Origin of the sequence: Spirosoma sp. 48-14 (assembly GCF_001898575.1) — a bacterium.
Classification (GTDB): Bacteria; Bacteroidota; Bacteroidia; order Cytophagales; family Spirosomataceae; genus Spirosoma.
The window spans coordinates 247,950-293,231 of sequence record NZ_MKUD01000063.1; the positions used below are offsets into that span (position 1 = coordinate 247,950).

33 protein-coding genes are annotated in these 45,282 nt (G+C 49.0%); 17 read left to right on the forward strand and 16 right to left on the reverse strand.

The annotated features are described in order from the left end of the window. Positions 1–325 precede the first annotated feature (325 nt). From BGO59_RS28120 to BGO59_RS28140, 5 genes are all read left to right on the forward strand, one after another. The gene (locus BGO59_RS28120) at positions 326–688 is read left to right on the forward strand and encodes a VOC family protein (RefSeq protein ID WP_293689333.1); all 363 of its coding nucleotides are present in this window, start codon (positions 326–328) and stop codon (positions 686–688) included. A 55-nt stretch (positions 689–743) separates the two neighbouring features. Further along, positions 744–1,166 carry a hypothetical protein gene (locus BGO59_RS28125; protein ID WP_293689335.1) on the forward strand — a complete coding sequence of 141 codons (423 nt, stop codon included), beginning with the start codon at positions 744–746 and terminating at the stop codon, positions 1,164–1,166. A gap of 561 nt (positions 1,167–1,727) precedes the next feature. Beyond that, complete coding sequence (locus BGO59_RS28130; RefSeq protein WP_293689337.1) at positions 1,728–2,495, forward strand: DpnI domain-containing protein; 768 nt, start codon at positions 1,728–1,730, stop codon at positions 2,493–2,495. 284 nt (positions 2,496–2,779) lie between these two features. Further along, on the forward strand, positions 2,780–2,986 hold the full coding sequence (locus BGO59_RS28135) for a hypothetical protein (protein ID WP_293689339.1): 207 nt from the start codon (positions 2,780–2,782) through the stop codon (positions 2,984–2,986). Beyond that, positions 2,983–3,837 (forward strand): DUF3037 domain-containing protein, encoded by an 855-nt coding sequence (locus tag BGO59_RS28140; RefSeq protein ID WP_293689341.1) that lies wholly within the window; start codon positions 2,983–2,985, stop codon positions 3,835–3,837. Before BGO59_RS28135 ends, BGO59_RS28140 begins: the two co-directional genes overlap by 4 nt. Positions 3,838–3,907: 70 nt before the next feature. Here the strand turns inward: BGO59_RS28140 and BGO59_RS28145 are convergent, their stop codons facing one another. Then, the gene (locus BGO59_RS28145) at positions 3,908–5,281 is read right to left on the reverse strand and encodes a neutral/alkaline non-lysosomal ceramidase N-terminal domain-containing protein (RefSeq protein WP_293689343.1); all 1,374 of its coding nucleotides are present in this window, start codon (positions 5,279–5,281) and stop codon (positions 3,908–3,910) included. A gap of 516 nt (positions 5,282–5,797) precedes the next feature. Between BGO59_RS28145 and BGO59_RS28150 the strand changes: the two genes are divergently transcribed. After that, positions 5,798–7,237: a hypothetical protein gene (locus tag BGO59_RS28150; protein WP_293689345.1), complete on the forward strand. Its 1,440-nt coding sequence runs from the start codon at positions 5,798–5,800 to the stop codon at positions 7,235–7,237. A 288-nt stretch (positions 7,238–7,525) separates the two neighbouring features. Here the strand turns inward: BGO59_RS28150 and BGO59_RS28155 are convergent, their stop codons facing one another. The 4 genes from BGO59_RS28155 to BGO59_RS28170 all read right to left on the reverse strand — a co-directional run bounded on the left by BGO59_RS28155 (position 7,526) and on the right by BGO59_RS28170 (position 9,583). Next, positions 7,526–8,032 (reverse strand): hypothetical protein, encoded by a 507-nt coding sequence (locus tag BGO59_RS28155; protein ID WP_293689347.1) that lies wholly within the window; start codon positions 8,030–8,032, stop codon positions 7,526–7,528. 3 nt (positions 8,033–8,035) lie between these two features. Next, positions 8,036–8,512: a hypothetical protein gene (locus tag BGO59_RS28160; RefSeq protein WP_293689349.1), complete on the reverse strand. Its 477-nt coding sequence runs from the start codon at positions 8,510–8,512 to the stop codon at positions 8,036–8,038. A gap of 161 nt (positions 8,513–8,673) precedes the next feature. Beyond that, positions 8,674–9,159 carry an ImmA/IrrE family metallo-endopeptidase gene (locus tag BGO59_RS28165; RefSeq protein ID WP_293689351.1) on the reverse strand — a complete coding sequence of 162 codons (486 nt, stop codon included), beginning with the start codon at positions 9,157–9,159 and terminating at the stop codon, positions 8,674–8,676. Positions 9,160–9,217: 58 nt separating this feature from the next. Further along, positions 9,218–9,583 (reverse strand): helix-turn-helix transcriptional regulator, encoded by a 366-nt coding sequence (locus tag BGO59_RS28170; RefSeq protein WP_293689353.1) that lies wholly within the window; start codon positions 9,581–9,583, stop codon positions 9,218–9,220. Positions 9,584–9,679: 96 nt separating this feature from the next. Between BGO59_RS28170 and BGO59_RS28175 the strand changes: the two genes are divergently transcribed. The 3 genes from BGO59_RS28175 to BGO59_RS28185 are packed head-to-tail and all read left to right on the forward strand — an operon-like array spanning position 9,680 to position 17,371. Beyond that, a complete protein-coding gene (locus BGO59_RS28175) occupies positions 9,680–10,828 on the forward strand; it encodes a hypothetical protein (protein WP_293689355.1) in 1,149 nt (382 codons plus the stop codon). After that, positions 10,825–14,466, forward strand: coding sequence for a hypothetical protein (locus BGO59_RS28180; protein WP_293689357.1), 3,642 nt, complete (start codon positions 10,825–10,827; stop codon positions 14,464–14,466). Before BGO59_RS28175 ends, BGO59_RS28180 begins: the two co-directional genes overlap by 4 nt. Positions 14,467–14,485: 19 nt before the next feature. After that, complete coding sequence (locus BGO59_RS28185) at positions 14,486–17,371, forward strand: RNaseH domain-containing protein (RefSeq protein WP_293689359.1); 2,886 nt, start codon at positions 14,486–14,488, stop codon at positions 17,369–17,371. Here BGO59_RS28185 and BGO59_RS28190 read toward each other — a convergent pair. The 7 genes from BGO59_RS28190 to BGO59_RS28220 all read right to left on the reverse strand — a co-directional run bounded on the left by BGO59_RS28190 (position 17,368) and on the right by BGO59_RS28220 (position 26,947). Beyond that, positions 17,368–18,501, reverse strand: coding sequence for a Wadjet anti-phage system protein JetD domain-containing protein (locus BGO59_RS28190; protein ID WP_293689361.1), 1,134 nt, complete (start codon positions 18,499–18,501; stop codon positions 17,368–17,370). The two genes, BGO59_RS28185 and BGO59_RS28190, sit on opposite strands and share 4 nt — an antisense overlap. An 87-nt stretch (positions 18,502–18,588) precedes the next feature. After that, complete coding sequence (locus BGO59_RS28195; RefSeq protein ID WP_293689363.1) at positions 18,589–22,026, reverse strand: ATP-binding protein; 3,438 nt, start codon at positions 22,024–22,026, stop codon at positions 18,589–18,591. Further along, positions 22,010–22,609, reverse strand: coding sequence for a DUF4194 domain-containing protein (locus tag BGO59_RS28200; protein WP_293689365.1), 600 nt, complete (start codon positions 22,607–22,609; stop codon positions 22,010–22,012). The genes BGO59_RS28195 and BGO59_RS28200 overlap by 17 nt, the downstream gene beginning before the upstream one ends. Positions 22,610–22,698: 89 nt before the next feature. Further along, positions 22,699–22,917 carry a hypothetical protein gene (locus BGO59_RS28205; RefSeq protein ID WP_293689367.1) on the reverse strand — a complete coding sequence of 73 codons (219 nt, stop codon included), beginning with the start codon at positions 22,915–22,917 and terminating at the stop codon, positions 22,699–22,701. 178 nt (positions 22,918–23,095) lie between these two features. Beyond that, a complete protein-coding gene (locus tag BGO59_RS28210) occupies positions 23,096–24,580 on the reverse strand; it encodes a DUF3375 family protein (RefSeq protein ID WP_293689369.1) in 1,485 nt (494 codons plus the stop codon). A gap of 30 nt (positions 24,581–24,610) precedes the next feature. Beyond that, complete coding sequence (locus tag BGO59_RS28215; RefSeq protein ID WP_293689371.1) at positions 24,611–25,963, reverse strand: ATP-binding protein; 1,353 nt, start codon at positions 25,961–25,963, stop codon at positions 24,611–24,613. A gap of 3 nt (positions 25,964–25,966) precedes the next feature. Further along, entirely contained in the window at positions 25,967–26,947 is a 981-nt protein-coding gene (locus BGO59_RS28220; protein ID WP_293689373.1) for an acyl-ACP desaturase, read from the reverse strand. A 152-nt stretch (positions 26,948–27,099) separates the two neighbouring features. Here BGO59_RS28220 and BGO59_RS28225 point away from each other — a divergent pair, with 152 nt between their 5' ends. Next, positions 27,100–27,852 carry a 1-acyl-sn-glycerol-3-phosphate acyltransferase gene (locus BGO59_RS28225; protein ID WP_293689375.1) on the forward strand — a complete coding sequence of 251 codons (753 nt, stop codon included), beginning with the start codon at positions 27,100–27,102 and terminating at the stop codon, positions 27,850–27,852. 236 nt (positions 27,853–28,088) lie between these two features. Here the strand turns inward: BGO59_RS28225 and BGO59_RS28230 are convergent, their stop codons facing one another. Next, complete coding sequence (locus BGO59_RS28230; protein ID WP_293689377.1) at positions 28,089–29,480, reverse strand: sigma-54 dependent transcriptional regulator; 1,392 nt, start codon at positions 29,478–29,480, stop codon at positions 28,089–28,091. Positions 29,481–29,701: 221 nt separating this feature from the next. Between BGO59_RS28230 and BGO59_RS28235 the strand changes: the two genes are divergently transcribed. Both BGO59_RS28235 and BGO59_RS28240 read left to right on the forward strand, forming a co-directional pair. After that, the gene (locus tag BGO59_RS28235; RefSeq protein WP_293689379.1) at positions 29,702–31,390 is read left to right on the forward strand and encodes a glycosyltransferase family 39 protein; all 1,689 of its coding nucleotides are present in this window, start codon (positions 29,702–29,704) and stop codon (positions 31,388–31,390) included. A gap of 244 nt (positions 31,391–31,634) precedes the next feature. Beyond that, positions 31,635–32,882 (forward strand): efflux RND transporter periplasmic adaptor subunit, encoded by a 1,248-nt coding sequence (locus BGO59_RS28240; RefSeq protein WP_293689381.1) that lies wholly within the window; start codon positions 31,635–31,637, stop codon positions 32,880–32,882. A gap of 67 nt (positions 32,883–32,949) precedes the next feature. Here the strand turns inward: BGO59_RS28240 and BGO59_RS28245 are convergent, their stop codons facing one another. Further along, entirely contained in the window at positions 32,950–33,309 is a 360-nt protein-coding gene (locus BGO59_RS28245; RefSeq protein WP_293689383.1) for a four helix bundle protein, read from the reverse strand. 76 nt (positions 33,310–33,385) lie between these two features. Between BGO59_RS28245 and BGO59_RS28250 the strand changes: the two genes are divergently transcribed. Further along, positions 33,386–34,063: an ABC transporter ATP-binding protein gene (locus tag BGO59_RS28250; protein ID WP_293689385.1), complete on the forward strand. Its 678-nt coding sequence runs from the start codon at positions 33,386–33,388 to the stop codon at positions 34,061–34,063. A gap of 128 nt (positions 34,064–34,191) precedes the next feature. On the opposite strand, the gene BGO59_RS28255 is transcribed toward BGO59_RS28250, so the two are convergent. Beyond that, positions 34,192–34,638, reverse strand: coding sequence for a hypothetical protein (locus BGO59_RS28255; RefSeq protein ID WP_293689387.1), 447 nt, complete (start codon positions 34,636–34,638; stop codon positions 34,192–34,194). A gap of 43 nt (positions 34,639–34,681) precedes the next feature. On the opposite strand from BGO59_RS28255, the gene BGO59_RS28260 reads away from it, so the two are divergent. Next, positions 34,682–37,042 (forward strand): ABC transporter permease, encoded by a 2,361-nt coding sequence (locus tag BGO59_RS28260; protein ID WP_293689389.1) that lies wholly within the window; start codon positions 34,682–34,684, stop codon positions 37,040–37,042. A 108-nt stretch (positions 37,043–37,150) separates the two neighbouring features. Here BGO59_RS28260 and BGO59_RS28265 read toward each other — a convergent pair whose 3' ends face one another. Then, positions 37,151–37,594, reverse strand: coding sequence for a hypothetical protein (locus BGO59_RS28265; protein WP_293689391.1), 444 nt, complete (start codon positions 37,592–37,594; stop codon positions 37,151–37,153). 34 nt (positions 37,595–37,628) lie between these two features. Between BGO59_RS28265 and BGO59_RS28270 the strand changes: the two genes are divergently transcribed. From BGO59_RS28270 to BGO59_RS28280, 3 genes are all read left to right on the forward strand, one after another. Continuing rightward, complete coding sequence (locus BGO59_RS28270) at positions 37,629–40,046, forward strand: ABC transporter permease (RefSeq protein WP_293689393.1); 2,418 nt, start codon at positions 37,629–37,631, stop codon at positions 40,044–40,046. Positions 40,047–40,143: 97 nt separating this feature from the next. After that, positions 40,144–42,582, forward strand: a complete 2,439-nt coding sequence (locus BGO59_RS28275; RefSeq protein WP_293689395.1) for an ABC transporter permease — start codon at positions 40,144–40,146, stop codon at positions 42,580–42,582. A 97-nt stretch (positions 42,583–42,679) separates the two neighbouring features. Next, positions 42,680–45,100: an ABC transporter permease gene (locus BGO59_RS28280; protein WP_293689397.1), complete on the forward strand. Its 2,421-nt coding sequence runs from the start codon at positions 42,680–42,682 to the stop codon at positions 45,098–45,100. Positions 45,101–45,282: the final 182 nt, after the last annotated feature.

The window sequence follows — 45,282 nt, forward strand, 5'->3', positions numbered from 1 at the left end:
TGGGCACTGTTCACGACCTCCCCGTCGGCTTCTCCCTCATCGCCGGAGCTTATCGGGAAGGGCCATTACTAGCAATGGGTTATGCCTATGAACAAGCTTCTAAAAAACGTGAGCGGCCAACGTTTGTGGAGTCGTTGAGTATGAACAAGATTTGAAACCTATATCATGAACGGGGTAAGTCAGATGCTCATTCACTCATCCAGGCCAATATAGCTATGTTCATAAACACATAACTACCTGCTATTTTTAGGCAATCACTAAATCATTCCGGCATTAATAGGTTTTGCATAGTACTATTTTATACCTTTATCCAAAACTAGCTATTATGTATAAAAATTGGGTACAATGGTTTGAAATACCGGTTTATCAGTTCGACAAGGCCAAAGCATTTTACGAGGCCATATTTCAGGTCGAACTACAAGTCGTTGATCTGGGTGCACTGACGATGGCCATGTTTCCGCCTGAAATAGCATCGGGAGCCCTTTGCCAGGGAGAATGGTATCACCCCTCCTCAGACGGAGTTACGCTGCATGTGTCTGTTGCCGATATTGACAAGGCTCTACAACAAGTCGAGCCGCTGGGTGGTCATGTTTTACAAGCAAAAAAACAAATATCGGCCGAGTTAGGCTACATGGCCCTTATAAACGATTGCGAAGGAAACCGCCTGGCCTTGCGTGCTCCATACTAACTAGCCCTCTATATATTGATCAGAGCCAATACTTCAGCAAAAGATTTAAAGATGTATGCAGATAGAAGACTTATCAGCACAGACGCTCGGCCGGATCAAGCAAAGCCGTTGGGATCGGATTATTGAGAAACACGAAGGCCCCGAAACGTGGGAGTGGAAGTTTAAAACGTACTCGCCCGACGATATGATTTTCCGCTGGCACCCCAACTTCGACCCGGTTGCCGCTCGCCCACAGTTCCTGTCGATAGGTGATGATTGGATACTTTTACCCATCAGCCGAAGCCACCATCCGAACATCACCATTCTACATCACTTTCGGAGCGAAGACCACGCCAAGTTGGTTGTCTACCTCAAAGACACTACCTACGACGATAGTCTGTTCGGAGCCGGATTTATCGCCATTGGTGGCCTCCAGCCCGAAGGCTTTTACCTGACCACACTATACCATGAGTGGTTTATTATTGATTACGATGCATAGGCAAAGGCTACATTTGGCAAGGAGGAGTCATCATAAAGTGCAGTGATAGTTTATTCCCCATTGCTATACTGGAGAAGTATTCCACCTTTTAGACCATATAGGCTTGTTCGTTACCTTAACATGCTGCTGAGTAGTAGCAAATCCTTTTTTCAGGTAACGAATAAACGTATCGAAATCGTCGATCAGCAGGGAGGATGTGAAATCGTAGGGAATAGGCATGAAACTTTCTTTTGATTATCAACCAATTAACATCACAGAGTAGCTTATACTCACTATACAAAAACCGGTATACGCAGGCAAAAGGCATAAATTATTTATTAAATTCTTTATACTTGCATAGCTATTAACATATCCATACTTTGAAGCTAACAAACCCCTTTCTAAAGTGGCCTAGAGGTAAACGACGGTTCGTTGAAAAACACTCTGGCCTAATAATTTTAACGTTTAAATAGTTTTTTCTTCTCTGGTATCAAACTATTTTTAACAATTTAATTAAACGAAATTTTTCTATTATTTTTTTGTAAATGATCAACGCACTTTTAGATCAAGTGTTATATCATTATGAATCTGGCCTTTGATATACCAATTGCTGGCAGTTATAAAAGTGCCTCTCAAATAGCAAGAATACTCACTGAGAATTGGGTACAACACAATATTTATTGCCCTTCTTGCGGTAACGATAATTTAAATGCATTTCCCAACAATACTCCCGTTAGTGATTTTTATTGCTTAAAGTGTAAATCTGAGTATGAATTAAAAAGTAAAAAAGATTCTATCTCGTTAAAAATTGTAAATGGAGCTTACAACTCAATGATTGAAAAAATAAATACCAATAACAACCCGCATTTCTTTTTTCTAAACTACTCAAGTAGTTCTTATCAAGTAATAAATTTCTTCGTAATCCCAAAACACTATTTTATATTTGACGTAATTGAGAAACGTAAACCCCTTAGTCATAAAGCCAAAAGGTCAGGATGGACTGGATGCAACATTCTACTTCAAAACATACCGAATTCAGGTCGAATATTTTTTATTAAAAATGGCAAAGTAGAAGATAGAGAAGCAGTATTAGAAAATTGGCGCAGAACATCGTTCTTATCAAAGCAGAAACCAGATAAAAGAAGCTGGACCATTGAAGTAATGAAAGTAATTGAAGATGTACCTACACAAAATTTTACGCTTAAAGAAGTTTACCAAGCAGAGAGTTTCTTTAAAAAGATATTTCCTGAAAATAATTTTATTAAAGACAAAATAAGGCAACAACTTCAAATTCTTCGCGATAAAGGTATAATTGAATTTAAAGGTAATGGAAATTATTATAAAATATAACTCAATTCTTTAGAAATTTGATTTGATATCTATCAAGTTATATCGCTCTTTTCGGCACTATCTTTGCGTTTGACAATCTGGTCAAGAACCTCGACCGGGGTGGATTTCGTACCAAGCCTAATCTGCTGATTAACGATGATACGCTAATTCTGATAGACCATGAACAGATATTTCCTTTCGCCAATGATACGCTTGCAACAGACCCTTATGTGATGCCTCCGTTTGATCGGGCCACATGGCATTACCAATACGATAAGCATCTGTTTTATCCGTTACTTAAACGGATGTCTGCCTCTGAAAAAGCAAGTGTTTTTGATACATTCCAGTATTTTCTGGAAAATCTGTCACTGATTTCGCTAGATGCATCGGCTGCCGACTTAACCCACGAAGGGATTGAAATCGGAAATTATTCCGTTATTCGCGATCATCTATTGCAAACGAAAGCGCATGCTGGCGAGTTTTGTAGATTCTTAACAACATTAATCGCGTGAACTCAGTCTTTTACTATAGCCTCCTGCAATATCGGTACGCCCAGTCGCTGGGTGAGGTACTGAATGTTGGCGTGTTGCTACTGTTTCCTGAGCAACGCACCGCTACGTTTCTTTACCCCGAACGATTAGGTCGTATTCGGAAGCTTTACCCTAAATTTTCCGAGAAAGTCATCCGCTCTTATTTCAAGGGAATTGTTGCCCGGACCAATCAATTAACCAAACAGCCGGAAGTCTTTGCGGATTACGAAGCCCATCCAAGACAACTGATTGATAACGAAATTCTAATTCGGGATAGCAGCGCGTTACAGTTTGGCGAATTAAAAACGGCTGTGTTGTACACAGAAGACCTAACGGCTATTAGTGAACAGTTCTATAAACTCTACCTCTCGTTTTATGAGGAGAGCGAACATCAGGTTCGTCATGACGAGAGCTATTTGCTGAAAGAATACCAGAAACGGCTTCAGCGTCAGCTCAAGGGGCTATTGTCACGTGAAGCGTTTGACCGGCCCGTCACTGTAAAGCCAGAGGGTACAAACTTTACGTATCAATTCGCATTTGCCTGGCAAAACGGGAGTTTTAATTTGGTTAAACCCGTGAGCTTCGATTTGAAACTAGAGCAGTCAATTACGGACAAAGCGACCCTTAATGTAGGGCAGTTTACGCTTTTGCGCCCTTATGCTGAGCAACGTAACGCCCGCTTCGATGTGTTGGTAGCTCGGCCCAAAAATAGGCAACTATATAAACCGTACGATCACGCCATTCAACTTTTGGCCGATCAGCCGCATGTCAAAATCGTTGAAGAAGAGCAGTTGGATAGTTACTCCGAAAAAACAGCCGAAGCGTTAACGTAATCATTGGCCTTTCAGCCGCCTATTTAATGGCGGATAAGCTTTTTCTACCTGAATAAAAGCCTCAAAATCATCACGGTTTTAGCTGAAGGCTGGCATACAGCATGTCGAGGAGACCGTTGACAATGGCGGTTTCGGCAAAACCAGGCTTGAGTCGCGATGAAACGACTTCAAACGTATAGGTACCAAACGCGGCATCGTTAGGGATATAACCCGACCGGGCAAACCCGTTGGTCAGCGTCACCATCATCGTGTTGGCAACGGGTGATTCTTTTTTCAGGCGGGTCCAGATGGGGCTGAATACTTCTCCGTTGACGGCCGTAAACGCAATGTCGCCCACCCGAATCAGGCCAAGCCGGATCGGAATGGAATCGGCATCTTCATACACACCCGCGTAACCTGCCCGTCCTTCGTCCAGCCGCTTACGTCCGGGGCAGTTAATTACGCGCTGATCGGCCTGAACAATCGGATTGCTTATTTTTCGCTTGATGCCCCGCATGGTATGTAGCACCTCTTCGCCCAGCAGTTGCCCCATCGATAGCAACATCTGTTTTTGCTGCTCCATCAGTTTAATTACTTTGGGGTCGTTCCGGTCCAGTCCTTCGCCACCGGGTGGCATTTTATTGCTAATGTCGATACCCCGTTTAGCGTACTCTTTAACGCGAATTTCGCGCAAATCGTAGGTCTGCTGGTAATAGATTGGGTTCTGATCGCCACAGGCACCCGTCGACCAGAGGGCTACCGTTTCATCGTCGAAGTTGTTTTCCAGATACCGCGACGCGGCTCCCGGAACATCTCCGCTCACCTTGTCGAACATCCCGGAAATAACCCCGTGCATGGCGTAATTGTAATAGATGGCAATGGGTTTACCGGCCAGCGATTCGAAGGTAACCACGGCCACCGTTTTGTCGGATGGCCCATCGTAATTGGGTCCTTCCCACCAGCGCCGGGTTTCGGGGTCGATAATGTTGCGGTTTACATTAATATACGATACCCCTTCGCCATAGCCTATGCGGGCAGGTTGCAGTTTGTCTTTCGCCAGTTTAACAGCGCTGGCAATCCTGGATTCAAAAACATCCCCGCTGATTCCGAACGGTACACTGTGTGTATGCGTAGCCGTGAGCTGAATGTTTTGGGTAGAGATGCCCGATATGGCTTTGATTTTTGCCAGAATCCGGTCGGCCATTTCATCGTTGATTCCCCCAATATCCACCGATACGAGGGCCACGGTATTGCTGCCATTGTTGATGACAACAGCCCGCGAGTAGATGTTATCGTTGATACCATAGTATGGTTTTTTCAGCTCGCTCAGCGCAGGCGTTATGTCTACTTTAGCCGCCCCTACCGAAAGCGAAGCCGGTGCAGCCGACTGCGCCATTACCAGGTGTATGGTACTAACTAGCCCGATAATCAGCAGGCTTATCTTACAGTTTAGCAGCTTTTTCATAGGTTTAGTCGTTTAGGCTGGTTAGCAATCAAAGGCAGATTGACCATAAAGATACCCAATAATCAGCCTGGTGTATGGTCTCCATTGGGCAATCTCTCCCTCACCCACTCCTCACGTAACCGTCCCTGCTCAATGCAACAGTCGTTTTAGTTAAGCTGCTGAAACAGGTTACGTTCCTCATCGGTCAAATACGGCAACCCTATTACGGGCGTTGACTCGCCGTCAAGGGATTACAGCAGCTTAGCTACAAAATCAGTTGGGACCCGCTCAACGATGCAACAGTACCACCCGAGCTTAAGTCGCAACTGGCAGGTTTGTATGAGGCTGTGCGAAACCGACCCAACCGGCGGCAGGTAGAGCAGTTACAGCATCTAGTTCAGCAGTACCCCAACGTACCTATCTTGAAAAACTACCTGATGCTGGATTATGAACTGACGGGGCAGAAGAGCCGCGCCCGCGAGTTGCTGGACCAGACCGTGAATCGGACCGCCGAAGCGGCAGCATCCGCGCTACCTGATGGGGCTGACCAACAAAGCCCATCAGTATTTACAACAGGACGATACCGAGAGCGTAGAGGCACTATTCGGCGGTCCACCAACCGACATTTCGCTGTTTTATCCCGATCGGTCGGAGTTTCACGTATCGGAGGTGGCTAACTTCACGCACGTAGCGTTTGCCTATGATCTGGCAAAAAATAAGCCCGACGCGGCCGAAACCCGGTTGCGGCTGCTGACCGAGCTGGGCTATCATACCAAAGAGCAATTACGGTCGCTGAAGCAGGAACTGGATTTTGCCCGAATGCGCTACAACCTGAGTCAGTTGCAGGAAGGTTTGGCCAATGCCATCAACATCGAAGGGTCGTTTCGGGCGGGCAACCAACAGACTAACGAGCCACCTGTTTTTCAGCACCCAGAAATTCAATGGCTTTATCAGTACGGCTATACCATTCCGACCGATAAAGTTGCGACGTTGCTGGCCCTGCCACGTCCGTCGCTCACGACCGATTTGTCGACCGTATTGCTTGATACCATCTATCGGTATGAGCATTTTCAGGAGGAAGATTGGGATGAGAAACGGCATAACTTCGCCAGTCATGCTCTGCTGCTGGCTACCGAGTTACAGGCCCACGAGTGCCTGGAGGCCGTGCTGGAAACACTTCGGCAGGGGGGTGATTTTCGGGAGTTCTGGTGGGGCGACTATACCGATGATTTTTATGTACCGTATTTCCGACGATTGCTGCCTCAGCAGGCCGATGCCCTCAAGGCATTCATGCTGGAGCCAGACGTGAACACTTATTCGAAAAGCACCATCTCGAACGCCTGGGAACAGGCCGTGCAGGACTATCCCGAATGGAAACCCCTGGCACAGACCTGGTACGCCGATGTGTTTGCCTATTTTCTCAACCATGCCGACGATGAAGACCTGCTCGATGCCGACCTGATTGCGTTCATGATCAGCGACGTAACGACGTTGCATCTCACGGAACTGATGCCCCTGATTCGGACGGCCTATGCCCGCAATCTGGTTACGCTGAACATTCAGGGCGATCTGGCTGACGTAGAGCGCGAAATGATCAAACGGTCGCTGCCGCCCGACCACCGACCGCTACGTTCTATACGGGAGCAGTACGAATACCTGCGCGATCCGTCGGCCTGGCACAAAACCCATCCTGACCCGGAACTGGAAGCCTGGCGCGAAGCCCGTAAAGAGTATTTGCTCAACAACCCGAAAGAAAGCGAATGGGATTTTCTGGACGACGAAGATGACGATACGCCCCCAAATGGTGCGCTGTTCCCGTCGCAGCGAAGTAGCTACCCTATGCCACGCCAGGTACAACCCACACCCGGACGTAACGACAAAGTATCGGTTCGCTACACGGATGGGAAAGTGGTTAAGGACGTGAAATATAAGAAGGTCGAAGCCGATATTCTGGCTGGGAAATGTGTATTGGTGTAATCGATTATCTATGTCCTGAAGCGATTATGTAAACATTGGGTGTAGGACAAGTTTAGTATATGGACTTGTAAAACGTTTTTTCGACAGGATTAACAAGATTTTTAAGGATTTATTTTTCAATAATTAACGCAATAATCCTGTTAATCCTGTCGAAAAAAGAACTTGTCCTATACCCAATTTCCCCGTTGATTGACCGCATACAGATCCCCCGCCCCATGAGCGGTTGTTGAGTAGCAAATGAAGCTATCGAAATCGTCGATGAGAAGAAGTCGTAAGAAGTGGGGATAACTAACGAATGGCTATGTTCTGTAGGCTCCCTTTCTTCAGCTCAATGCACTTTACAGCAATTCTTTTTAGGGTTACGTTGTATTCCTTTTCAATGAAACTGATCAGAATATCCATGTTGCGGATAGCGCGGGCAAAGTGCTTGTCGTACGTGAAATGAGCGGATGCTACTTTGTTGGCCCGATCTTCGTTGCACAAATATCGAGCCCGACGGGCTAACCCCTGCAATTTGTCGTAAGCCAGATAGTTTGTTTCTGACAGCTTCGTCAGGGATAGTTGATTGAATGGATTAATGGCTTCATCGACCTGCTGATGCGAACGGAAACTCAAACCAGATTTTTGGGCCAGATGTGCGTTAATCAGATGAACACCGACGTAGAAAGCGGCTGTTACCTGCCAATCCCAGAATGGGTTTAGTGATTGATTTGCCTGCTCCAGAAAATCTAAATTTCGATTGGCCTGAGCAATGTGTTCTCGCTTCGGCGATCCGATGAAAACTCGCCACGCCAATGCTTACTTGAGAATAGATTGATAATGAGAAGGGATAGACAAACAGTCACTTTTTTCGACAATAGTCGAAGACAGGTAAAATCCGTATTGACTATACTGAGCGTTAATTTTGGCTTGCGCCAGCCGAAGCTGATCTTCCATCGACTCGTCGTCATCGTCGATCTCAGCCCATACCAACACACTCGCATCCGAAAAATCCATAGCCAGTTGGCACGGCTCAACCTGACGTTGTTTTAGTTCGTTAACGTAATCCAGAATTAGGCGCCCTAGAAAAAAGCGTGAACTCTGAATACGGGATGTAAACGCTAGATCAGTAGCGTCAGCGGCTGCCATCCGATGGTAAAAATCCTGTTTTTCGGTAGTGGCCGTATTGGTTTCCAGCGACATCCGATCCACCCGAAGATGGTTCATAAACCCATCGAACCAGGCCCGCATTTGGTCATTAAGCTGGTGTTCAGTCGATTGGGCTATGGGTGTCATATAATAAAGTGGATAGTTTTTTTGATGATACAGTTGACTATTCTATGATACAAAAGTAATACCGGTTTTGATTTTACCTACCTCATTTTATCCAACTGTATCACTTATGAAACAACTAATCTCACAAATTGGTTGGCTGGAAGCTGATAGCGTAAGCTACCCTATTGAAGGTTGATACGTAAAATCCGACTTCTGTATTGAACCATCTGTTCACTCGCCGTATAATGCTTGCAAATATCTTCTTTACACATTCCTTGCTGTATTGCCCATTCTAGTGCCCGTTTGGGCAGTTGAAGGCAAGCACCAAGATAAGCCGCTTCCCGTTCGTGAGTCGCATTTTTGATAACTACCCCTGTATCAGTATTCAGTTCATTCATTGGATGTTTCAGTAGCACGTGACCGAACTCATGCATCATATTGGACTGGTGCCGGGCCGCAGAACAAGCAGGGTTATACAGGATAGTCAGCGGCTGTTGACAAATAATTACAGCAAACCAGGTTGATTGACTCTCCAGCCAGTGAGCCAACTTCAGTTCGGCATTAGGCAGTTCCGTAGGGGTGAGTAGCGTTGCGTTGTAATCGATGGCAAGTGTATGGGCGGGTAACGGATCGAAACTCTGCAACCCAAGTCGATGCCGTTCGTTCACAGCAATTGCCTCACAACGCTGTCTGAATTCGAACGATAGCAAAGAATTTTTATTGATTCTACTCACCTTTTGCGGTTTGTCCAGGTAAATGCCCGTAAGCAGCTTTAATCAGAGTTGCAAGTGTGTTTGCGGCAGTGGGGTCGAGTCGTTTATCAGCTCTCAACAACAAGGCTATAGATTCCGACGTATCCGGTGGTTCCGCAACCGATTCGTCTTCCTGAACAAATAACTCAGCAGGTGCTATGTCGAGCCAATTACATAGGTGCAAAAACGTGGTCAGATCGGGAATCTTACCGTTCTCAATTCTCGACAACGTAGAAGGGCTAACCTCTCCTATCTCATCAGCCACCTCACGCAGCCCCCTATCCGCCCGTTTGGAGCGAAGAAGTGCCGCCATTTTTTCGATATTTACGTGATATGCCATGTTTCTCCAAAGAAACGACCATTTCCCTATTGACACAAATCAAAATTATTCTTTCATTTGTAGCACAATTGTTTCACAAAAGAAACGAGTCGTTTTATGAACGAAGTTGATGCCTTCAATTTATTGATTATAGGGTTGAAAGAGTTTTTCGACCGGCCCGATAATGAGCCCTATCCATTACCCCAAAATTTAGCCCGGGCAACGCAGATTCTTTTCCAAACAGGCCAACTGCCTCCAACCTTATGGCAAATGCTGCAACGCTGGTCTCAGCCAGTACAGGACTGGTGGCCTGAAAGCTGGTACATTCCCGACAATTTTGATCCGACATTTGGCCTGGTACGCGAGCGTTCGCTAACCGAAGAAGGCCTTTCTTACTATTATAACGTGCTAGTCGGAAAAGCGGCTATAACGACGTCGTATCGATTCGAACACACGCAGCATGCGCTGGATAATTTTCGCTTTCAACGCCTGCTTAATGAGTTAAAAGCAGAACGTGAGACAGCACCTGAAGTCGGCCAACAGGCCATCGATGCTGTTTACACGCAGATACGTCGGTATCTGATCGAGCATCCGTTTACAACAACAGCGGCTATTCGTCAGGCTTTCTGGAAGTCGCGCAAAATTGTCCCAATTGAGGATGTAAGTGGCTTGTATGAGGAATGTTCAGACAGTACTACGCAATGGCTTTGCCATAGGTGTGGACCACTTCATGGGCAAAATGGTCGCCTACATGGGGTGCAACCAACGCGCTGTAACAACCATACGCACAATACGACACAGGCGGTACCCTGGGAAGCGGGTATGCTTAGAATTCGACCGGGTATTCACTGGCAGGTTTATTTGCCGGGCGTACCGGAGTTAAAGCTGTTGGCTGACCTTGAGCGGATACAGACGACACACAACCACGCCATTCGCCAACTAACGCTCTGGCCCATGCTGGATCAATACGATATACGGATTGAATTTTCTGATGGTACAGCTTGGGCTGTCGACATCAAAGACCATCGCAATCCCGTTCGGCTGGCGAGTACACTAACTATTCTTCCCGGCATTGGCGCGCTGGCTTATCGGGCCGGGTTTTATGTAATTCCTGATGACCGCGCCCAAAGCGATCAGATCTATATGCGTCTACTTGGGGAGAACGCCCAATTACCTGCTTCCATCTCGATACTTACCCACAGCCAGTTTGTCGAGCGCGTTACACAACATGCACGCGCACTATCCACTAAACGTAAAAAAGCATGAGACAGTCTACGTTACTAATTGCCCCCGATGACTGGCAGGATAGGATCGACTATCTACACGATACGCATGGCCTGTCTGGGACAGACGCTAACATCCTGCTACAAGTTGAAGTAGCATTCGTGCTGATGGAAAAGCTAAATCTGTCCGACGAACCTATCACGGCGGCCTGGGTCTTGTTGAGCAAAGCGCCAATAGCCGATATTCGACTGAGAAAGCTATCAGCAACGCAGAAGAAAGCCTGGGCCAATGGACGGCAGTTGATTCCATACCCGGAGAAGTTCAACTGGTTGAACGCAGTGCGCGATTACCAGCGTCTTCCCCTTCACCTCAGGATGTACATAATTACAGAAACGGACTTCGATACACAGTACATCGACGCGGCCAAACGTCCACCACACGAGCGTGAACAGCAACATGAACACTTGTATGATAAATGGTTGAGCCAACAACTACCGTTTCGGCAGCGAAATACTCATCCGTATACTACACAAGCGGGTTCGTACAAAGGCTCCGGTCAGGTGCAGATCAATATCGGCAACACTCAACTCCAAACCGAGGAACGCGACGTTCTCTTTAACCTATCGCCCGGGTCGATCAGCAGTCAGACGAAACCGACATGGTTGTCTCCACCTGCCGTACGCGCCCCTTTCCAGGTCGATATGGCCGCGTTTACGGCGCTGGCACAACACCTGGATGAGTGCGAGACAACGCTAGCCCGCCGACTACCCATTACGCCCAGAAACTGGCAAAAACGCCTGTCGGAACTACGTTGTCATATCATTGATTCGGCGGGCAAATTACCCCCTGATCCAACCTCGACGTTTACGATTCGCGGATTTATGCATTTGGCAGGCATGGTGTCGTCCGGCAAATCAACGCTGGCTTCGCTGTTGGCGGCTCACATCGTCAAGGATCACCCCGAGAAACGAATAACGCTTCTTGTCAGCGACGTGCAGACGGCGATTCAACTGGCAAATCAGATTAACGAATGGTTCTGCGACGATCCTGATACTGATGCTCCGGTTGCGGTTCCCATTTTCGGGCGGAGTTCGCTGCATACGCATATGCGCGGCTTTTATGCATCGACTACGTACCTAGCCTACGCACAGTGCGGGGCATTCCATTGGGGTGAACGCTGGCTCAATTCCCTGTGTCCGCTGCAATACCACATCAGCGATAGCGACCGGGTCAACGTCATGCAATCAAAATCGTTTATTCCCGGCACTGAGCCTTGCCAGATTATACAGCTTGTTGACGAAACGAAAAAGGCAGAGAAGAAGAAGCCAGATAAGTCAAAAAAAACGAAAAAGCTTAAATGTGCCTGCCCTTACCTGCCCGTTTGCCCGCAGTATCAGTTGTATCGGGATTTACCGACAGCCCGGGTCTGGATTACGACGCCGGGCGGCATGAGCAGTGGCACCTTACCCCGACAGCTCGACAGTCGGCCTATTCGTGTGGGGGAACTGGTTTACGAGCAGTCGGATGTGGTCGTTTTCGACGAGGTCGATACGTTGATTAACTGGTTCGACAATCAGTTTGCCACACTTGTCACGCTAACGAACGGAAACGACGGTATTCTCGACAAGATCACGGTCAACGCTGAAGAATACGCCGTGCAGAACCGTGGAAATATGCCATCAGGTACGTTACGCTGGATTGGGGCCGAACGGAATGCGCAGCATATCGTTTCGTCGGTATTGACCCTGCTTCACCGGGCAAATGGGCAATCAGTTATTCAGCAGTGGGTAAGCCGCCACTACTTTACCCCGATGACGTTGTTTTATAAACTATCACGTCGACTAGCTGGCTTTGCCGAGTTTGACGACCGCACGTTGTCTCTGGCAGAGCGTCGTAGGCAGGATACCGAAACACAAACCATTTTCGACGTATTTGCCAGTTTTCTGAATGAACCGGACCCGCTGCGCCCAGACCGACTGAATGAAGCAGATGCGGCTTTTGAACTTTGTACAATTCTGAATCAGATTAACAGCACTGGTGATAATGCAACCGATAACGTAATTCTACTTCGCTGCCAATCCTGGATACGACGAACGTTTCCCAAAACCGAACAACGACTACAAAAGCTGAAGGAGCAGATTACTACGTTTCAGCAGGACACAAGTCGCCCCAAATACCAGCGGGAGTACGAGGTTGATACGTTGAGTACGCTGGCAACCCGCTTGCAGTTTGCGTTGACGGTAACGTTGCTCGACCGGCACACCCGCATCGTCTTCTTCGACTGGACCAACCGGCCAGCTACAATTCAGCAGAAGTCACCCAGCTACCGAAACCAAACAACCATGCGGAGCATTCTTCCACTGCCGTTGACAGGGCGGCAGTTTGGCACGTATTACGCCAGTGGTACGGTTCGCTCCGACCGACAACCCAGCAAGCAAACTAATACACTCAATCTGTTTGCGTATACGAACATTGGTCGTGACTACGTCCTGAACCTCCACCAACTCCTGACGGACTATACGGGTCAGCCTGGACCGGCAGTACTGGCCATGTCCGGTACGTCATATTTGCCGGACTCAACCACCTTTCATGTAGGCAAGCCCGATGGTGTACTATTGCCAGACCAAAAAGCGGTTCGGTTGATTGGCCGCGAGAGTCAGTTTGTCTTTATGCCGCAGCAGGGTGAAGACAACAAACCGATTCGGTTATCGGGGGCAGGTCCTGACCGAGTCCGGCAATCCATCAACCAACTATGCCGGGCGTTAGTCGGGCAACGCGGGAAAGGGCAACTTCACGACATACTCAATGAACTGACGCAATTAGCCGCCAGTGATCCCGAACATTGGGCCGACCGTCAACGCCTATTACTGTTCGTCAACTCGTATGAGCAGGCGCGGTGGGTAGCAACTGAACTACGCCAGCACTGGACAGCGAAACAGGACAGCATTCGGTATGTCGTGCCTGACCGAAACGAGGCCATTGCAGAACCAGACGAAGCCGGACGGCATCTGACCGACGCGGCTATCCGCCGGGCCGACATCGAACAGTTTTCCCAAACAGACGGCACCATACTGGTAGCTCCGCTGGCTGCGGTGGGGCGGGGTCTAAACATTCTGAATCAGCATCGTAAGGCTGCGTTCGGTGCCGTATTTTTTCTGACCCGACCCTACCCGCATCCCCATGACGCGCAAGCTATTGCCCGCGAAATGAACCGGCGCGCGCTGGACTGGGAAGCCGACGAAACGTTTGGCGCCTGGCAAACGGGCGTTGGCTTACTGGGCAAAGCGGAAGCGGCCCGTAAGAGTGCCGTTCATTACTGGCGTTCGGTCGAGAATCGATCTTATTACAGCACCCTACACGACGACCCGGAACTACGCGCCCGACCGCGCCGGGATTTAGCCGCAACGACGATTGGCTACATCATTCAGGCAGTTGGCCGACTCATTCGGGGCAACGTACCGTTCCGTGCTTACTTTGTTGATGCCGCCTGGGCTCCTGAACTTGCCGCGAACCCGGAGGCAAAAGAAACTCCGGAAACGAGCTTGCTGGCGGCTATGATTGATTTGCTGGCCGAATACACGGATGAGGACCCAATCTGCCGGGCACTCTACCAGCCACTGGCCGATGCGCTGCTCGATACCACATACAACGGAAACCCCATCAACTGGAAATTGCGATAACCCTTCACCTATTTACACCATGCTAACAGACCGCGTTCAACTGGCCCGCTTCGATATTAACGCCGAAGCCCTTGCCAATATGGCTATTGCCATTTTACCTTTTCCGCACCAGCCGCTCGTTCAGCAGTTTGCAGAGGAACTTGCCCAGCATAAAAAGAAGACTTACTTTCCAAACCGGCGACTCAACAATGCACTGCTGGCCTGCACCAATTCCCTGACGCATGGTTTTGAAGCAAACGGGGATAAGCTTCGTGCGCTTACTGTGCTGACCGACCCGCAGCATCAGCCGTTGACCAATCCGGCCCGGCTATACGAACTCTTAACGCTTGGATTCGAGCAATGGGCTAAACAAATAATAGCCGAAACTAAACCAACAAATCCGGCCATCGTGTCGGCCTGCGAACGATTCTTGAACAACATTGAAACGCCACCAGCCGATTGGGACTGGCGCTATGCCGATCCAACGTCGCTCATTACGAACTACAAACAGGAAGACGCGCTCATCTTTACGGCTATCCCCAGTTTGCTGGCAACCCTGTTACATGGCAAGACGATGACCATCGACGTAGGAGATCGTAGTCAGGATATCACATGGCGCCGGGTGCAGGGCAGTTGCACGGACAAAACCGGCTTATTCCTGGTCAGTCAGCCATTTAAAAACCAATACCTGGATCGGTCGGGAAAGGAACAGACTGGCTATTTTGCGTATCGACTCGATTTTAAGGTTCAGACGCAGACCGGACGGTTCAATGAACAGGGCAAACTCAAACCCTGGGTGTTTATGTGGCTTAGCTGTCAGCGATACGCCGACGAATCCATGAGCGACGCCAGAAATAAGCAGCGCCTATCAGTACTGATGGCGATGAATCAAAGTCGAATCGACAATTGGTCATTGGGGTCGGGCCTGATACGTCTGCAAACAAAACCATTTCAACACACGCATACCAAAGAATGGGACCTGGAGTGGGACGATGGCCTGCCTGATCTGTTGAAAGCCTTCAAAGCACGGCCGCTTGTGAAGCTGCAAGACTTGCTGACGGCCCCTACCGAACAGGCAAATTTTCTTGGTGATCCGTCGTGTGTAAAAGACGAATACTACATTATCCATTCAGAAGGATACAAATACACAGCTGAGTTTGGTAAAGGTAAAGGACACAACCATAGGCTTCATACGGGCTTTTCAAACAACGAGCGGGGGTCTGTTTTCGAGGGCGTTATGGCACTCCTCAACGGCATTTTGATCCCGCACGAGCCACTTACGGCAGACATAAAAATGCCCACTCGTAGCCCAAAGCTGTCGTGTCTTTACTCCCGCGAAATAGTAACCGATAAGCCCACAGTCGGTGGTCCGTTGCTGCACGATGCCATCAAACGCTCGGCCCCCAACGGTACGTTACGAATTGCGGTTATCTACGCGAACAGCCAGCGAATTTCATTGATCAATGAGCAGTTAACCACTTTATTAAGCCTTGATAAGAATGCCCTACCTGAATCTAATACCGTTCAGATTCAGCACATTCTCCTGACAGACCTTACATTGCTTAACCCGTTGGAAGCCCCGAAGGGGTTGCCAATGAAAGACCTGCGCGACACGTTCCGAAAAGCACACAACCAGAAACAGGCTGACTGGCACACATTCTTATCGGCTGCACTCGAAAAACAACCCTTTGATTACGCCCTGATTGATTTGGGTGATGAAAAGTCGACAAAAGTGTGGAACACGTCGCAGCGAAAAATACGTGGGGCTGTCCGGGAAGCGTGTATTGCCCTCGGTATTCGGTCCCAGTTTATGCACTCCGTATCGGCAACAAAACTGCAGGATAGCGACAAAGAGGAGCTTTTACCAAAAGACAAAGGGCGCGTACTGAACGCTCTGTCCGATCTGATTATCCGGCAGAATGGTTTGCTGTTTGGGTCACCTGCGGCTTTGTACATAAAAGCAGGACTTCAAGCACCGTTGGCTCAGCAAACCGAGATAGTTGCGCTCTACCACCATCGAACAACCACGTTGTACGGCGACGTCGACTATGCATTGGCGGTCCGGCTAACACCCTCCGGTCAGTGTTACGTTCAGTTGCACGATCAGCCCAACTGGATACCTTATTCCGGCGCAGCCAAACAACTGGGTGATCACTTCATAGTGGCCCGAAAAAATGAATCGTTCCTCAGAAACGGTGGGCAGAAAGTGGGCAGCAGCGATATCAAACTGACGCCCGAACAATTTGCGAGTTTTGCGGCTCGGGTGGTCACGTCGCTGGAGCAACCGACAATTCTGGTCGTAGAAGCTGAGTACTGGCGTAATGCACGTGGCGGAACCATCTGGCCTCAGCTGACAAATGATACGTTGAGCCAAACCACCAACTGTATTGACTTCCGGCACGTACCCAATGTAAAGCGGATGATACGACGTACCGACGATGATATGGTCAACATGCTGGGAATTGTACGGATGCGGATGAACGCCGAAACGCCCCAGTACGTACCCTTGTCCGTGAAATCACCTGGGAAAGACTTCACCTCGCTCAGCGGCTTCTGCGAAACCGTATCGGGCGGCCTGCTCCATTATTTCTCTATTGGGCAGATACCAACTACACAAGTCCCCAATAACCGAAAAGGTATATATTCGCTTACTAAATTCGACCGCTTGTCGAATGCGAAAGACCCCAAATATGATGTGTATGGGTCGACTATTGCCTTCAAGCATCAGCAAGTGGTGGAGCTAGTCCCTTTCTTCGTTCGCGATGACTTGTCTTCCTCAACGGGCCAACGAATTTTATGCCGCATACCACACCTTCTACGCTTCTCGCCAGCCTGGGACACCGGCAATACGCTACTGCCTTACCCCATGCATCTGGCAAAATGCTTGGTTGAAGACTACGTATGTGTACTGGGTGTTGATGCTTAAATCATAGAGGAGAGCGTATTACCCACCCACTCCTCCCCCAACCGTTCCTGCTCAATGCGCCAGCCATTCTGGTTCAGTAGCTGAAATAATGCTTGCTCGTCATCCGTCAGATTAGGCAACTCAGTCACCGAAACCTGCTCGCCTTTTCCTCGCAGATGCTTATGGGCATCGAACGTAGCGCGGTCCATAAGGAGGGATTGCGTTTGGGGGAAATGTTTGCGGCACTGGTCCAGTATCTGAAAACCGTGGGCGTCTAGATCGCCCCAGTAGTAGAGTTGCTTGTCGAGGAGCCAATCGGTACCGCCCAGTAGCGTAACGGCGAAGCCACCACCCCAAATGGCGATACTGTCGGGGAGGTTTGGGAAGGTCAGAAAGGAGGTCAGGTTTTCGATGATGAATACGCGGCTTCCGCCCAAGCACAATGTGCGAAATTCGCTTAACCAGACGCTGATGTGCGATAACGCGGGATATATACGCAGGTTTTCATCCAGAAACCGAATCTTAACTAACGATTCTTCTACATACACATGAAAGCGTTTGTAAAAATCGGTTTCGTCAGCATTCAGATGGTCGGGAATCAGGTGATCAAGCAGGATACGTAGCACGGGCCGGTTGGTCTCAATGAACTTGGTTGGTACTGCAATCGGCAGGCTTCGCACGTATTGCTGAGGCTTCGGATGTTGCAGGAAATACGTAATCACCTTCAATAAATCGGGCCATTTATCGGCCTGTTCGATGACCAGTTGCGGCATTCGCTCCAACAGCGGCAGTAACATTGGCGACGAAATCCGAATCTGTTCGACATTACGTATGAAGCGCTGGTATTCCGCTTCTTTATCGAGAAAATACAGAAAATCGGCCAGTGTGTCAACGCTGATTTTACGAATTTCACTCTGCCCGGTTTTGGCATTGAGTTTTAGATCAAGCGTGTAGCCACGCCCCGTTTTGTTTTTGGCATTCAGTAACAATTCCCGCTGCTGCTCAAAAATAGCATCCATCCCGCCCCGGCGATCCAATGTTTTATTGACCGGAATGACCATTGGAAACAGGTCTTCGCCCGTAAAATAGGCTTTCAGAACCGCTTCGTATCGGCGTAGGGCTTTACGGTGTAGGTCGGCAAGGGTTATCATTATTTATAGATGTAGAGACGTAACACCTTACGTCTCATGACCGGATGGTTTTCTTACACATTGCTGACGCATATGAGACGTAAAGTATTACGTCTCTACGGATAACAACGTTTCTTTCTGTTCACGATATTCCAGAATCGGGATGTCGCGGACGGTCGATTTGCGCCGGTCGCGCTGATCTTTCGTAACCCAGTGGATCACCGAGACGTCGTTTTCGAGCAGATGAATGGAGGTGAGGGGTGTTACGACCATTAGTTGCAAACCTAGTCCCTGACAAAGTTGCAGCAGGTATTTCGATTTATCTTCGTCCAGTTTGCTGAACGCTTCGTCAACGACAATGAAACGAAATGAGCGGTGGTTGGCACGATCACTAGACCCACTAGTACGGTGGATGCCAAACTGATGCGCAATGGCCGCTCCCAGCACCGTGTAGGCCAGTTGAGCCGCTTCGCCCCCCGACAAACTGCCTGAACTGTCGTAGCTACCGCCGGGCTTGGGCGTCTTATCGGTCATGAAATATTCACGTGCTTTAAACTCCGACCAATTCCTGACGTCGGTAACCTCCTGCCGCCACTTTTCATCGGCTTGCAATTCCCGGATAAAGGGCTGAATACGGCTGACGAAATGCTCAATTTCGGCCATTCTAGGATTATCGGCCAACGCAATCTGCGTGCGGTCTGGCTGCCAGCCGTTGAGTTTACCAAACCGAAAATCTCGGATGCGTGGCTTTCGGCTGTCTGTACGCTCCAACTGAATGTATGTATCTGGATTGAGATTGAAGGCAATGCTACGTAACGACTCGTTGATCTGATCGACGGTTTCGCAGATGTGCTCGTGCTGTAGCTCCAGCGAGTTGCAGTAATCGGTCAACGCTTTGGTAGCCCCACTTTTAAACTCATCGTGGAAACGGCTTTCCAGTTCCACGATGTTCTCGTCCCGAATCTGTTGATACCGGTCGATGTATTCGGGCAACTGGTCGATTTCGGTTTTCAGATCATACGTATCGCTATCCCAATCGGTGAACGTAGCCCGGATTTCTTTGGAAGGCGATTTAAACATGCTCATTGCCTCCCGAATACGGCGCTCCTGACTTGCTTTCTCGCTTTGGAATTGACGTAACGTATCGTTCACGCGCTCCATGAACGCGTCTTTTTGTCGACCAAAACGCTCGTAAATCAATTGGGCGCGCAAGTCACGTGTCAGGTCATTCAATTGGGATAACTCCGAATCAAGGTTATCTGAATCGAAATTCTCCAGAAAATGCTCAGCCGCCTGTTGCTCATTGGCTAACGTTTGCCTCTGTTTTTCGGCATCCCGAAAATCATCGCGAGTCTGGTCTTTTTCCGTCGTCAGCTTCTCAATCGTTTGCTTCAGGTTTTTCAATTGTTCCTGCAAGGTTTTCAGCGTCTGATTCGAGTTTTCCAACTCGGCCTTTTGCTTCAACAACGCACTGATTTTAAGTACATCAGATTGCCAGTCGATCTTCGGAAATTGTTTCATTTCCAGAAAAATCGACAATACGTTTTCTTTATTTCCAATAGTCGAAAGCTCTTTTTCGATGCTACTCAACCCCTTTTCGAGTTTACCGATGCTTTCGTTCAGTTCGCGGGCGCTACGTTGTTTTTCGCGAAGCAGCTCCCGATTATCCCAGCCCAGCAGATGCCGATGGGCTGGCGAATCATCCCGCTCATGGCGATCTTTATTCCGGTTCAGCCCAGATGGCAACAAGGCTCGTTCGGCCCGCTCAAACTCCACCTGACTTTGCGTACATAGGTAGTTGAACCGACCCGCAATGTGGTTTTCGACCCAGCCTGCATACTGGCTTTTGGGGTTGAACGCCAGTTTGGTGACCAGGGCTCGTGGATCAGGGAAAATAGGCCGGGGCGGTTTTCCCGTTACGTGGTGAAAAACAACCTTGCCTTTCAGATCGCGGTGGGCGTTGAGGTACGCATTGACCGCCGAATAGTACGTATCGGGCACCAGCAGACACAAGCCGAGGCTATGGAGCACCTTTTCGATGGCATCGTTCCAAAGCGGTTTTTCGTCGGCCAGCACTTCCACAATTTCGGCTACAAACGGAATTTCCGCTTCGGTAGCGCCGACAGCGTCAATGATTTCCTGGCGGATTTCGGCCGGGCGCCCCGTCACTTTGCCGGTACTATTCAGCAACTGCGTAATCTCGGCGGTCAGCTTACGAAACGTTTTGTTTTGCTCGTCCAGCTTCGTCCGAGTGGTGTATTTCTGTTCATCAAGCCGCTTTTTATCGTCGGCCAGCGACCTTTGCAGAGCCGTAGCGCGTTCAATGTTATCCAGGAAAGCCGCTTCGTCGGGATTCTCGGTAAACCCCAGCGAACGGTTCAGTCGATTGTAGTCCCGAATATTCTTTTCTTTCTCCGATTTCTCTTTTTCTGCACCACGAATTTCCTTTTCCAGATCTTTAATTTGCTGGGCTACCTGGTTGTTTCCCAATCGAATTTCCAGCTCAACGCGTTTGTCGTCAGCTTCCTGTAAGTGCTGCTCCTGCCCGGTCAGTTTATCGCCCAGCCGATCTAGCTCGCGTTCCTGCCGATTCCGTTCGTCGGCCCATAACCGCACCCGCTCACGGGCAAACCAGGGTTCAAGCAAACGTTGATTATCCGTCGTTTCCCGAATGCGTTGTTGCAACTGCTGATAGTCATGATTGAGCAGATGAATAGGTTCGAGCAGGTTTAATTGCGTGCGGGCTTTTTCGAGTGCCTGATAGGCCGTTAGCAGCGTTTGGTAATTGTCCATCAGCTTTTTGAACGCCCCTTCGGCATTGCTCTCTTCGAGCATGTTGGTCCGGATAAACTCGTCCAGATCGCCCAAAACTTTCATTCCCACCGTCTGGTTGAATAGCGTGAGGGCCTTTTCACTCCGCATCCCGAACAATCGCTGAAACGCATTGGCATATTTCGGAAATGCCTCAAAATCCTCGATCCGGTCGCCGTATTGCCGTTTCAGCTTACGAAGCCAATGCCCGTCGGTGCTGAACTGAATATGTTCACTGATGGTCAGTTCGAGTTTCGCCACCAGGTATTTCCGTTGCAGGCCGCTACTGTTGAACCATCGAATCTGCACCAACGTAATGGGTACGCTTCCGGCACCTTCGTTCGCAAAGACACCCAGCAAAATCGAATACGTATCGGCCCGGTTCTGACGCAATTTCTCTACCCGGGCGTTTTGCTGCTCTTCGCTTTGGGTCCGTCCGTAATGTCCCTCTACGTATGATTCTTCCGTACGTTCCTTACTACTTTTCGCCCCTGATGACTGATTGAAAAATCGTTTCTGCGGATTGACCAGCAACGCCAGCAACCCATCGACCAGCGTGGTTTTGCCTGACCCGTTGGCACCCGTCAGCAACGTATTTTGTCCATCGAGCGATAACTTCCAGATGTCGCGCCGGCTGGTGCCTTCATGAAACGTTCCCCAATTAAAGACCTCCAGTGTTTTGAGTCGATAGCCCGGTCGTACCGTAGCCTGCTGCGTATCAAATAGACTCCACATAGACCTGTAGTTTATTCCGGAATTCTTCGAGCTTTTCGTTGGGGAGTTTGGCTTTCAGAAGTGGTTTTACTTCGTATTGCGTATTATCTGGATTTACCTCATCCTTACGCGTCTGTTTCAACAAGCCAATATCGGCCAGTTTCTCAATCAGACTGTCCAGTTTACCAACCAATGCTTTACGGTTCGGCTGATTTTTGAAGAACAGTTCGATCCGGTCACGAACCTGTTCACGCGTTACAAACAACCGGTTGCTACTCAGGTGACTACTCACAGCAAACGCTGCCAGTTCATGTTCTTCCAACCATTCTCGCAGCAGGATAGCCAGCAAACTTTGTTCGTAACTCAACGCCACCCGGCGGATAAGTTTGATAGGTGCGTTCGATTCGTCATCAGCTATTTCTTTCTGCACCAGACGCGCATACCCCTCGCGTCGGTTGAGATCGAGCGTAACACCAATGACCTGAAAATAATCACGGATGGGCGTTTCGTACTGGTCGAGCAGTTGCCAGTAGGTACGGTCGTCATCGTAAATCGCGTGCGACTGTAGGAGTTTAACAATGGCCGATGCGTAGGGTTTGGACATGAGTGTTCGCAGAGAAGGGGCTGCAAACTGTAGGCACCAGCGGGCAGCCTGCCGCCAGAAATAGTGAAATAGTTTGAGAGAAAGAAGGATTACTCAGTAGCAGCCATTTTTTGCCGGATTTTATCGACAAATTCAACAGAAACGCCTGCTACATCAGCAATTTGCTCTACTGAAAGAGACGTTTTCGTAAGCAAATTTCTGACAACTTCCTCCTTAGCTTTTTCTTTGCCCTTTTCTTCGCCTTTGTCTAAACCAATCATGTAAATAAAGTCTTTCTCAATGCTAAAAACATTGTCGAGGCTATCCATAGCTATGTCTTTTCGATTATCACTCAAATTACGCAATTGCGCCAACACACGCAATTGATTGAAATACCGATTGAACGCCAAATCGCCGTTCTATTACTTTTTGACAGGATTAACAGGATTAACATGATTTTATGCTTCAAACAATCTTGTAAATCATGTCAACCCTGTCAAAAAAAATCTACCGGCAAAAGATAATCTCAGGAAACTCTACACTCCGGATTTCTCCGATCATATACCTGTTACGCAGCGTGTCGTTGATGAGGTGTTTTGTCGAAGCGGCTGCCAGACTACCATAAGCCATTAATTCGGCTAAACCGTACTTCAATCCAAACTCATCGATCACTTCCCGAAGCGTTACCTGCGCCCGCGAACGAAGCAGGTATTTCACGTTAGCCAGCAATACCGACTTATCGATAACATGCTGATTCACGAGCGATTCGTAGGTTATCTCTTCCGTTTCAGCAACAGCCAGCACGCGTGGCTCAATCCGACTCTCCCGCTCCTGCAACGATACAAAGGAATCGGACGACAGATACTCGGCCTTGCCGTCGATTTCCAGAAACGCATCGTCGCGGGGTGGATTGTCCATAGCCGAAAATGCCAACGTTCGAATCTCGTTGATGAGTGTCAGCGACTTACGGCGGTCGCGCAGATGCTTTTCGGCAATGATCTTTTCCAGTTTCTGGGCCAGCAAATAGAAGGAGTCGTTCACTTTCTGGCCTTCGGTATGCAAATAGAATTTGATTCTACGAACAAACGTATCATCGGGCGTAAGACCTCGTTCGGTCAATAACTCGAAGACACGCCGGATCAGTTCGTCTAATTCCGCTTTCTGACTGGGGTCGGTCAGATGCTGATAAAACCCTTCAAAACTGCGACCTTCGTGGGTTTGGCGTAGTTCGTCTAGGGCATCGAGGGCGTAACTCAACAAACCTCCTTTTGTCTGATCAACCGCCGATTGTTTCTGGTAGATAGCCTGTGCAATCAGCCGAAAACGGTCCTCAACTTCTCTGAAATCACGCATCAGACTCCGCGCCACTACGTTCACTTCCTGAAACCGCTCTTTCACCTGGTAATCGGCGAAGGTCTGCACGGTTTGCGTCAGCGTCAATTGACGAATCTGGTCATCGATTGCCAGTTTCTGCTGTTCCAGCTCGGCCACTTTTACCCGCCAGTCGTCGGACGTGTTCTGCACTAGTTCACGCAGTTTTTGCAGGATGTCGAGAAAGCGGGATTCCGTTCCGACAAAACTGCGTTTCTGCATCAGCGACGCCACCCAATCCAGCACGGTTTCCATATCGGGCGTGAGTGAATGTAGGTCGTCGCCCTGGTCGTTCGTGTAAAGTGTCAGATACCCTTCACGCACCCAGTCTTTGATAAGTTTTTCCGCTTTTTCCTCAACACCCATTACCACACTGGCCAGACTACCTTCCTCAGGTAATTCATCGTCGGTCGCAAGCCAGGTTTCCAGAAAATCGGCTAGATTGACTGTCAGCCGCTCGTGAGTCAATGTGGGTGAATAATGATCCGCTTTAAAAGCTTCCTGCAAGAAACACAGCACCAAGGCCGGATTCCGGCTGCGCAGAACCTTAATAGGTACTGGCACGCGTTCGGCATTGAAAAAAGCCTGATAACCAGCGTAGTTCACATGAATAGTATGCATCTGATTTTATCGTAAGTATAACGAAAAAACTCAGAACGTCAGGCTGAAAGTACTACCCTGGCCAGGGGTGGATTCGGCGGTAAGTTTGCCCCCGTGGAGCTGCATGATCTGGCGCGACAAACTTAGACCTATGCCCGAGCCAGTTTTCTTGGTGGTGTAGAAGGGGATAAAAATCTGCTCCAGGGCTTCTGGCTCGATACCTGGTCCGTTGTCGGTCACACGGATGATTACGTGTGGTCCTTCCGAGATAGCCTCCAGTTGAACATGCGGATTGTCCATCCCATTCATACTTTCGATGGCATTTTTGATCAGGTTGAGCAACACTTGCTCCATCTGCGATACATCAGCCCGAATGGCCAGATTGGGTGAACCCACCGATGTGGTGATCAGGCATTTGGGGGCATAAGGCTGTACCAGTTGCACCACATTCCGTAGCAGTTGTTCGATCGAAACATCCGCAAAAATCGGTTGGGGAATCGTCGTGAAGTTTCGGTAGGCATCCACAAACTGCATGATCCCAGCCCCCCGCTGCTGAATCGTCATCAGGGCGTCGTGCAGATCCGCTACGGACTCATTCACATAATTTGGAATAACGCCCGGCTGCTCGGTCGCCAGGGGAATCAGATCGGCTTCGACAATGTCGCGCATGGTACCCGCTAGCGACACGATTGGCGTAATAGAATTCATAATCTCGTGCCGCAGCACCTTGGTCAAATTTTGCCAGGCATCGAGTTCGCGCTGTTGCAACTCCGTTCGAATGTTCTGCATCGAGACGACGGTCACTAGTCGTCCGCGCAGCCGAACAGCGGTACAGCGCACTGATAATTCACCATCGGCACCCGTCTGGTAGGATGTTGGTACAGGCGAGGCCGTTGTCGTTCTCAGTAACTGCGCCAGATCGGGATGCGTTGGATTCAGGTCGTTTAGGGTGCGAAGCCGGTAAATCCCCAGCAATCGAAGAGCCGTCTGATTGACCAACTCTACCTGTCCGGCGGCATCGAACGTCATCAGTCCAACGCTCACATGCTGCACAATGGTGTTGACGTAATGTAGATTAGCTTCTTTCTCGGCACGGGCTTGTCGGAACGCATCCAGCACTTCATTAAACTGGTCGTTCAATTCATAAAAGGAAGGTCCCAGATTACTATCGGCCCGGAATGCAACGGCAAAATCGGAATAGCGAACCGATTCCAGAAAGCGTGTCAGTTTTCGGTTCAGGCTGGTTACGAATCGGTATAGGTTAACCGTCAGGATGATACCAAGAACACCTAACGAAAAGATGACCAGCCCATTGGCATCCTGAATTCGGAAATATGTAATCGCGCTGGCCAGGGCCACAACGCCCAAAATCCGCCAGGCAATGCCAATCGCGAACCGATTCATAGGCTAAGCGGCAATCCAGCTAAACGGATATTCCAGAGCCGGAATTTTTGTCCGGTCGGCTACCCGGCGCAATCGGGCCGGCAGTGCCATCAGGTAATCGCGGGCGCGTTGAGCTTTGTCGTTCAGTCCATTGACCGAGTCAATTTTCCAGTCCTGTAGCAGTAACTCGGCAATCTCGATGTAATCCATTGTGGTGTATACCCCCAGTCGTTGGGCGGCATCCGAAAAATGCGCGAAGGTTTCGCCCAGCTTTACACCCGTTTCCCGCAGAAAATGGGCCGGCATTACAATTTTTTTGCGCATCATATCCTCCAGCGCCAGCATCATTTCGGAAGGATCGACCTCAAAAATTTTAGTAACAAATTCCTTGTAGGCCTTATGATGGCGCATTTCGTCGGATGCAATGACCCCGCAAATCTTCGACAACTGATTGCACCCAGCCTGCTTGGCCAGCGTTGCTGTTCGGCGGTGCGAAATATTGGTGGCTAATTCCTGAAAGGAGGTGTAAACGAAATTCCGGTACGGGTCGCGGCCGGTGCCAATATCAAATCCGTCGGAAATCAGGTACTGCGTCGATACTTCCATCGCGTGCATGTTCACCCGACCCGACAGGTACAGGAATTTATTAAGCAAATCACCGTGGCGGTTTTCTTCGGCCGTCCAGCTCCGAATCCAGCGGGTCCAGCTACTGGCTGGATTGCCCTGATCAATCCCTTCCATGTCCATCAGCCACGATTCGTAGGTAGGCAGTGCCTCTTCGGTAATGGTATCCCCTACCAGAACGGCAATGTAATCGTACGACAGTTCACGACAACTTTCCCGCAGGAGTTTGACTTCGTCCAGAAACGACTCATTGGTGGTATCAGGCAGCAGATCGGCTGGTTGCCAATACTTTTCTATTGGTTTCAAAAACTGGTCGATGGAGGCATCGATGGTTTCTCCTACGTAACGCATCACCTCTATGCGCGTGCCTGATAAGCTCATGAACTATAAACAAAAAAATGAATGAATTGTCCTAACGACTGGGTAAAGTTCGGCAATATAACCGATTGAATCTGTCTGATAGACGTTTTTTTACCTGACAAAAATCAGTTCATCATTAATTTTAGGGCGTGAATTGGTTCGTCCTGATTTCTATGAAAAAAGTATTGGATTATCTGCTAAGTTGCCTCTACCTATTGTACTTCGGGTTAGTGCTGTGTATTTTCCACGTTTTACAGGTTATTGCCTTTAATGTATTTGGCAAGCAAGCCCATAAAAAAGTGGTCGACTGGATGAATGCGGCTATCGCCTATGGCTGGTATCTGACTGGTAGCAGCATTCACTATCACAGCCAGCCGAACCTCCCCACCGATCGTCCAATTATTTTCGTAGCCAATCACCAGAGCATGTTCGACATTTCACCGATCATCTGGTTTCTACGTCGACACACGCCCATTTTCGTGTCTAAAATCGAGCTATCAAAAGGTACGCCTGGTGTTTCCTATAATCTCCGCAAAAGTGGGGCCGCCCTCATCGACCGCAAGGATGCGAAACAGGCCCTCTCCGAAATCGCACGGCTTGGGAAGCTGATTCAGCAAACGAATCGCTCGGCAGTTATTTTCCCCGAAGGCACCCGGTCGAAGTCACCGATTGGCGAGATGAAGCCGTTTATGCCGGGAGGTGTCATTACGCTCCTCAAACGCGCTCCCAATGCGCTTGTTGTTCCTATTGCCATTCAGGGAACGGGCCGATTCAATCCAAAAGGCTTATTCCCGCTTACATCCTTTACTCAGATGTCATGGACGGTATTGCCAGGTATTGAACCCGCCGGAAAAGCCCCTGACGAAGTAGTTAGGCTGTCGCAGGAAGCCATTGGTAAAGCGTTGGGATTAGCCGTTGCGAGTTAGGCTTTTATCATAAATATCCGCAATGCATTAGCCCAAAACACATTATTGAATTCGGTCGTACAGGCTTACTGTCCTTCGAAGGACCAAATCTGAATCGTACTGAATTATAAGAACGAATTCTTAAATCTGAACAGAGTAAACGTTATTCGCTTGAAGAAGCCAAAGTTAAACTTGGCATATAAATACAAAACGTTTTCCACACCAGTCGAAACAAAGGTCATATAGACCCACACAGGTTAAAGTCCAAACTTCTCCAGACGTCGATACAACGCCTGTCGGGATAAGCCCAACTCCCGCGCTACGTCGGTAATGCTGCCCCGGTGCTTTTGCATGGCCTGCTGAATCAGTTGCCGTTCCATGTCTTCCAGTTGAAGGGTTTCGCTCACGGGCGATGCGGCTGTCGATCCATTTTTGAAGACAAAATTGGTGGGCTCCAGCAGGGTTCCCTGCGCTAGTTCAGGACGAGCCAGAATCACCGCCCGTTCAACAGCATGCTGCAACTCCCGAACATTCCCCGGCCAGCGGTATTGCTTCATTTCGGCCAACAGCGCCGGACTCAGGCCCGACACCGACCGATTGTATTGTTTGGCGTATTTTTTCAGGAAGAATTCAGCCAGTGGGCCTATATCAGTTGGACGTTCGCGAAGGGGTGGCAAATGCAGTTCGATGGTATTGATCCGGTATAGCAAGTCCTGACGGAACTGTCGCTCGGCCACGCGCTCATTCAGGTCAGCGTTGGTCGCACAAATTAACCGGACATCAATGGGGCGGGCCTTATTCGAGCCAACGCGAGTTACCTGACGCTGCTGCAATACGGTCAGTAAGCGGGCTTGTTGAGACGGGCTTAAATTGCCAATTTCGTCCAGAAAAATGGTGCCGCCGTTGGCTTCTTCAAACCGGCCTGCCCGGTCGTCGCGGGCGTCGGTAAACGCGCCTTTTACATGGCCAAACAACTCACTCTCGAATAAGCTTTCGGTCAATGCGCCTACGTCGACGCTGACAAAAGGTTTATCACTCCGATTTGAATGCTCGTGAATGGCACGAGCCACCAAATCTTTACCGGTACCATTCTCCCCCAAAATCAGCACGTTAGCGTCGGTCGGAGCTACCTGTTCGACGGTCTCAAGAATGGGACGCATGGCCGAACCGATAATATTGGTGTGTTTGGTCGATTTTTTATCGGATGCCTCTTTTCCGTTTTTCTCTTTTTTCCCGTTCGACGACGTCAACTCATCCCCATCTCCCCGACCACCTTCAACGGCGTTACGGATCGTATCCAGGAATTTGTCGTTTTGCCAGGGTTTTAGCACAAAATCGACCGCTCCTGCCTTAATAGCCCGAACGGCCATTTCGACATCGCCATAGGCAGTAAACAACACCACCCGTGCTTTAGGATTGATGTCCAGAATACGCTCAAGCCAGGCAAACCCTTCCCGACCACTACTAACATCGCGCTGGAAATTCATGTCCAGGACAATGGCATCATACCGGTTGTTATTGAGCAGAAAAGGAAGTTTTTCAGGGTTTTTCTCGATATCTACCGAAGCGACATGGCGTTTGAGCAGCAATCGGGCCGCCAGCAGCACATCGGGGTCATCGTCGACCAGTAGGAGTTTGGCATCTTGCATATACTAAAGATAATGAATTAGCCGATTTGTTGCACACCGGTTCAGATTCAGGGACGAATTTCGTATTTCTTCCGTACTTTGACCAGCAAATTGTCATGAATGGTTGTTTGTGGTCATTAAATGGTCATTCAGTGTCATTAGGCGGTTACGCGATACCGGCATAATTTCGTTGTCATAAAGATTGCCAGCCGCTTTAATTTACCCTCATTCTAAACGTAAAAATGCCCCAAAGTGACCATCTAACGCCCATACCTGATCGGCTCTTTTACGCCCTTGTAATGGTCGGTATCTTCCTGAATGCCACCGGACTTTTCCCTCCCATTATGGAACTCGACGGGGCACTGTATGCCTGTATTGCCAAACAGATGGCCCAGACCGGCGATTTTGTGAACCTCTACGCTGTAGGTACCGACTGGCTCGACAAACCACATTTCCCGTTCTGGATTGCCGCTTTAAGTTATCGAATTTTTGAGGTCACTACGTTCGGCTACAAGTTCCCTGCTTTGCTGGCTTTTCTGGGTAGTGTTGCCTATTGCTATCATTTTGCCCGACTTACTTATTCAAAAGCGGTAGCCCAGGTAGCCAGTTTAGTTTTGCTGACGGCCTTTCATGGTGTGCTCTCCAATAGTGACGTCCGGGCCGAGCCTTATCTGATGCCCCTGATCATCGGAGCAGTTTATCATTTCTACCGGGTATTCCTGAAAGGCCATTTTTATCATCTGCTGTTGGGCTCGCTGCTAACAGGCTGTGCGCTAATGACCAAAGGGGCTTTCGTCCTGATTCCAATTGGAGCCGGACTCGTCCTCCACTGGCTCCTGACGGGCCATTGGCGCGAACTGCTCAACTGGCGCTGGTACATGGCCGTAGTTTTGTCGTTCGTTTTTACCTTACCCGAAATCTATTGCCTCTACCAACAATTTGATCTTCACCCCGAAAAGGTTGTTTTCGGGAAGACGGGTGTATCGGGGGTTAAATTCTTCTTTTGGGACAGTCAGTTTGGACGCTTTTTCAATACAGGCCCCATCAAAGGCGAAGGCGATAAATTTTTCTTTGTTCATACGCTGCTTTGGGCATTTTTACCCTGGTCGCTGCCACTTTATGTAAGCATCGGACAGGCCATAGCGAGGCTGATCAATCGAAAAGGCGCGTTGCCAGAATACGTTTCGCTAGGTTCCGGGCTGGCTACGTTTGCCCTGTTTTCGCTATCGGGCTTTCAGCTTCCCCACTACCTGAACATTGTGTTCCCATTTTATGCCATCCTGACGGCTCACTATCTGGTCAGGCTGACGCCCATTGCCTTACGTCGTTGGACGATTGGGCAAACGGTTATTGGTCTACTCATTGCCATCCTGGCGATTGGTCTGTTACTGCTTGTTCAACCTGCTCAAGTGGTGAGTGCCATCGTATGGGTTGTTGTTATTACCCTGGCGACGTTCTACTTTTTTCGGCACATCTCGCTTGATAGCCTACTAGGACGTATGATCGGTGCGATGCTGGTCTTGGCTGTAACGCTGAATCTTTTCCTGTACCCTACATTTTTACAGTATCAGGCGGGTATGACAGCTGCCCGGTACGCCAATGAACAGCCTGCTCAGACCAAACAACCAACCATCCTCTATGAACCCGGCACAGGTGTTGGCGGGGGAAGTTTCTGGTCGTATGAGTTCTATGCCGAAGCGCCAACTTACTACGCCCGAACCGACTCGACCTTACGAAACCAGCTTCGCTCAGGCAAAAAACAGGTATTTCTAACAGCCGAAGATGCCGACTCACTTGGTAAACGCGGGTTCACCCTTCGTACACTGGCTGTGTTTCCGTATTTTCACGTTAGTCAGCTTACATACGATTTCCTGAATCCAGCTACGCGTTCGCAGACGCTGTCGCCCTATGTACTGGCAGAGGTGAAGTAGGCAATTGGGAGCGTGGCAGACTATGTTGATTTCAGGAGACGTACGGCCTTAATCCATCCTACTCCCAAAAGCGGACAAAACCCGTCCGAAAGCGGACAAGCGGCTATGTTCTACAAAAGTTAAACTATTGATTATCAACCCCCCATTCCATCTGGCATGACTATTGGCACAGGATAGAGTAGTCAATGAGGCCTGCGAATTGAATCGCTCATTAACTAATTCACTCATTGACAATTAAGTAACAATGGATCGCGTCTTACCTAAACGATTTTGGACAACACAACGCATCGCTATTTTTGGTGGTGGTGCACTTCTGGTAGGCTTACTGGCTTACACGTTCTTCTTTGCCGACCGTCGGTCGAAATTGAATGTTGAAAAAGATAAAATAACCGTGTCGGACGTCTCCACCGGCCCATTTGAAGATTTCATTGCCGTTACGGGCGTCGTTCAACCGCTGAAAACGATCCGGCTCGATGCCATCGAAGGCGGGTACGTAACGCAAAAACTGGTTGAGGGCGGCAACATGGTTCAGAAAGGTGAAGTGTTATTAAAACTGGAGAACCAGAGCCTGAAACTGAGCTTCTTACAATCAGAAACGGAAGCGAACCGACTCGTCAACGATCTGCAGAATACCCGCCAGCGGATACAAATCGAACGGTTCACCCTACGTAAAACGCTGGCTGACGTAGACGCTCAAATTGCTCAGACAAAAGATACCTACGAACGCCAGGAAAAGCTGTTTAAAGACAAGGTTGTTTCGGAAGAAGATTACCTGAAAGCCAAACGGGCATATGATCGGCTGATGAGTCAGCGTACAATTGAAATTGAAACGCAGAAGTATCAGGAAGAAAATGCCAAGGCTCAAATCAAACAATTGGAAGGGACCTTGCAACGTACACAGAGAAACGTCGCTCTTTGGCAACAGACACTGGATAACCTTGTCGTAAAAGCGCCGGTTTCGGGTCAATTATCAAGCATCGACGTGGAAGTAGGTTCGAATATCAACCGGGGGCAGAACATTGGCCAGATCGACGACCTGAATGGGTTCAAAATGCGAGTGGGGATCGATGAACACTATATCAGCCGGGTATTTTCGGGCCTGAAAGGTTCCTTTGAATTCAACGGCAAAAACCACGAGCTGGAAATCAGCCGGGTGTATCCAGAAGTAAAAAACGGTCGGTTCGAAGTTGATATGATTTTCCCGAAAGGTACGCCGGAAGGCATCAAACGGGGCCAGTCATCCCCCATTCAACTGGAGCTGGGTAAAGCGGCCAAAGCGACGCTGCTGCCCGTTGGCGGCTTCTTCTCCGATACGGGTGGTAACTGGGTCTACGTAGTTGACAAGTCGGGCAAGCGGGCTGTTAAACGCTCTATCACACTTGGCCGCAAAAACCCGGAATACTACGAAGTGTTGAGTGGTCTGGAGCCGGGCGAGCAAGTCATTACATCGAGTTACGAGAATTTTGGTGATAACGAAGTGTTGGAATTTTAAGGAGAAAGGAACAGGGAGAAAGGAGAAAGAAATCACTACGTTCATCTCCTACTCCCTGTTCTTATTTTTAAAATTTTTCTAGCCTGGTTTTTATCAAACTTTGAAGCATTCTGGAAATAAGCCGACTTTGATTAATCAATTCTTTACCTGATTCTTCATCAAGTAGCCCAACGCCAATAGCAATATAAAGTTGTGTACGTAATTCTCCTGACGACCCTTTCGAAATGCGAAGAAAACGAATAAATTCTTTGTTTGAGTTACGTTCAAATCCTTCTGCAATATTGGAAGGTACTGATACAGAGCATCGACGCATTTGGTCGCGAAGGCTAAAATCTTTGCATTCGGCCAATGACTTGTAAACATCAATAGCTAAGCGTAATCCTTCTTTCCAGACGATTAGGTCTTCAAACTGTTCAATTTTTGCCATAAACACAGTGGGTTTTGTGAGTGAGCAAATAAATTCTTTTTCCTTTCTCCCTTAACCCTTTCTCCTTAAAAAAACAATGATCCAAACAATTAACCTGCAAAAGCTCTTCGCTACCGAAGAAGTAGAAACCACCGCCCTTAACGGGATTAATATGGAAGTTAAAGATGGCGAATTTGTAGCCATCATGGGGCCCTCCGGCTGTGGCAAGTCGACCTTGCTGAATATCCTCGGCTTATTGGACAACCCAAGCGAAGGCGAGTATAACTTCTATGGCACAGAGGTCGCCAAAATGACCGAACGTCAACGGGCGCAACTTCGGAAGGGGTCGATTGGCTTTGTGTTCCAGAGCTTTAACCTGATCGACGAGCTAACCGTTTATGAAAACGTCGAGCTACCTCTGCTGTACCTAAAGACCCCGGCCGACGAACGCAAAAAGCGGGTAGAAGAAACGCTGGAGCGGATGAGCATCATGCACCGACGCAACCACTTCCCACAGCAACTCTCTGGCGGTCAGCAACAACGGACAGCTATCGCCCGTGCTGTTGTGGCAAAACCCAAGCTCATCCTGGCCGATGAACCGACGGGTAATCTCGACTCAAAAAATGGTGAAGAGGTAATGAAGCTTCTGGGTGAACTGAATGAAGAAGGCACTACCATCATCATGGTAACGCACTCACCCTATGACGCTGGTTTTGCCCACCGCATCGTCAATCTGTTCGACGGCAAAGTGGTAACGGAGAATTTCCACGTCTAATCGGAACCGGGATTTACAGATTTATCAGACCGACTTTGATTTTGTTTGAAAACGCTTCTTTAGCTTGCCTTTAATCAAGCAAAATCAAAGTCGGTCTGATAAATCTGTAAATCCTGGTTCAGAATAATTCAGACAAATACGCCCAGGTCTACGTTGAGTACTTCTGAAAATGAAGATTCGGTAGCTACTCCACCATCACCTTTTCGATAGCGAAGCCACTGCTGGGTTTTGTAATTATATACGAAGCCTTCAAGGATACCATACTCATTTTCCTCAATGAGCTTAATGACTTTGCTGGTATCATGTTTATGGCCACTATTCTGACAAACTTCAACAATAACTCGTGCCTGCTCGGCCTGATGGTCGTAGAGAATCAGGTCAGGAACAGGGGTTGCATATCCATCGGTTAACATGGTTTCGGGCAACGGCTCAAATGGAATCTGCCCAGACTGGTAAAATGGGTAAAGCCCGGCAGTCAACCGGGCTATAACGCTTTGGTGGATAATAGGTGCATTAACACCCATTTCGTCTTCCATGACGAGCGTTTTTATTGAAATTGGCAGTGAGTAATTCATTCGAAGCAATACGATTTGTATACCAAATCTAACCAAAACATACATGTTTCGCAACTACATTAAAATCGCGGTTCGGAGCTTGCTCAAACACAAATTTTACTCACTCATCAATGTGTTTGGGTTGGCCCTGGGCATGGCCTGTAGCTTGCTGATTGGTCTGTGGGTCCGCGATGAACTGAGTTACGACCGTTTCCTGCCCAATGCCGAGTCCATCCATTTTGTGCGCGTTAATTTCCCGACGCAGGCAGGCGACACGGTGACCAACACGGTTACGCCCGGCCCTCTGCAGGAAGCTATTGCCAATGATGTACCGGAAATAGCTGCGGTTACCAAACTGAATTATGGGCCGGAACTGCTCATTAAAGTCGGCGAAAAAACGGCGAAGGAAAAAGGCCACTATGCCAGCGAAGACTTCTTCAGCGTCTTCGATTTACCTGCGCTTTATGGGAATCCGAAAGCAGCCCTGCATCAGACAAACCAGATTGTTATTACCCGAAAGGTAGCCGAGAAATTTTTTCCGAATGGCCAGGCCGTCGGCAAAACGTTGCAGCTAGACAACGACAAGTTTTATGTAGTCGGCGCGGTACTTGACAATCTACCGGCCAATTCTACCCTGCAATTCGATTGGCTGGTAAACTGGAAAGTACAGGAGCAGGACTGGATGAAAAAGTGGGGCAATAACTCCTTCTATACATACGTCCGTCTCAAACCTCATACGACTGCTGCGCAGGCCCAGGCAGCTCTATCCACCATTTATCCGCGCTTTGCCGGAAAAAACTTCGAAACAGCCCGTCCTACTTTACAGCCGATCACGGACCTACACCTGTATAGCGAATATAAAAATGGCAAGAGCGTTGGTGGCCGGATTGGGTACGTCGCCGTGTTCTCTGTGGTGGCACTGTTTATCCTGCTGATCGCCTGCATCAATTTTATGAATCTGGCCACGGCCCGCTCGGCAACACGGGCCAAAGAAGTGGGAGTTCGGAAGGTTGTGGGTGCTATGCGCTCGTCACTCATCGGTCAGTTTTTAAGCGAGTCGATCCTAACCAGCTTACTGGCAGCTTTGCTGGCGATTGGCCTGGTCTGGTGTGCGTTACCCACCTTCAACGAGGTATTTAGCAAACAGTTGGCACTAAACACAGCAGAACCTACGCTTTGGCTGATCATCGCCGGACTGATACTGATTACCGGTTTCTTGTCGGGAAGTTATCCGGCGCTTTTCCTGTCGTCGTTACAACCAATCAAGATCCTGAAAGGACGTTTACAGTTTGGTTCAGGTCCGGCCTTTTTCCGACGTGCGCTCGTTGTGTTTCAGTTCTCGCTTTCGATCTTCCTGATTGTCGGTATGCTGACAGTCGGCAAGCAAATGAATTATCTGCGCACCAAAAACCTGGGACTGGATCGCGAAAATGTAGTTTATATACCCTTGGAGGGTGAAATCGCTCAGCCTAAAAAAATAGAAGCATTTCGGCGGGAAGTTATGCGAAAGCCGGCTGTCGCATCGGCTACCACCACCATGTCGTTACCCATCAATATCCAAAGCACATCGGGCGACCTGACCTGGCCGGGTAAAGATCCTAAGCTGGAAACCAATATTTCCTGCATGTTTGTAGGCAGTGACTTCATCAAAACACTCAACATCAAGTTACTGGATGGTCGTGATTTCCGAAACGGAAGCCTTGCCGACTCCACAAGCTATCTTGTCAACGAAGCAGCGGCCAAACTAATGGGGGTTAAAAATCCGGTAGGGAAAGAGGTTAGCTTCTGGCCGGGCAAAGGGCAGGTAATCGGGTTAATGAAAGATTTTCATATTAACTCGCTGCATCAGGCAATTACGCCCCTGATTCTGTGTTTCGATACTCGTAACACCAGCTACTTGCTGGTGAAAACGCAGCCGGGCCAAACCCAGCAGGCTATTGCCGATCTGGAACAGTTATCGAACGAATTTAACCCGAATTACCCGTTCAACTACCATTTTCTGGACGAGGAATATGAGAGTCTCTATCGGTCCGAACAGGTCGTTAATAAACTGATCAATTACTTTGGTGTACTGGCGATTCTGATTTCATGCCTGGGTCTGTTTGCGCTGGCGGCTTTCACGGCTGAGCAGCGAACGAAAGAAATTGGCGTCCGAAAAGTATTGGGAGCCAGTGTGTCGAACATCGTAGGGCTGCTCTCGAAAGATTTCCTGAAACTGGTCATCATCGCGCTGGTACTGGCTTCACCGCTGGCTTGGTGGGCGTTAAGTACGTGGCTGGACACATTTGCCTATCCGACAAAACTATCCTGGTGGTTATTCGGTGCCGCTGGCTTTCTGGCTATCGTAATCGCTTTTCTGACGGTGAGCTATCAGAGTATAAAGGCAGCCACAATGAACCCGGTAACGAGTTTGCGAAGTGAGTAAATCTGAACCAGGATTTAGCTGATTTTTGGATTGGCTGGATTTTGTTTTTTTTTCATTGAAGCGCCAATGACAAAATCAGATTAATTCAAAAATCAGCTAAATCCTGGTTCAGAGAAACGTATTGAGATCTAGTTGGAGGATTTCAGAGAAGGATGATTCAGCAATGAAGCCCCCATCGCCAAAGCGGTAGCGGTACCACTGCTGCGTTTTGTAATTATAAATAAATCCTTCTCGAATGCCATACAGGTCGTCATCGATAAGTTGGATAACTTTAGCAATATCACCCTTTTGCCCATTCGTTTTGCAAACTTCAATAATGATTGGCGTTTCATCCGTCGTAGTATCAACCAGTGATAAATCCGGCACCGGACTAGCTTTCGTATCATCGAGCATCGTTTCAGGCAGAGGCTCAAACGAGATACGTTTTTGATGATAATAAAGAACGCCTAGCCCAGTAGTCAGCTTAGCAATAATACGCTGATGATCGGCAGGTGCCCAGATTCCCTGGTCTTCGTTGACAAGAACAAGTGGATTTGAAGTAGGGAAATACATATGTAACGGTTTTTACCAAATTTACTAAAAAATCATGTTCCGCAATTACCTAAAAGTTGCTTTCCGCACCCTCTGGAAAAACCGGACGCATACACTCATCAACATCGTAGGCCTGTCCGTAGCGTTTGGTACGGGCGTGCTGTTATTTTTGACGGCAACCTTTGAACTATCGTATGACCGATTCCATACCGATGCCGACCGAATCTTTCGGCTTTATTTTCTGTCGTCGAATCGGGATGGATCGCCCGATAAGGGGTCTACCATGCCTTACCCCATTTCGCCTTCTCTCAAAGCTGAATTCCCCGAAATCGAAGGTGTGACGCGCTGGTTCGACCGTAGTGCCAGCGTTCGGCGGAATGAGCAGACGTACAACAAGGATGTGCGGATGGCCGATGCCGATTTTCTACAGATGTTCTCGTTTCCGCTGCGGAAAGGCAATGCCAAAACGGCCATGAACAGCCTGAGCGATATTGTCATCAGCGACAGAATGGCCAACGAAATTTTCGGTAGTGAAGACCCTATTGGCAAACCCCTCCAGCTACGACTCAACAATGCCTGGCAGGCCTTCACTGTGACGGGTGTGCTAAGCGATGCGCCCAAAAATTCGACCTTCGAATACGATGCGCTGATTCGGAGCGAAAACGCGGGCGACTACCAGGAATTTAAAAGCCGTTGGGATCACGGAAACCATGATGTATATGTCAAGCTGAAACCGGGCACTGATCCACAAACGCTTCAACGGCGTACACAGGCGTTTATGGACAAATACTTTGCTTCCGATATTCAGGAACGGCAAAAACAGGGGTGGCCCAAAAACGAACTGGGATTCCAGCGTAGTTTATTATTTCAGCCATTACTCAATGTTCATTTCGATACCGAAACGACACATGGTATGGGTATCAGCCGGACCTATGTGTTTACGCTGTTACTGGTCGGGCTGTTTATTCTGGCCATTGCCTGCATCAACTTTATCAACCTGACCATTGCCCAATCTCTTTCGCGGGCAAGGGAAGTCGGTGTCCGGAAATCGCTGGGTGCCCAACGGGGACAACTGTTCGGGCAAATCTGGGGCGAAACAGTGTTGATCTGTGCCATTGCCCTGTTTATTGGCTTAGGCATGGCGTACGGCCTATTGCCCACCTTCAACCGATTGTTCCAAAGTCATTTGGCCATAGCCGACTTCCTGACCCCGTCCATTTTAGCGGTGACCGGCTTGAGCTTTCTACTGATTACCCTCATTGCCGGAGGCTACCCATCGTGGTTTGTCACGCGCTTCAATGCCGTAGAGGTACTCAAAGGAACGCTGAAAGTAAGTCGTCCGGGCCTTCTGCGCAATTCACTGATTATAACCCAGTTTACCATTGCTTGTCTGCTCATTGTCTGTACGGTGATTATCCGTCAGCAGATAAGTTACCTGCAACAAAAGCCGATGGGTCTCGACAAAGAGCAAGTCATCAGCGTTCCCGTAGGTACTGAACTAAATGGCACCGATGCGCTCAAAACGATGCGAACCCGGCTAGCCAATCAACCGAATATCGTAGCCATTTCGGGCTCATCGGTAAATATCGGATCGGGCCTGGATGGTAGCTCGTCGCGCATGATTTTTGGCTTCCTCTATGGGCAGCGGGATGTTGCCTGCGACTGGCTACGCATCGATACCGACTACCTCAAAACGATGGGTATCAAACTCCTGCAAGGCCGCGATTTCAATGCCAGCTTTAGCACCGATTCAAGTTCGTCCGTGCTCATTACGCAAAGCATGGCCAAAGCCCTGGGCGAGAAAAATCCGATCGGAAAGTTTATCAAGCCTGATAATAAAGAATATCAGATCGTAGGCGTTGTATCGGACTTTAATTTGTACTCGCTCCATCAGGAAGCTCGGCCCATAACGTTGCAAATGCAGTCAAAATGGCCCATTCACTACATCCTGATCCGGGTGAACCCACAAAATCTGACGGGGGCGATGGAAACCATCAAAGCTACCTGGAAAACGATTGCTCCCAAACAGGAATTCATCGGCTCGTTTCTGGACGAAAATACCGAACGCTGGTACCGACGTGAGCAACGACTGGCCAATATTTTCTCCTCGGCTGCCGGTATTGCGATTCTCCTCTCCTGCATGGGCTTGTTCGCCATTGCGTTGCTGACCATCCAGCAGCGAACCAAAGAAATTGGCGTTCGGAAAGTACTGGGCGCATCGGTATCCAGTATCGTCACGCTGCTGTCCAAAGATTTTCTGAAACTGGTCATTGCTGCCATCCTGATTGCCAGCCCCATTGCCTGGTGGGTTATGGATAAATGGCTGGCCGACTTCGCCTATAAAATCGACATCGAATGGTGGGTCTTTGCGCTGGCAGGTGTACTCGCTATATCGATTGCCTTTGTTACCGTTAGTTTCCAAAGCATCAAAGCGGCCTTGATGAATCCGGTTAAATCATTACGATCGGAATGATGTAGAGACGCGACCCCTCGCGTCTCATGGGCGTCAGCAACAAACCATCCGGCAATGAGACGCGAGGTATCGCGTCTCTACAAAAATCCCTAAAACCATGCTTCTTAACTACGTAAAAATCGCCCTGCGTAATCTGTGGAAAGCCAAGGTCTTCACAGGCATTAATGTCGCGGGGCTCGCTATGGGCATCACGGCATTCGTGCTGATTCTGGAATACATTAGCTTCGAGAAAAGCTATAACCAGTTTCACTCGAATCTTCCTAATCTGTATCGCGTCCTGCTTCAGGATGTCCCGTCTGGTACACCTGAATCCTACGCCCCTTCGGCGGTTGCTCCAGCCTTAAAACAAAACTTTGCCGAGGTAGCCTCCGTTTGCCGACTTGCGGAAGTACACAAAGGGATTGTTATGCTATCCGACAAAGCCAATAACCTTAAGTCGTTCAAGGAAGAGAACGTACTGACGGCCGATGGTGATTTTTTTCGGATGTTTTCGTTTCCAATTGTGGCAGGTTCGTCGTCGCTCAGTCAACCCAATACCGTAGCCATTTCGGCCACTAAAGCCCGTACCTATTTTGGAAAGGCCAATGCTGTTGGCAAGACCTTGATCCTCAATAACCAGTTTGGCAAAACCTTGTATACCGTCACGGCTGTTTTTGCGGATGTACCAGCCAATACCGACTTACAGTTCGACATGGTTTACTCGCTCTCGACACTGGAAACACCCGCTGGCCGCAATGGGAACGACTGGGCGAGACTGGATGCCTGGCAGGGCTCGTTTTCACAAACAATAGTCCAGCTAAAGCCCCAGACAAACGTGGCATCCTTCGAAAAAAGAGCCGAGCAACTCATTCGGAAAGCCCGTCCGAATTCGAAGGACTTTTTCGCACTACAGCCACTTCGGTATGTGCACCTGGGCGACGGGCTTAGCGATAACCGGCCAACAGAGGCTAAACTAGGCTTCATTTACCTGCTGGGCGGGATTGCCCTATTGATTCTGACGATTGCCTGGCTGAACTACATCAACCTGTCGACAGCAGGCGCGATGAAACGGTCGAAAGAAGTGGGCGTTCGAAAAGTGGTGGGAGCCAATCGGAGCCAGATTATCAGTCAGTTTCTGAGCGAATCATTGCTACTTAACCTGTTGGCGCTGTTTGTTGCAGCCTGCCTGATCGGCCTGTTGCAACGACCATTCAACAACCTGATCGGCAAAGACTTGTCACTGGCGGTTTTTCAGGGAAATCAGTTATGGGCAGTTGGTCTGGGCGCCATCCTGATCGGGGCGTTGGTATCTGGCAGCTATGCGGCTTTTGTACTGTCGGGCTTTTCCATCATTAACGCCTTAAAAAGCAACAAAGCCAGCGCCGGACGGGGTGCGATAAACTTTACCACGTCGGTTCGGCAAGGATTAGTCGTATTTCAGTTTGCTATTTCTGTTCTGCTGATGGTGGCTACAGTCGTGTTGTACCGACAGCTATCGTTCATGCAGACTCAGGATCTGGGGATGAACATGAAGCAGCTACTGGTTATCAAAGGTGCTGAAGTGGGCGATGATGATGCCCGACGTGCCGGACGAACGGCGTTCCGCAATGAACTGGGGCGTTTACCATATGTCGAAACCTATTGCAATTCGGGCAGTGTGCCGGGTGGCTTTTACAACTTCAACGCGAATGGTATTACCCGCCAGAACCCAGCACCCGGCGATGAAAAAAAGAGCTATGCTATTACCTATGCTGATGATCGGTTCCTGCCAACCTATGCGATCAAACTGGCAGCTGGTCAGAATTTTACGCCCGACATGTGCGATAAAGGGATGAAAGCTCTTCGGATTCTGGTCAACGAGAAAGCCGTAAAATCGCTGGGCTTTCCCTCGGCAAAGGCTGCTGTGGGGCAAAAAGTAAAATTTGGAGAAGAGTTCGAAATCGTTGGCGTTCTGAATGATTACCACCACGAATCGTTGCAGAAAGCGATTCAGCCGCTGGTTATTTTCCCCGGTTATCCTGGTAGTAATTACACCCTTCGCCTGTCAACCGATCAGATTCAGGCTAAAATCGGCAGCCTGGAAAAGCTCTACAAGCAGCTATTCCCCGGCAATCCGTTTGACTATTACTTCGTGGATGAGCAGTACGACAAACAGTATAAAACTGAGCAGCAGTACGGGCAAATTTTTAGCACAGCCGCAGCATTGGCCATTCTGATTGCCTGTCTGGGTCTGTTTGGCCTCACTACGTTTATGGCCGAACAGCGGACGAAGGAGATTGGCGTTCGGAAAGTACTGGGAGCATCGGTCGCCAGCATCGTTACCCTGCTTTCGAAAGACTTCCTGAAACTGGTGATTATTGCTTTTGTGATTGCCAGCCCACTTGCCTGGTATGCAGCCAACCAATGGCTAGCCGATTTTGCCTACCGAACCACGGTCGACTGGTGGATTTTTGCGCTGGCAGGCTCCCTGGCGATTCTTATTGCCTTCGCCACGATCAGTTTCCAGAGTATCAAAGCCGCGTTAGTAAACCCCGTGAAATCGCTTAAAACAGAATAATGTAGAGACGCCAGGTATGGCGTCTCCTATGCGTCAGCCATAAACCATCCGGTCAGGAGACGCCAGGTATCGCGTCTCTACATAACCACTCTATCCCATGCTCACAAACTACCTCAAAATTGCCTGGCGGAATCTGACGAAATATCCGACGACTACAGGCATCAACTTAATCGGGCTCACACTGGGCCTAACGACCTGTCTGCTGATTGGCCTGTTCGTTCACTACGAATGGAGTTTCGACCGATTTCACCCATTGGGCGAGCGGATTTACCGCATTAACGAAATCACGAAAACCGGGAATGAAACCGAGAAGTCGGGAATTGTTCCCTATCCACTCGGTGCTGCTATTCGTACCGATTTCTCAGACTGGCCTGTAGTAGCCAGCATCCACGCCGAAGAGAACACCTCCGTAGTGCTATCGCCTGATAAAATTCTGTCGGAAGAGCGGGTGTTGTTTGCCGAGCCGCAGGTGTTCGATCTGTTTGCGCTGACCATGCGCGTGGGAAATCCCAAAGCGATTCTGGATCAACCCAATCAGGTGATCCTGACAGAAAGTACCGCCCGCAATTTCTTTGGGACAACATCTGCCATTGGCAAAACATTTAAGCTGGGGCAAACAACCATGCTGCGGGTAGCCGGTATTATGGCCGATATGCCCGCCCAAACGCATTTGAATGCGAGCATGATTGTGTCGTATAAGACCCTGAAATCGTATATGTCCTGGGATATTACACAATGGGGCTTACGGTCGGCAGGAAGTGTGTACGCGCTTCTGCCCGAAGGCCGACAACCTGAACAGTACGCAAGTCGACTAGCAACGGTATCGAAGAAGTATTTTGCGGACGAAAACAATACGGGTAGCCAACGGCATCTGGCTTTACAGCCCCTCGAAGATATTCACCTGAATCCGGACTTTGAAGGTACGGTATATGTGCCGCCCATAGCCCCTACGTACCTGTGGGTATTTGGCATTATTGGCCTGTTTGTGCTGCTGATTGCCTGCGTCAATTTTGTCAATATGGCCACAGCAAGGGCCACCACGCGGGCTAAAGAAGTAGGGGTTCGGAAAGCGATTGGTGCTACGTTCAATCAATTGGTGGGGCAATTTCTGGGCGAAGCCTTCTGGCTGTCGATGGTTTCAGCCGGACTGGCCATATTCTTAACGTACCTTGTTCTACCCTCCCTCAACAGTTATTTGCAGAAGCAGATTGCCTTCAACGGAACCATGATTGCCGGTTTCGTGCTGACGCTGGCGTTTCTGACTACCCTATCGGCTGGCACCTATCCTGCTTTTTTTATGGCTCGATTAAAGCCGGTAAAAGTGCTGAAATCACGCGCCGATGTGGGGCGAGGTAGTCAGAGTTGGATTCGTCAGGGGTTAGTTGTCTTCCAATTTTCGGTTTCGATTATTCTGGCGGTGGGCGTACTGGTTATTTATCAGCAGATGAAGCTGTTCCGAGAAAAAGATCTGGGCTTCGATCGAGACGCTGTCGTAACAGTTCCTTTGCCCGATGTCGATAAAAGCACCGCTGCATTCCAGCATTCGCTCCGCGAGATTCCAGGTGTTCAGCAAGTTTCGTTTGCCATTGGTGCGCCCACTTCGCGTAACAACTTCACAACGGGTATGCATCCCGACCCCGCCAATCCAACCCAGCGCATCAATGTCAACGTGAAAGTGGTGGATGCCAATTACCTTCAAACTTACGGGATGAAACTGGTGGCCGGACGATTCTTTACCGATGCCGATACGTTGGGTTTCTCGAAAAAGGTTCCTTTTGAGCAACGTCGGTATGTGTTTGTGGCCAACGAAGCACTGGCCAGATCGCTTGGGTATGCCAAGCCGGAGAAACTGCTGGGGCATCGGGTAAAGATCGGCCTGAACGACATAACGGCTGAGATTGTAGGCGTTACCCGCGACTTTCACGCCAGTTCGTTGCGCGAAACCATACAACCGGTCATCATGCTCAACTTCCCCGATTATTACTTTACTGCCGGTCTGAAACTGCAACCGACTAACCTCCCGACAACGATGGCCGCCATTGAACGGGTCTACAAGCAGTATTTTCCGAACTCGCTCTATGAAGCCGAATTTCTGGATCAAAGTCTGCAAAAGTTGTATGAAGAGGAATCGCGACAGTTTACCCTGCTGCGGGTATTCGCGGGTTTAGCCCTGGTCATTTGCTGTCTGGGTTTATGGGGGCTGGCCACGTTTACCATCGAACGGCGCACCAAAGAAATAGGCATCCGAAAAGTACTGGGTGCATCAACGAGCAACGTTGTCGCCTTACTCTCGAAAGATTTCCTGAAACTCGTTCTCATTGCCTTAGTGGTTGCCTCGCCCATTGCTTGGTACGCCATGAACCAGTGGCTCGAAGATTTTGCCTATAAAATCACCATCGAATGGTGGATGTTTGCCTTAACAGGTCTCCTGGCCGTTGGTGTTGCGCTGTTAACAGTCAGTTTCCAGAGTATCAAAGCAGCCTTGATGAATCCGGTGAAATCATTACGGTCCGACTGACGTAGAGACGCGATACCTCGCGTCTCATGGGCGTCAGCAACAAACCATCCGGCAATGAGACGCGAAGTATCGCGTCTCTACATATATCCCCTGCCCTATGTTACGTAACTACCTCAAAATCGCTCTTCGCAACCTGGCGAAGCACAAAGTAAACACAGCCATCAACATGGCGGGTTTAGCGA

What these genes read in the sequence shown, in the direction of transcription:
- BGO59_RS28135 (WP_293689339.1), top strand. Translation starts at nt 2,780, where the DNA reads ATGTCTGCCTCTGAAAAAGCAAGTGTTTTTGATACATTCCAGTATTTT.
- BGO59_RS28225 (WP_293689375.1), top strand. Translation starts at nt 27,100, where the DNA reads ATGAAAAAAGTATTGGATTATCTGCTAAGTTGCCTCTACCTATTGTAC.
- BGO59_RS28215 (WP_293689371.1), bottom strand. Translation starts at nt 25,963, where the DNA reads ATGAATCGGTTCGCGATTGGCATTGCCTGGCGGATTTTGGGCGTTGTG.
- BGO59_RS28275 (WP_293689395.1), top strand. Translation starts at nt 40,144, where the DNA reads ATGCTTCTTAACTACGTAAAAATCGCCCTGCGTAATCTGTGGAAAGCC.
- BGO59_RS28120 (WP_293689333.1), top strand. Translation starts at nt 326, where the DNA reads ATGTATAAAAATTGGGTACAATGGTTTGAAATACCGGTTTATCAGTTC.
- BGO59_RS28245 (WP_293689383.1), bottom strand. Translation starts at nt 33,309, where the DNA reads ATGGCAAAAATTGAACAGTTTGAAGACCTAATCGTCTGGAAAGAAGGA.
- BGO59_RS28205 (WP_293689367.1), bottom strand. Translation starts at nt 22,917, where the DNA reads ATGGATAGCCTCGACAATGTTTTTAGCATTGAGAAAGACTTTATTTAC.
- BGO59_RS28185 (WP_293689359.1), top strand. Translation starts at nt 14,486, where the DNA reads ATGCTAACAGACCGCGTTCAACTGGCCCGCTTCGATATTAACGCCGAA.
- BGO59_RS28195 (WP_293689363.1), bottom strand. Translation starts at nt 22,026, where the DNA reads ATGTGGAGTCTATTTGATACGCAGCAGGCTACGGTACGACCGGGCTAT.
- BGO59_RS28220 (WP_293689373.1), bottom strand. Translation starts at nt 26,947, where the DNA reads ATGAGCTTATCAGGCACGCGCATAGAGGTGATGCGTTACGTAGGAGAA.
- BGO59_RS28230 (WP_293689377.1), bottom strand. Translation starts at nt 29,480, where the DNA reads ATGCAAGATGCCAAACTCCTACTGGTCGACGATGACCCCGATGTGCTG.
- BGO59_RS28280 (WP_293689397.1), top strand. Translation starts at nt 42,680, where the DNA reads ATGCTCACAAACTACCTCAAAATTGCCTGGCGGAATCTGACGAAATAT.
- BGO59_RS28175 (WP_293689355.1), top strand. Translation starts at nt 9,680, where the DNA reads ATGAACGAAGTTGATGCCTTCAATTTATTGATTATAGGGTTGAAAGAG.
- BGO59_RS28170 (WP_293689353.1), bottom strand. Translation starts at nt 9,583, where the DNA reads ATGGCATATCACGTAAATATCGAAAAAATGGCGGCACTTCTTCGCTCC.
- BGO59_RS28255 (WP_293689387.1), bottom strand. Translation starts at nt 34,638, where the DNA reads ATGAATTACTCACTGCCAATTTCAATAAAAACGCTCGTCATGGAAGAC.
- BGO59_RS28235 (WP_293689379.1), top strand. Translation starts at nt 29,702, where the DNA reads ATGCCCCAAAGTGACCATCTAACGCCCATACCTGATCGGCTCTTTTAC.
- BGO59_RS28150 (WP_293689345.1), top strand. Translation starts at nt 5,798, where the DNA reads ATGGGGCTGACCAACAAAGCCCATCAGTATTTACAACAGGACGATACC.
- BGO59_RS28145 (WP_293689343.1), bottom strand. Translation starts at nt 5,281, where the DNA reads ATGAAAAAGCTGCTAAACTGTAAGATAAGCCTGCTGATTATCGGGCTA.
- BGO59_RS28190 (WP_293689361.1), bottom strand. Translation starts at nt 18,501, where the DNA reads ATGATAACCCTTGCCGACCTACACCGTAAAGCCCTACGCCGATACGAA.
- BGO59_RS28200 (WP_293689365.1), bottom strand. Translation starts at nt 22,609, where the DNA reads ATGTCCAAACCCTACGCATCGGCCATTGTTAAACTCCTACAGTCGCAC.
- BGO59_RS28130 (WP_293689337.1), top strand. Translation starts at nt 1,728, where the DNA reads ATGAATCTGGCCTTTGATATACCAATTGCTGGCAGTTATAAAAGTGCC.
- BGO59_RS28125 (WP_293689335.1), top strand. Translation starts at nt 744, where the DNA reads ATGCAGATAGAAGACTTATCAGCACAGACGCTCGGCCGGATCAAGCAA.
- BGO59_RS28210 (WP_293689369.1), bottom strand. Translation starts at nt 24,580, where the DNA reads ATGCATACTATTCATGTGAACTACGCTGGTTATCAGGCTTTTTTCAAT.
- BGO59_RS28250 (WP_293689385.1), top strand. Translation starts at nt 33,386, where the DNA reads ATGATCCAAACAATTAACCTGCAAAAGCTCTTCGCTACCGAAGAAGTA.
- BGO59_RS28240 (WP_293689381.1), top strand. Translation starts at nt 31,635, where the DNA reads ATGGATCGCGTCTTACCTAAACGATTTTGGACAACACAACGCATCGCT.
- BGO59_RS28260 (WP_293689389.1), top strand. Translation starts at nt 34,682, where the DNA reads ATGTTTCGCAACTACATTAAAATCGCGGTTCGGAGCTTGCTCAAACAC.
- BGO59_RS28270 (WP_293689393.1), top strand. Translation starts at nt 37,629, where the DNA reads ATGTTCCGCAATTACCTAAAAGTTGCTTTCCGCACCCTCTGGAAAAAC.
- BGO59_RS28160 (WP_293689349.1), bottom strand. Translation starts at nt 8,512, where the DNA reads ATGACACCCATAGCCCAATCGACTGAACACCAGCTTAATGACCAAATG.
- BGO59_RS28265 (WP_293689391.1), bottom strand. Translation starts at nt 37,594, where the DNA reads ATGTATTTCCCTACTTCAAATCCACTTGTTCTTGTCAACGAAGACCAG.
- BGO59_RS28180 (WP_293689357.1), top strand. Translation starts at nt 10,825, where the DNA reads ATGAGACAGTCTACGTTACTAATTGCCCCCGATGACTGGCAGGATAGG.